The 57,671-nt window shown below is 50.4% G+C and carries 44 protein-coding genes (2 of these 44 cut by a window edge); 22 read left to right on the top strand and 22 right to left on the bottom strand.

The window, feature by feature from the left end; translation table 11 throughout:
* On the top strand, window positions 1–678 hold the 3' portion of the coding sequence (locus ACTJJS_RS23770) for an ABC transporter ATP-binding protein (protein WP_168871564.1). Its footprint begins 3 nt before the window's first position; only the last 678 of its 681 coding nucleotides appear in the window; the start codon falls outside the window, past its left edge; its stop codon occupies window positions 676–678.
* A 56-nt stretch (window positions 679–734) separates the two neighbouring features.
* Here ACTJJS_RS23770 and ACTJJS_RS23765 read toward each other — a convergent pair whose 3' ends face one another.
* The 7 genes from ACTJJS_RS23765 to ACTJJS_RS23735 all read right to left on the bottom strand — a co-directional run bounded on the left by ACTJJS_RS23765 (window position 735) and on the right by ACTJJS_RS23735 (window position 14,464).
* Window positions 735–2,081 (bottom strand): alkaline phosphatase family protein, encoded by a 1,347-nt coding sequence (locus ACTJJS_RS23765; protein WP_440665519.1) that lies wholly within the window; start codon window positions 2,079–2,081, stop codon window positions 735–737.
* 11 nt (window positions 2,082–2,092) lie between these two features.
* Window positions 2,093–3,514 (bottom strand): hypothetical protein, encoded by a 1,422-nt coding sequence (locus tag ACTJJS_RS23760; protein WP_440665518.1) that lies wholly within the window; start codon window positions 3,512–3,514, stop codon window positions 2,093–2,095.
* An 11-nt stretch (window positions 3,515–3,525) separates the two neighbouring features.
* Window positions 3,526–6,663, bottom strand: a complete 3,138-nt coding sequence (locus ACTJJS_RS23755) for a TonB-dependent receptor domain-containing protein (RefSeq protein WP_440665517.1) — start codon at window positions 6,661–6,663, stop codon at window positions 3,526–3,528.
* 168 nt (window positions 6,664–6,831) lie between these two features.
* Window positions 6,832–7,785: a FecR family protein gene (locus ACTJJS_RS23750; RefSeq protein ID WP_440665515.1), complete on the bottom strand. Its 954-nt coding sequence runs from the start codon at window positions 7,783–7,785 to the stop codon at window positions 6,832–6,834.
* A 47-nt stretch (window positions 7,786–7,832) separates the two neighbouring features.
* Complete coding sequence (locus ACTJJS_RS23745; RefSeq protein WP_440665514.1) at window positions 7,833–8,450, bottom strand: RNA polymerase sigma factor; 618 nt, start codon at window positions 8,448–8,450, stop codon at window positions 7,833–7,835.
* A 96-nt stretch (window positions 8,451–8,546) separates the two neighbouring features.
* Window positions 8,547–12,971: a WGR domain-containing protein gene (locus ACTJJS_RS23740; RefSeq protein ID WP_440665513.1), complete on the bottom strand. Its 4,425-nt coding sequence runs from the start codon at window positions 12,969–12,971 to the stop codon at window positions 8,547–8,549.
* A gap of 191 nt (window positions 12,972–13,162) precedes the next feature.
* On the bottom strand, window positions 13,163–14,464 hold the full coding sequence (locus tag ACTJJS_RS23735) for a hypothetical protein (RefSeq protein WP_440665511.1): 1,302 nt from the start codon (window positions 14,462–14,464) through the stop codon (window positions 13,163–13,165).
* Between the two features lie 169 nt (window positions 14,465–14,633).
* Between ACTJJS_RS23735 and ACTJJS_RS23730 the strand changes: the two genes are divergently transcribed.
* From ACTJJS_RS23730 to ACTJJS_RS23690, 9 genes are all read left to right on the top strand, one after another.
* Window positions 14,634–15,212 carry a hypothetical protein gene (locus ACTJJS_RS23730; protein WP_440665509.1) on the top strand — a complete coding sequence of 193 codons (579 nt, stop codon included), beginning with the start codon at window positions 14,634–14,636 and terminating at the stop codon, window positions 15,210–15,212.
* A 382-nt stretch (window positions 15,213–15,594) separates the two neighbouring features.
* On the top strand, window positions 15,595–18,210 hold the full coding sequence (locus ACTJJS_RS23725) for a zinc-dependent metalloprotease (protein ID WP_440665507.1): 2,616 nt from the start codon (window positions 15,595–15,597) through the stop codon (window positions 18,208–18,210).
* A 51-nt stretch (window positions 18,211–18,261) separates the two neighbouring features.
* Complete coding sequence (locus tag ACTJJS_RS23720) at window positions 18,262–21,615, top strand: SusC/RagA family TonB-linked outer membrane protein (RefSeq protein ID WP_440665505.1); 3,354 nt, start codon at window positions 18,262–18,264, stop codon at window positions 21,613–21,615.
* An 11-nt stretch (window positions 21,616–21,626) separates the two neighbouring features.
* Window positions 21,627–22,961 carry a RagB/SusD family nutrient uptake outer membrane protein gene (locus ACTJJS_RS23715; protein WP_440665503.1) on the top strand — a complete coding sequence of 445 codons (1,335 nt, stop codon included), beginning with the start codon at window positions 21,627–21,629 and terminating at the stop codon, window positions 22,959–22,961.
* A gap of 76 nt (window positions 22,962–23,037) precedes the next feature.
* Entirely contained in the window at window positions 23,038–23,904 is an 867-nt protein-coding gene (locus ACTJJS_RS23710) for a helix-turn-helix transcriptional regulator (protein ID WP_440665501.1), read from the top strand.
* 61 nt (window positions 23,905–23,965) lie between these two features.
* A complete protein-coding gene (locus ACTJJS_RS23705) occupies window positions 23,966–24,568 on the top strand; it encodes a short chain dehydrogenase (RefSeq protein WP_440665500.1) in 603 nt (200 codons plus the stop codon).
* A 138-nt stretch (window positions 24,569–24,706) separates the two neighbouring features.
* Window positions 24,707–25,288 (top strand): Crp/Fnr family transcriptional regulator, encoded by a 582-nt coding sequence (locus tag ACTJJS_RS23700; protein WP_440665498.1) that lies wholly within the window; start codon window positions 24,707–24,709, stop codon window positions 25,286–25,288.
* Window positions 25,289–25,352: 64 nt separating this feature from the next.
* A complete protein-coding gene (locus tag ACTJJS_RS23695; protein ID WP_440665497.1) occupies window positions 25,353–25,805 on the top strand; it encodes a DoxX family protein in 453 nt (150 codons plus the stop codon).
* An 11-nt stretch (window positions 25,806–25,816) separates the two neighbouring features.
* Entirely contained in the window at window positions 25,817–26,191 is a 375-nt protein-coding gene (locus ACTJJS_RS23690) for a hypothetical protein (RefSeq protein WP_440665495.1), read from the top strand.
* 2 nt (window positions 26,192–26,193) lie between these two features.
* Here the strand turns inward: ACTJJS_RS23690 and ACTJJS_RS23685 are convergent, their stop codons facing one another.
* Window positions 26,194–26,922, bottom strand: a complete 729-nt coding sequence (locus ACTJJS_RS23685) for a DUF4262 domain-containing protein (RefSeq protein ID WP_440665493.1) — start codon at window positions 26,920–26,922, stop codon at window positions 26,194–26,196.
* A gap of 61 nt (window positions 26,923–26,983) precedes the next feature.
* Between ACTJJS_RS23685 and ACTJJS_RS23680 the strand changes: the two genes are divergently transcribed.
* The gene (locus tag ACTJJS_RS23680; RefSeq protein WP_440665491.1) at window positions 26,984–28,006 is read left to right on the top strand and encodes an endonuclease/exonuclease/phosphatase family protein; all 1,023 of its coding nucleotides are present in this window, start codon (window positions 26,984–26,986) and stop codon (window positions 28,004–28,006) included.
* Here ACTJJS_RS23680 and ACTJJS_RS23675 read toward each other — a convergent pair.
* A complete protein-coding gene (locus ACTJJS_RS23675) occupies window positions 27,987–28,610 on the bottom strand; it encodes a Pr6Pr family membrane protein (protein ID WP_440665489.1) in 624 nt (207 codons plus the stop codon). The genes ACTJJS_RS23680 and ACTJJS_RS23675 overlap by 20 nt on opposite strands.
* Before the next feature lie 118 nt (window positions 28,611–28,728).
* Between ACTJJS_RS23675 and ACTJJS_RS23670 the strand changes: the two genes are divergently transcribed.
* The gene (locus ACTJJS_RS23670; RefSeq protein ID WP_440665487.1) at window positions 28,729–31,830 is read left to right on the top strand and encodes a leucine-rich repeat domain-containing protein; all 3,102 of its coding nucleotides are present in this window, start codon (window positions 28,729–28,731) and stop codon (window positions 31,828–31,830) included.
* A 122-nt stretch (window positions 31,831–31,952) separates the two neighbouring features.
* Complete coding sequence (locus ACTJJS_RS23665; protein WP_343747022.1) at window positions 31,953–32,750, top strand: M48 family metallopeptidase; 798 nt, start codon at window positions 31,953–31,955, stop codon at window positions 32,748–32,750.
* A 114-nt stretch (window positions 32,751–32,864) separates the two neighbouring features.
* Here the strand turns inward: ACTJJS_RS23665 and ACTJJS_RS23660 are convergent, their stop codons facing one another.
* The 3 genes from ACTJJS_RS23660 to ACTJJS_RS23650 all read right to left on the bottom strand — a co-directional run bounded on the left by ACTJJS_RS23660 (window position 32,865) and on the right by ACTJJS_RS23650 (window position 35,283).
* Window positions 32,865–33,494, bottom strand: coding sequence for a DUF5710 domain-containing protein (locus tag ACTJJS_RS23660; protein ID WP_168871583.1), 630 nt, complete (start codon window positions 33,492–33,494; stop codon window positions 32,865–32,867).
* A 100-nt stretch (window positions 33,495–33,594) separates the two neighbouring features.
* Window positions 33,595–34,050 (bottom strand): VOC family protein, encoded by a 456-nt coding sequence (locus tag ACTJJS_RS23655; protein WP_440665486.1) that lies wholly within the window; start codon window positions 34,048–34,050, stop codon window positions 33,595–33,597.
* 141 nt (window positions 34,051–34,191) lie between these two features.
* On the bottom strand, window positions 34,192–35,283 hold the full coding sequence (locus ACTJJS_RS23650; RefSeq protein WP_440665484.1) for a hypothetical protein: 1,092 nt from the start codon (window positions 35,281–35,283) through the stop codon (window positions 34,192–34,194).
* Window positions 35,284–35,494: 211 nt separating this feature from the next.
* Here ACTJJS_RS23650 and ACTJJS_RS23645 point away from each other — a divergent pair, with 211 nt between their 5' ends.
* On the top strand, window positions 35,495–37,171 hold the full coding sequence (locus tag ACTJJS_RS23645) for a TPM domain-containing protein (RefSeq protein ID WP_440665482.1): 1,677 nt from the start codon (window positions 35,495–35,497) through the stop codon (window positions 37,169–37,171).
* A gap of 62 nt (window positions 37,172–37,233) precedes the next feature.
* On the opposite strand, the gene ACTJJS_RS23640 is transcribed toward ACTJJS_RS23645, so the two are convergent.
* Window positions 37,234–38,079, bottom strand: coding sequence for a DUF6515 family protein (locus tag ACTJJS_RS23640; RefSeq protein ID WP_440665481.1), 846 nt, complete (start codon window positions 38,077–38,079; stop codon window positions 37,234–37,236).
* A 56-nt stretch (window positions 38,080–38,135) separates the two neighbouring features.
* Window positions 38,136–39,086, bottom strand: coding sequence for an ADP-ribosylglycohydrolase family protein (locus ACTJJS_RS23635; RefSeq protein WP_440665479.1), 951 nt, complete (start codon window positions 39,084–39,086; stop codon window positions 38,136–38,138).
* A gap of 1,054 nt (window positions 39,087–40,140) precedes the next feature.
* Here ACTJJS_RS23635 and ACTJJS_RS23630 point away from each other — a divergent pair.
* Both ACTJJS_RS23630 and ACTJJS_RS23625 read left to right on the top strand, forming a co-directional pair.
* Window positions 40,141–41,148, top strand: coding sequence for an aldo/keto reductase (locus ACTJJS_RS23630; protein WP_440665478.1), 1,008 nt, complete (start codon window positions 40,141–40,143; stop codon window positions 41,146–41,148).
* A gap of 53 nt (window positions 41,149–41,201) precedes the next feature.
* Complete coding sequence (locus ACTJJS_RS23625; protein WP_440665477.1) at window positions 41,202–41,906, top strand: DJ-1/PfpI family protein; 705 nt, start codon at window positions 41,202–41,204, stop codon at window positions 41,904–41,906.
* Here the strand turns inward: ACTJJS_RS23625 and ACTJJS_RS23620 are convergent.
* The gene (locus tag ACTJJS_RS23620) at window positions 41,854–42,858 is read right to left on the bottom strand and encodes a fatty acid desaturase family protein (RefSeq protein WP_440665476.1); all 1,005 of its coding nucleotides are present in this window, start codon (window positions 42,856–42,858) and stop codon (window positions 41,854–41,856) included. The genes ACTJJS_RS23625 and ACTJJS_RS23620 overlap by 53 nt on opposite strands.
* A gap of 60 nt (window positions 42,859–42,918) precedes the next feature.
* A complete protein-coding gene (locus ACTJJS_RS23615; protein WP_440665475.1) occupies window positions 42,919–43,782 on the bottom strand; it encodes a lysophospholipid acyltransferase family protein in 864 nt (287 codons plus the stop codon).
* Window positions 43,783–43,956: 174 nt separating this feature from the next.
* On the opposite strand from ACTJJS_RS23615, the gene ACTJJS_RS23610 reads away from it, so the two are divergent.
* From ACTJJS_RS23610 to ACTJJS_RS23590, 5 genes are all read left to right on the top strand, one after another.
* Complete coding sequence (locus ACTJJS_RS23610) at window positions 43,957–44,790, top strand: N-acetylmuramoyl-L-alanine amidase (protein WP_440665474.1); 834 nt, start codon at window positions 43,957–43,959, stop codon at window positions 44,788–44,790.
* 191 nt (window positions 44,791–44,981) lie between these two features.
* Window positions 44,982–45,368 carry a hypothetical protein gene (locus ACTJJS_RS23605; RefSeq protein WP_440665473.1) on the top strand — a complete coding sequence of 129 codons (387 nt, stop codon included), beginning with the start codon at window positions 44,982–44,984 and terminating at the stop codon, window positions 45,366–45,368.
* Between the two features lie 454 nt (window positions 45,369–45,822).
* Window positions 45,823–49,005 carry a SusC/RagA family TonB-linked outer membrane protein gene (locus tag ACTJJS_RS23600; protein WP_440665472.1) on the top strand — a complete coding sequence of 1,061 codons (3,183 nt, stop codon included), beginning with the start codon at window positions 45,823–45,825 and terminating at the stop codon, window positions 49,003–49,005.
* 14 nt (window positions 49,006–49,019) lie between these two features.
* Window positions 49,020–50,450, top strand: a complete 1,431-nt coding sequence (locus ACTJJS_RS23595; RefSeq protein ID WP_211092649.1) for a SusD/RagB family nutrient-binding outer membrane lipoprotein — start codon at window positions 49,020–49,022, stop codon at window positions 50,448–50,450.
* Window positions 50,451–50,585: 135 nt separating this feature from the next.
* The gene (locus ACTJJS_RS23590) at window positions 50,586–51,212 is read left to right on the top strand and encodes a hypothetical protein (RefSeq protein ID WP_440665471.1); all 627 of its coding nucleotides are present in this window, start codon (window positions 50,586–50,588) and stop codon (window positions 51,210–51,212) included.
* Here the strand turns inward: ACTJJS_RS23590 and ACTJJS_RS23585 are convergent.
* From ACTJJS_RS23585 to ACTJJS_RS23560, 6 genes are all read right to left on the bottom strand, one after another.
* Window positions 51,209–51,799: a LutC/YkgG family protein gene (locus tag ACTJJS_RS23585; protein ID WP_440665470.1), complete on the bottom strand. Its 591-nt coding sequence runs from the start codon at window positions 51,797–51,799 to the stop codon at window positions 51,209–51,211. The genes ACTJJS_RS23590 and ACTJJS_RS23585 overlap by 4 nt on opposite strands.
* A complete protein-coding gene (locus ACTJJS_RS23580) occupies window positions 51,780–53,195 on the bottom strand; it encodes a lactate utilization protein B (RefSeq protein ID WP_440665469.1) in 1,416 nt (471 codons plus the stop codon). The genes ACTJJS_RS23585 and ACTJJS_RS23580 overlap by 20 nt, the downstream gene beginning before the upstream one ends.
* 9 nt (window positions 53,196–53,204) lie before the next feature.
* A complete protein-coding gene (locus ACTJJS_RS23575; protein ID WP_168871594.1) occupies window positions 53,205–53,948 on the bottom strand; it encodes a (Fe-S)-binding protein in 744 nt (247 codons plus the stop codon).
* A 65-nt stretch (window positions 53,949–54,013) separates the two neighbouring features.
* Complete coding sequence (locus tag ACTJJS_RS23570) at window positions 54,014–54,799, bottom strand: SDR family oxidoreductase (protein ID WP_440665468.1); 786 nt, start codon at window positions 54,797–54,799, stop codon at window positions 54,014–54,016.
* 87 nt (window positions 54,800–54,886) lie between these two features.
* Window positions 54,887–56,008 carry an acyltransferase family protein gene (locus ACTJJS_RS23565; protein ID WP_343747034.1) on the bottom strand — a complete coding sequence of 374 codons (1,122 nt, stop codon included), beginning with the start codon at window positions 56,006–56,008 and terminating at the stop codon, window positions 54,887–54,889.
* A 114-nt stretch (window positions 56,009–56,122) separates the two neighbouring features.
* Window positions 56,123–56,953 (bottom strand): YitT family protein, encoded by an 831-nt coding sequence (locus ACTJJS_RS23560; RefSeq protein ID WP_440665467.1) that lies wholly within the window; start codon window positions 56,951–56,953, stop codon window positions 56,123–56,125.
* 508 nt (window positions 56,954–57,461) lie between these two features.
* Here ACTJJS_RS23560 and ACTJJS_RS23555 point away from each other — a divergent pair.
* Window positions 57,462–57,671, top strand: partial view of a hypothetical protein gene (locus tag ACTJJS_RS23555; RefSeq protein ID WP_440665466.1) — the 5' portion only. The gene runs 660 nt beyond the window's last position; the window shows 210 of its 870 coding nt (coding positions 1–210); the start codon lies at window positions 57,462–57,464; the stop codon falls past the right edge of the window.

Raw genomic sequence — 57,671 nt, 5'->3', positions numbered from 1 at the left:
TCTGGTGCATCAATAGCCTTGAGGGCTCGAAATATCAATAAGTACTTTTATACACCGGACAAACTCCAGGTATTGAACAACGTAGGATTTGATGTGGAAAAGGGAGAGTTTGTTTCGGTAACAGGAAAGTCCGGCTCCGGGAAGTCTACAATGTTGTACATTCTATCAACGATGGACACTGATTATGAAGGCACAATTGAATTAAATGGAGAAAAAATTTCCGGCAGATCTGAGAATTATCTGGCTAAGTTCCGGAATGAACATCTGGGGTTTGTGTTTCAGTTCCACTATCTGTTACCTGATTTTTCCTGTCTGAAAAATGTAATGATCCCTGCATTGCGTCTTGGAAGGTTATCCCCGAAAGAGATAGAACATAATGCTTATGAAAAAATGAAACAACTGGGTGTAGGGGAGCAAGCGTTGAAGCCGGCCTCAAAGATCTCCGGAGGGCAGCAACAGAGGGTCGCCATTGCAAGGGCGCTGATCAACGAGCCCTCCGTTATCATGTGTGACGAGCCTACAGGGAACCTGGATACTAAAAACACCGGTATTGTTTTCGATATTTTTCAACGTTTATCTGCAGAACATAAAAAAACTATTATCGTGGTTAGCCATGACAACGATTTTGCTTCAAAAACGAACCGTATCATAGAATTGCGGGACGGAAGAATTCTTTGATGCTGTTTCCTCAAAAAAAAGCGGGGTAGAAACCCCGCTTCCATTCCTCATCCGTTTTAATTGGATTTCTTCATCACTCCGGGATATACCATCCCTTCTGCATCTTTCAATGATATACCCAATAATTTGGCTACCAACGGCGCTACATCTGTCAGTTCCATCACCGGAACAGTAATATTCTCTGCCAGTCCTGCGCCATAAGCAACGAACCCTGTCTGTATCTCCCTGAAATCGGGGAAATAACCATGGGCGCCGCCATTGGCTTTTTTCACCGCTTCTCCTTCCCGGTTGGCGGAGAATGCGATCCCCTGCACGGCGGTGAGCGCGAGCACGGCGTCAGGATCGGCGCCGGTCTGTGCCAGGGCGGGTTGTTCTATCACACGGAACTGTTTGCGGATGCTTTCGGGCAGTTCGTTCAGGATGGTTTTTACCTGTTGCAGTGTTTTAGTATCGTTTTTATCTTTCAGCTTCAGGAAGGTGGAGCCGCCGCCGCTATGGAACAAGGCTTTCCAGCTGCCTGGATTGGTTTTGGTGCCGGCCAGTCCTTTTTGTGCGAGCCATACATTGGGCGCCAGGGAGGTGTGGATGTCCACGAAGCCGTGATCTCCGGTGATGATAACAGCGGTGCTGTCGCTGATGCCGGCTTTTTCGATGGCTTCGAGGATGGTGCCGATGCCGTGGTCGGCGGAAGCTACGGCGGTGGCTACAGCGTTGCCTTCCCGTCCTTCGCGGTGCTGCACTTCGTCGGTGCATGGCAGGTGGACGGTCAGCAGGTTGGGCTTGTAGCGACGGACCAGGTAGGCGGCCATGCGGCTAAGGGTTTCGTTCATGCCGAGGTAGCGGAGGTTCATGTCGGTGGACTCTAACTCGCCGGTGGCATGCTGCTGTACTTCTTCGAAGAGGCCTTTGGGCGTAGACTGCTCGCTGGTAGGCGCTCTGCGGTCGCCGGGATTGCTAAGGGAGAATGTCTCCGGGATGTTGTAGTTCACCGGAGCGCCTACTGACACCGGCCAGGAGACTGAGGCGGATATCAGTCCGGCTTTGCCGACAGCATCCCACAGCGTTTCGGCTTTGATATGGCTGGTCTCTGAGTACCAGCGGCCGCTGGCCCCTTCCGGTTCGAAAGGGGTATTGTAGCAGACGCCATGTTTGGCCGGTTTTACACCGGTGATCAGGGTGGTATGGGATGGATAGGTGATGGTCGGGAAAATGCCTTTTACACCGGTGGCATGCACGCCTTTTTCTTTGATGCGTTGCATATTGGGCGCGGGCCAGGAACGGTCGAGATAAAAATCGGGACGGAACCCGTCGATACTGATTAATACCACATATTTAGCCTGTTGGGCCATGGCGGCGGCAGATACTAGCAGTAACGCATATACGGAAAAGAGTAGTTTTTTCATGATAATAATCTTTAGTTGGTGAACGGGAAAATTTCTTTTGCGTGTTTGTTTTTCACCAGCACGGCATTCATGTCGTATTTCATAGTCACCACGCCATTGGTTTTATCGTAGGTGAAATCATCCATGCCCCGGCCCAGCGGGATAAAGGAGGGGACCTGTGCTTTCAGGTGTTCCGGTTTCACGTTCGGGTTGTTGAGTTGTTCTGTTTGGGAAACAGGGAATTTAATGCCCAGGTCTGTCATCCGTCTGCCTTCTGCCATGAATATTTCCTGGCGCAGACGGTAGAGGATGTATAACAGCTGGTCTTCTGTGACGGCGGCATCGAGATCGTTATTGGTGACCAGCGTGCCGGACACTGTATATACTTTAACGTTACCAGCCTGACGGTCCAGCACATAATTGCTGCGCAGGGTGTCGTTGGCATCAAATTTTACTTTTACGGCTTTCAGCGGATAATCAGTGCGGTTGCCACCGTTGCGGGTTTCTTTTTTATCATCTACCATGACAGAAGGACGGTTGGTCACCAGCTGCAACAGCTGTTTCAGCGCGTTACGGCCTTCGGTGAGGTTACCGCCGGCAATCTGTGTTTCTGCGATGATCAGCCAGCCTTCTTCCGCTTTGGCAATGGTGACGGGCTTCTGGTCGTTGGCAGCCAGACCGGTATGGAAATATTTAGGGTCCAGGAAATCCAGTCGTGGCAGCGGCGCAAACTCGTTGTTGGTGGAAGAGAAAAGATAGGTCTGCATGTCATTGGGAACGTTGTTCACGCCGTCATATTTTACCTGGCGAAGCAACGTGCCGTTATTGTTGGTAGCTGCGGCAGCGAATTTAGCGGCGTTGGCGGCATCTCCGAGGGCGTAGTAGGCGCGGGCTTTGAGCAGCGTATAAGCGGCTGTTTCCGCGGCATTTTTACTCAGGGCAATAGCCTGGTCCAGCTGACGGACAGCTTGTTGCAGGTGCTCTGCGGGGGTAAGCACCGCACCGCCGGCACTGCCGGGGAGGCCTACAAACAATTCTCCGCTGAGGATATGTGCAAAGGCGCTGCTGAAATAAACCTCCGCGGAATCTGCGGCGGTAGCGGCAGGATCGGCGGGCAATACCTTGTTAAGGCCGTATTCAGACATTTCCCGCAGGCGCTGTACCTGTATCTGCAGGTTGTTGACATCCAGATCGTAATAATCGATCTGAGGGATATCAAAAACTTTACTGCTCAACGTGCGATTGTTGTAATAGTTGTCTGATACCAGTTCAGTGGAAACCACCACCTGGTTCATCGTCAGCGCCAGCTGCCGGCGAAGGCCGGTAACCCAGCTGGAAGCGGCATTGGGGTTCTCCAGAAATACCGGCTCGGTGACATTCGGATTTAATACGGAACAGCTGTCCATAGCAAGCATACCTGCAAAGAGGGCAGCGGTGATATATCTTTTTTTCATGATTGACAGGTTTAGAAGTTTAAACGTAAAGTGCCTAAGAACTGCCGCGGCGCGGAATAGGTGGCATAGGAGATACCGCCGGTAGTGGCGCCTCCCTGGCCCTGCGCACTGCCGCTGATGGTAGCTTCCGGATCAAAAGAGGAAGCCGCGAAATTCAGCGGGTTCACAGCGGAGAAGCTGACAGTGGCATTTTTGATCACTTTGTTGAACAGCGCCGGTTTCCAGCTGTAGCTGCAACCTATCAGCCTGATCTTCAGGTAGTCTGTTTTTTCGGTAAACATATTCGTGAAGTTCAGCCAGTTGGTACGCTTGTTTTTATCGATCTCTCCCTGTGGAATGCCCTCGTTGCCGGCGCCATAGTTAAACCGGAACTGACGGTCGAAAGAGTTGGCATAAGCCCCTTTCTGATAATCACCGTTGACGAAGAAGTTGAATTGTTTGTAACGCAGGTTCAGCCCCAGGCTGCCGAAGAGGTTCGGAATGGTGGTGCCCAGGTTCTGCTGCGCGGTAGTGCTCTGTAATACGCCGTCAGGGCCAAACACGCCGTAGTTGCCACGCAGGAAACCGATAGGGTATCCTTCCTGTACAACGGTCTGAATGGTACGGGCGCTGAAGCCGTTGATGTTAAAAGGCGCTACGCCGCCGGCACTTTCTACATTATTGTACATGGTGTTGGCAGAGGCATTCAGCCGGAGAGTGAAATCTTTGGTATCTACCGGGATGGCGGTAACGCTCAGCTCCCAGCCACGGTTCAGTATCTTACCGACATTGTACAACTGCGACAGTGACTGGCCGGTGGACGGTGTTGGTGGCACATAAAAGAGCGCATCGTTGGTCACGGCATTATAATAACCGGCAGATATCAACAGGCGGTCTTTCAGGAAACCTAAGTCTATGCCGGCTTCCAGCGTCTGTGTCTTTTCAGGCTTCAGGTTGTCGTTGCCCGGTTGACCGAAAAATGCTGCCTGGTCATTGTTATAACCCTGGAAGGCAATCGTTCTTTCGTTGGCGAAAGCAGTTGGCAGGTTACCGGCTATACCGAAACCGCCGCGTACTTTGGCGGAAGACAATACCTGCTCAAAGCTGGCAAACCAGGGCTCTGCACTGGGAACATAAGAGAAACCTACTTTGGGATAGTACTGTATGCCGATGTTACGGCCGAAGGCAGGATTACCGTCGCCACGCAGGCCGAGGTCGAGGAACAGTTTGTTTTTGAACCCGATGTTTTCCTGTACATAGATGCCATAGTTCACTACTTCCAGGTAGTACTCATCGCTGGTTTTAGAGGCTGCGTCTTTGATGTTCCTGGCGCCATCGCGGATATTGCTGCCATTGTAGGCGATCTGCTGGTCTTCGTTGCGGAAGAACTGAGTACCTACAGTGGTAACGAAAGAAAACTGATCTGTTTTCCACTCATGCTGTCCGTTCAGCTCCAACGTGATGCCCAGGTATTTGCGGTCGTTGTTGGTAATGCTGCCCTGATCTTTTACCGGATTGCCGGTGGTGAAAGACAGGTATTTGTTGGTGGTGATGACCTGGTTTTTCTGTACACGGTAATCGATACCACCAGTAGCTTTAAATACCAGGTTTTTCAACGGACGGTATTTGAAAGATTGTGAAGTCTGGAAGCGGTTAACAGTGATGTCATTGTCCTGCAGCCGCTCTGCTTCGCGGACATAATCTTTCATCCTTTGAAATTCCGTGTCGGAGAGGTTATCGATGTCCGGGTTGAATTTAGGGCCGGTGATGGCGGAGGCGCCGCTTTCGGTAAACCATAATCCCGTATAGCCGCCCTGGTTACCATTTCGGTTACGTTTGTATTTGTTGTTGACATAGGTAAAAGAGCTTTCGTAAGTCACCTTTTCACCGAGGCCGGCGCGGAAACCGGTGCTGAAGTCGATTTTACGGTTGCTGTTCTGATCGAATATTTCGGTGCCTTGTGAGTTAAGGTAATTTCCGGAGAAGCTATAGCCGAATTTATCCTGACCGCCATTGAGGCCGATATGATGTTTCTGGAAGAAACCATTCTGCATCAGCAGTTCTTTGGTGCGTTTAAAGTGAAGGAAGTCGGCGGTGGGTGTTTCAATGCCCATCTGTGTTTCTGCGTTCACCGAAACATTGCCGGCGCCACCTTTTTTGGTGAAGATCTGGATCACGCCGTTGGCTGCATCGGAACCGTAGAGGGTAGTTGCAGCGCCGCCATTGATATATTCTATCTTCTCAATATTCTCCATCGGGATATCGGCAATGGCGCTGATAGCGGCGCCTTGCGCGCTACCGCCGCCCAGGGCCGACGCGGTATTGAGGTTGTCCATACGCACCCCGTCCACATAGATGATGGGAGTGGAGTTCACGAAAGCGGAGTTAACGCCCCTGGCGCGTATAATGGAAGTGGCGCCCGCCTGGCCGCCGGTAAGTTTGATCTGTGCATTGGGCAAACGTGACTGCAGCAACTGGTCGATACGGGCGGCGGGAACATCTTCAATGTCCCGTGCGCCGATGCTGACAACGTTGGACGATAATCTGCGGCGCGCGATGTCTACACCCTGTCCTGTCACCACCACTTCATCGAGGCCGAGCCGGTCTTCTTCCAGCTGAATGTTCAGGCCTGTGGCGTTTTCCCTCTTCAGCACAATTTCTTTCTTCTTAAAACCCACGAAGTAAACAGACAGTGTTACTTCTTCTTTGCCAGCCGGAAATCCCAATGAAAAGTGTCCGTTGACATCTGTTTGTGTACCGGAGGAGCTGCCTTTGATACTGATGCTGACGCCGGGTAAAGGCTCATGGGTTTTACCGTCAGTAATGCGGCCGCTGATTTTTACGGCCTGTTGTTGGCCGCCGGGCTGTATCAGCAGGTACTTGTCGTTCACCTGTACGATGTTCACCGGGAAGGAACTTAGCAGTTCCCTTAACACTACCGCCACGGTTTTGCCGTTGGCCGTATAGTTGACCTTACTTTCAGCAGGGATGGCACTGATATCATATCCGATGGTGAGCGATGATTGTTTTTCAATCATCTGCAATACCTTTTTCATCGGTAGTTCTTTGGCCTGGATGTCCACCCTGATCTTTTCCATCGACTGACCTTCTATATGCGCGGCAGAGGCCATAGAAGTGGAAAGGAATGCGAAAAAGAGTGCTAGTCTCATTTTTAAGGAAAAAAGAGTTTTGACCGGCTTGACGCAACCGGCGTAAAATTTTCTCATTTTTGTAATGTTTTTAATGTGAGTCGTTAAAAATGCTGTGCCTTTCAACAGGCACAGGGACTAAAACCGGGGTGTTGGTAGCACTTCCGGTTTTTTTTTGTCGATTACTGATTAGTGTGCATAAGTTTTACTGTAAATAATGATTTGTTCATTTTCATGTTTATAGGTAATACCGGTAAGACCTGTCAATACATCGAGGATGTTATGAATGTCTTCCCGCCGGAAGCGGATGTTGTAATGAGCGGTGTCCGCGGGTGTTGCATGTAGTTGTATACGGACGGGGTATTGTCGTTGCAGTTCTGCCACCATGGCCTTTAGCGTGTACCCGTTGAAATCCAGCATCGCATGTTGCCATTGGCCTATCAGTGTGGTATCTTCATGGCCTTTTACCGCGAGGCCGTTCCCGTTGTTGTATTGCAGCGTTTCACTACCTTCCAGGATATAATTGTCGCGGGCTGTAGCTACCTGTACTTTGCCGCTGACAACGGCCACTTTGGTGTTTTCTTCGCCGGGCCGGGAGCGGATATTAAAAGACGTGCCCAGCACGGTGGTGGTCAGTTGTCCGTGTTGCACCCTGAAAGGACGTGCGGCGTTGGGATGTACCACAAAGAAAGCTTCCCCGTCCAGTATGACCGTTCTGTTATGTTGGCCGAAATGTGCGCTGAGCTGTAGCGTACTGCCTGCGTTGAGCGTGACGATGCTGCTGTCCGGCAGTACGACCTGCCTGGTAGCGCCAACGCCTGTTTGCACCATTACAGGACGTGCCGGTTGATAACGGGCATACAGCCATCCGCCTAAACCTGCCACCAGTGCTGCAGTGGCGGCATACCGGAGCCATTTTCGGCGATAGAGCGGCGTCACAGGCGCCGTTTGACGGGTGATGTGGTGCAATATTGATTGTTGCAGTATCGCCCGCTCTTCGGGAGATAAAGGCGACTGGGCAGGGGTATGCAGGGTACTGTACCAGTACTCCACCTGCTCCTTCTCTTCGGGAGAAGCATTGCCCAGCAGGTATTTTTTCAGCAGCGCTTTTGCGCCGCCCTGATGTTGTTGCGGATGGTCCATACAAAGAGAGAATCTCTCCGGAGGGCGACTGGTACCGCAAAACTGTGTTACGGAATTATTAAGTTGTTATAAGAGGGAATAGCTGCCAGTAAAAGTATGGTGCTGAGGTAATGTTCATTTTCGTGCAGGCGTGCACGCAGAATACGCAGTGCCAATGTAATATTGTTCTTGACGGTTTGTTCGGAAAGCGACATTTTCAGAGCGATGTCTTTCATGCTGAGGTTGCCTTCCCGGCTAAGCAGGTAGGGCGTTTTGAGGCGGTCCGGCAGCTGTTCCACTTCCTGCCGGAGATGATGCTCCAGCTCTTTCAGGTATAGCCGGGCCTCGGAATTGTTTTCCATTTGTCTGTCAGCCGCAGCTTCCAGTAACATATCGTTGTAAATAGTAACCCCTGGCCTGGAAAAGTAATCGATGACTGCATACCGGGCAGCCTGGTAAAGATAGGCGGTAAGTCGCCCGTTTTCGCCGGCGTACAGGTGTGCGCGGTTGTTCCAGCAGCTGACAAAAATATCCTGTACAATATCCTGGGCATCCGCCCCTTGTCTGATACGCGATTTCGTATAGGTATAAATCTCCTCCCAGTAGCGATTCACAAAAGTGGTGAAAGCTGTGTGATTCCCCTGCTGAATCAGTAATAACAACCGATGGTCCGTTAGCTTTTCCATATCCGGTAGCAAACTTAGACAGCAGATGTGAACTGAATATTAAGAATGGCTTTTAGTATACACTAAAAGCCATTCAATAATATTTTTTGAGAATATCTATTTTATTTTCTCCATGAAGTCTTCACTGAGAAATCCTTTTTCCTGCAGCTTCATCTTATCAATTTTTTCCATGCCTTTCTGAAAATCTTTCTGGTAGGCCGGATCAAACTGCATGGCTTTGTGCCAAAGCAATACCTGCGTTTCATAGAATGGGTTCAGCGTGCTTTTGTCTTCAATCGGAGAGATTGTCTTCATGGTGATTTTAATATGCTGAAGGCCTTCCTTCACCTGTTGGAGGTCTTGCGCGGTTTCATAGCAACGGTATGCCAGGTTGTTGTGCGCATTGCGTAAGGCGGAGCGAACAGGCGTATATTCTTCCAGGTAATCCCAGAGCGACAGTTTCCCCAGTTCAGCGATGATTTTGCGGCATACGTCCAGCGATGCTTCCTGTTGGCCGGCTTCATAAAGCGCGTAACGCTGATGGTCCCACACCTGCGACCATAGCCACATTTCGGTGCATTGTGCGTCCTGTAGCTGCTTTTCGGCCTGTGACAGCAGGTCCAGCGCCAGCAGATAGTTATTGCTTTCAATCAACAGGCTGGCTTCGCGCATATAGTGGCCAAAGTCATCGCGACTGAAATCATATACGTCGCCAACAGGTGGCAGTTGGAAACTGTCATAGGGGAATGTCAGCCAGTATTCTTTTTCGATCTTCCGGGTTTTGGCGGTGTCCTGTGCCTGGCGCCAATATTCGGTGGCTTGTTTACTGTCACCTTCCAGGTGATAGCTCCATCCGGTATAATATAATGCCTGATGGATATAATGGTCGCGTACTTCCGCTGATTTCTCCACTGACAGCAGTTGTGTGCGGGCATCGGCATAATGTTGCTGGTAAATCAGGCCCAGGCCCAGGTTGACCAGCATCATATCTTCATAAAGGCGTGCTTTATGTTTCTGTAGCAGGGTGCTGAACACAGCTGCATAATGCTCATAAGGGACAAACTTGAGATAGGAGCTGTTGCTCAGGACCACCTGCAGGCAGCGCTGCTCCGTACGTTGTGCCAGTGGCATAAAGCGTATCGTTTCCGCATCACGTCCCAGTGCGAGGCTGCATACTTTTTCCGTACGCATGGCCAGCGGCACATATTCGAGCGCCGATCCGTAATCCTGGGAACAGGCTGTTTCACACATTTCCTGCGTCACAAACTGTTTGGGCACGAACTGAAAATCATAGGAGTTGCGTTTAACCGCGATGTCGCAGATTTTCTGCGTGAGATATTGCGGCGGCACGCCGTAGATCCTTTCGCTGGAATTTGTCTCGTGGGCCGTGAGGGCGCCAATGATGAAGTCTTCGTCCCAGAAACAGGCCCATACCTTACCGAAAGTATCGTAATCGAATTCTTCCGGCTTCTCAAAAACAATGTTGGTCCGTGATTCCCATCCATACTGTTTTACTTTTTCCTTAAAGTCAGGGTGGTCGCCAAGATGTTTTTTAATGTACTGGTAACTTTGCTGGTTGACCGCTTCCTGACGGATGTGCAGGAAGATGTCCATGCCATGTTTCATGATCAGCCGGCCTATCGTTTGAACATCGTGACGGGAACCATAGCGCCAGCGCTGGCGGTCAAACTGCTCCACGATAAAAGGCCATTCCGGCTGTTGTCCGTATTTGGCAGTGGCATAGTCATATACGGCTTTATCTACATGTTGCGCCGGTATCCGCTCTATCACATGGATGCCCAGGTCAATTGCCTGTTGAATATACGCACTGGTGTAATATTTCGATGGAAGTACTTTGCCGGATGAGTTGCCCAGGACGCCGCCGGCTATCAGCGCAATATTCATGCGTTCATCCTGGAAGACGGCCGGTACCGATGCATAATTGTATTGATTGTTGCTGACGGCGAGGAAACAAAGGTCATAGGTCCTTTTCTCTTCAGGCACATAGGAAAGGTCAATCCCATGTGGATGCGCTTTAAATATGTCGTCTGTGAGCAGTGCCGGGGGGATGTACCGGTAATGGCAGGCATCTTCCCGGCTAACGGCCAGCAGCGCTATTTCCGGTGTGACAAAATCTGTATTGAACTGCTCGAGGATGCCGCCATCTACATCATATTCACCCAGATGCTGGTGTTGCATCAGTGCCAGCAGCATGCTGGCACTGCGGTATTCCTTCGGTATGGTGGCAATTTTACCGGAAAGCCAATACGAGGGGAATTGCCCGGTTTTTTTGTACAGGTCAGGGCCATATTGTTGTAGCGCGTCGGCAAAAAACTGGTCCCAGTAGGCCTGGTCTTTTACGGCTGCCGTGGGCTTATGTGTGTCCCAGTTGACAGTAACCGGTTTCCCATAGATGTAGGAAAGGTCTGTGTGTTCTGTGTAAGGGCGGGCCTTCTGGTTATTGTCATAGGCTGCCCGGTAATACTTGTCAGCCTGTTGTTGATCTCCCTGAAGGTGATATATTAAACCCAGTAACCAGTTGTTGGTAAAAATACATTTAATGGCGATGGACCTTTCGAGATAATCTTTTGCTTTGTCCAGCTGTTGCTGATGTATAAGGGCTTCCGCTATGATCCTTAAAGAGAAGTGTGCGGAAGGGAACTTTTGTACCGCCATTTCCGCCCATTGCAGGGCTTTGTCGTCGGCTCCGGTTATCACCGCGCAGAAGGCAGCTTCCTGCATACAGGTAAATTCGTAGGCCACTTTCTCCGGGGTGTACGGAATACCTTTGGCGTAGTGTTCCATCGCCTGCGTATATGCTTTCTGGTTATAGAGCACGTTGCCGGCCTGGTAGTAGGCCCAATAGTAACACGGAGATACGGCAATGGCTTCTTTGAAACATTGATAGGCGGCGGCGAAATCATCCTGTCCTTTCAGGCCGATTCCCTGTCGGACCAGCTGAATGCCTTTGAGCGTAACGCCCTCCTGTAATACAGGTTGTTTGTCCCGCAGGGCCTCATACATCCGTTGATAATAGATCCCCATGTTATCGTGCCAGTTTTCACTGATGGAGCCGTAGAACTCCGGCCGGAAGGCATAGGCGTATTCGTGCCAGGCCAGCAGGGCGTTATTGGTATCGTAGGCAGAAAGGTCGTCTTCATTGTACATCGCCGTAATCAACGTTTGCGGCGAAAAGTCAAAGCAATGGAGGCTATAAAACCAGGAGAAGAAATAAGGGGCGTTTATTTTCCGGTGGGGCATGGTGTGGACCACCTCATCATCCTGGCCGAAGGCGACGGCCATATAGCGCACGTTTTCAGTGCCACCCGTTTTCTGGAATGAGTTCAGGTAAAGGAAGTCGATGGTGCTGTCGCCTGTCACATAGTAAGGCGTGGATGATGGCACCTGTCCGCGGATAGTCATATTGCCTTTTACCACAACCAGGCCGAGGTGCCCGTTGGGTAATCTCAGGTCGCCGTCTATGGCCAGGTCACCATCACAGAAATAGATGGCAGAACTGTCTTCGAAGTATTCGTGTTCCGTTTCGTAATTCTCGGTGACCCAGTTGATATCGGCCGGGTCGTAGTCGTCATTATCCCAATAGTCAAACAGCATCGTGGTACCCAGCCTGTCCAGTACCTCTTCATAGGAGAGCTGTTCCAGCCGGTGTTGGGCGAGGAATGCACGGGTTTCCGCGTCTTCATCTTTTTCCTCTTCGTCCTTTTCTTCCGTTTCAACGGCCGCTTTTTTCTCAGGCAACTGAAAGAAGGCTTTCTGCTCCACCAGCGGCGCAAAGGCTGCGGCGAGTATGTCATCGTCCACTTCTGTGAAAGAGGGTTCGATATAAACACGGTTTACCTCTCCCAGCGGATCAACGAAGAAGAACCATTTTTTTTCGTCATCCATGATCATGCCCAGCATCCAGCAGTGTGACAGGAGTACTTGTTCCTGTGCGAGCCAATCGCTCTGATGGCCGTAAAATCTCAGGAACGTCTCCAGCATATTGTATAGCGTGGTGGCATTTTCAGCGGTATCGTTATAGGCGTATATGGCACAAAGGAACTCATCTTTTTCAAAGAGGAAATACCCTTTTTTCCGCCAGAAATTTGTAAATGCCGGTGGAAAAAGGAGACCGGAAGCGATTTCCATGGCCCGGATATTTTCTTCGGACGCGGGATGCAGCGCCTGCACATTTTCCGGCCATGCTGTTTCCACATGGTTGGCCATTGCCAGGATATCATCGTAGAGGAAGTCCGGCATGGTTAAGCCGCTTTGTTGCGTTTTTCCTTCTACAGGTCCGGAGGTTTGTGCTTCTGTCGGTGCCGGTCCTTTTTCTTCCACCGGCAGATACCCTTTTTTCGTTTTTTCTGAGATGAGTTTATCAGCGGCTTTCAGGCATTCGGCTTCAGTAGCGAAAGTTTTGACCTGTGTCTGGCCTTGTGTGCCGGCTTTTCCAAAGGTAACGGTGAGTTCGGGCCCATTGATGTCAATGTCCCAGAACTTGTGGGATTTTTCGTCCTGGTAAATAAATTTCTTTTTCATGCAGTGTTTTCATTTCTCTGTTGTGGCAGTTCCCGGGCCGCAACTTTCGGAAGGGGCTGGGGTGCTGAACTATAGGTGTCGGGTTGACAACGAAGCTAAGATAATATAAACATGCACAGAAATGTATCCGGACAGCAAACAAAAAAAGGTCTGTTCTACAGACCTTTTTCCGGAAGGGAAGTAACCGGCTGTTATTTTTTAAATCTGAATCTACCGGTAATGGCTTTATGTGGTGGATTTAGCGCCCCAGTCCACAGGTACAGGGTAGCGGAGAACGAACCTTCCACATAACCATCGCTGGTATCGAAACGGGTGATATTCACTGTTCCGGGGGAGAAGGCGGAATTGCAGCCGGTACACGGCAGGTAGCTGGTATGATAACGTTGGTCATTGTTGGTGGTGCCGGTGCCTTCAATGATCTGTGCTGTACCATTCGTGTCTCCGTAGCGATAGGCGCCCTTGCCGCTGCCTGCCGGGATCTTTATTTCAAGGAAGCGGTTGCCTGGCTGCGTGGCTTTCAGATAGAAGTTGTCATTGATTTCATGGGAGATACAACCCGACACGCAGTCGCCGGTGACGAGATAGTTGTCGCCGCCGGTATAGTACTGCACATACTGATCGGAGCCGATATAAACGGGAGTGGTGAGCATCAGCAGGGCGCCGTAGGCTAACCGGTCGTGCTGTTGCCCGTTCCAAATCAGGTTTTTTATATTGGCGGTGATCATAGCCGGATTTTCTACCGGTTCACTATTGGCGGCCGTGTAGGTGCAGCTGGCATCTTTGAAGTTCAGGCTGCCTTCGCCTGCGGGCATTGTCCAGGTGATGGTTGATACTTCATCTGGCTTGTAGGACGTGAGTGGCGGGAGTTTGATGTCTTTAACGAGCGGTGCGGCGAGATCATCTTTGGAAAAGTCGTACCACATCAGTTTCAGGTTGGCCTTGCCACCATAGGGCACCGTTGTTTTATCTGCCTGTACCTGGAAATATTCGCAGATGGTCCAGTCACTGAAGTGGGTGGTTTCAGTACTTAACACTTTGTTGGAAGTATCCAGTTGGGTATTACGTACCAGCCAGTAATAACCGTCTTTGTCCTGGTAGGTCAGATATAAGAAGGCCGGCGCAGTTCCTGAAAGATCAACGCCGGAATAATCATATTCCAGTTTGATGGGTTTCTCAAACCGGACGCCTTCCGGTTGTAACCTGAATGACCTGGCGCCCGTACCATCGTTCAGCGTATTGGTCACCTGCTGAATACTGAAAGCGACCGGCATGGTGACCGCCCGCTCGGGTATGGTCACCAGCATGTGATTGTCGCCGGAAAGGAGGGTGCCGCCTTCCGGCCCGATAGTTTTGCTGACGGGTACTCCCATGGGCAGCCCCGGTTCCCTTTTTACGGCCTCGGTATCCGGTCCAGCGGACTTGCCGTGATGGTCTTTTTTACATGAACCCGCTAGTAGCGCCAACAACAGGAGCTTCGATAAACTTAATTTCATAATTTTGGGTTTGACTTGATTCGTTTTGTTTTGGGGTGTTGTATAACAGTTGCATTCCGATAACGTCCGCAAAATTAAAATGTCCGGATTTCCGGGAAAGTCGCATATTTATGCTATAAAATTGTAAAATCATATAACCCTGCCCGTGAGGTATTAAAATCACCATATCATGAACTGTTTTCCCCTTTTCTGCAGAATTTTGATGGCCGCCTTCCTGTTGACCGCTACAGTGTCTTTCCAGCAGCCAGCCTCTTTAAAAACCTTTATCCCCAAAGGCTATGAGATTTTAGACACGGCCACCGGTGACCTTAACCGTGATGCTTTGCCCGATATGATCATGGTGCTCCGTAAAAAAGGAGAAGATTCCACTTCTGACGTGGTGGAACATCCGGAGAAACGGCCGTTGCTGATACTGCTCGGTCAGCAGGACCATTCCTACAAGCTGGCCGCCCGTAATGACAACGTGGTGTATTGTGTGGACTGTGGCGGGATGATGGGCGATCCTTTCCAGGGAGTGACCATTAAAAACGGCTATTTCTCTGTGGAGCATTATGGCGGCAGTGCCTGGAGATGGACAAGGATCATCACTTTCCGGTATTCTCCCGATGACAAAAACTGGTACCTGCATAAAGATGGGGGCGACAGTTTTCATGCCTCGCAGCCTGACAGCGTGACCACCAAAGTGCGTACTGCCAAAGATTTTGGAAAGGTGCCGTTTGTGAAATATGATATCTACAAAGAGAATTAGTGTAACGTTATCCCCCTTCTATAAACTTTAAAAAAATGTTATGAACGGCGATGCCCGTCCGGTCTCGATTTCCTGCCGTTTTATCCTGCCGGCGTTAAAAGTTGTTCAGTAAAAAACGGTTTCAAGCATACTTTTCAATAATTTTGCGCCCTCAAGGTTAAAAAATGTTAACCAGGAAACCATTTTGCTTGTAAAGAGATTGCCTGTGCCCAATGAGAAAAATTAGCACCCAATACTTGTAGCAAGTCTGTTATTCGTCCTTTGTAGCCCGGCCCTCGCTGGGCGTTGCTGTGGCATTTCATTACCTCAGTTGTACCTGAGCCAGCGGGCCGGATTGTTGTTCCCTGAAGTATTGTCTGTACAATCTTAACAACTCCTATCTATGCACGCTAACTACAGGAAACTGTTATGGCTACTGCCATGCGTAGCCCTCTTTACATCCGTGGATGTAATGGCGCAATCGAAAAAGAAACGTAGCTGGCTTTTCGGCAGGAAAACACCTGTCGTTGTTGCCGATACGACCGCCAAAAAGAAACCCGATACCAAAGGACTGAAACCTTACAAGGAAGTGATTACCGCCGATGCTGTCACTGTTGACGGGCTTTTTAAGGTACACCGGGTGAAGACAGACTATTACTTTGAAATCCCCCTGAAACTGGCCGGCCGGCAGATACTGGTGGTAAACAAACTGTCCAAAGTACCGGAGCAGTTGAATGAAGCGGGTGTCAACAAAGGAATGAACTATGCCAATATGGTCATAGCTTTTGAAAGAGATACCCTGCTGAATAAAATTTTCCTGCGCAAGCAGAACCCTTTCCTGGAAGTACCTGCCAGCAACGCTATTGCACAGTCGGTGGCCGATAACTTCATCCCGTCACTGATCGATCAGTTTAAGATAGAAGCATATAATAAAGACACCACCGCTTTTGTGGTGAATGTCTCCAAACTGTTTGATGGCTCCAACAGCAGCATCAACAACGTTTTTGAATCACTGGGCCTGCCAGGCTCCCCTATTAAGGACCTGTCCCGCATTCGTGGCATCAAATCTTTTCAGGACAATATCGTGGCCAAATCGGAGCTGACCGCCAAAATCACCGGCGTTGAAATATCCATTGAAACCACGACCAACCTGGTACTGCTCAGCGAACAGCCCATGAAGGCCCGTTTCGCCGACAGAAGAGTAGGCCTGTTTACCACGCCCCGCTGGTATTTCAGCGATGCACAGCATAAGCTGGAACAAAGAGAGCTGATCACCCGCTGGAGACTGGAGCCGAAACCGGAAGACATGCAGCGGTACCTGAACGGAGAACTGGTAGAGCCAAAGAAACCGATCGTATATTATATCGATGCCAGCACGCCTGCCCAGTGGCGTCCCTATATCAAAGCCGGGATTGAAGACTGGCAAAAAGCTTTTGAAGCGGCCGGTTTTAAAAACGCTATTATCGCGAAAGATGCGCCGGTGAATGATCCTGACTTTGACGGAGACGACGCCCGCTACTCTGTAGTGACTTACGCCGCTTCAGCCAAAGCCAATGCCATGGGCCCTTCCGTCATAGATCCCCGCTCCGGCGAAATCCTTGAATCAGACATCATCTGGTGGCACAATGTGATGAGCACCCTGCATTCCTGGATTCGTATCCAGACAGGCGCCATCGATCCGCGTGCCCGTGGCAACCACTTCAGTGATTCGCTGATGGGCCACGCCATCCGCTTTGTGTCCAGCCATGAAGTAGGGCATACTTTGGGCCTGCAACATAATATGGGCAGCTCTTTCGCCTTTGACGTGGACTCGCTGCGTTCTCCGGGATTTACTTCCCGCATGGGCGGTACGGCGCCGTCTATCATGGACTACGCCCGTTTTAACTATGTGGCGCAGCCCGGTGATAACGTGACGCAGATCACGCCAGCCATCGGCGTATACGATAAATTCGCCATCGGATGGGCTTACCGTTATACTGGTAAAAATCCCCACGAAGAACTGCCGGAACTGAACAAACAGTTACGCGCACACGAAAATGACCCGCTCTATGCATTCGGCGAACAACAGGATATCCGCGATGCCATTGATCCCCGCGCGCAGATAGAAGATCTCGGCAACGACGCGGTGAAAGCCAGCCGCTATGGCTTGCAGAACCTGAAACGTATTGTGCCGCAAATCCTCAGCTGGACCCGCGAAGAGGGCCACACCTACGATGAAGCCGGTAAAATGCTTAACAGCGCTATCGGCCAGTGGAACCAATACGGTTACCACGTGATGGCCAATGTAGGCGGTATCTATGTTACACCAACTGTTTTTGGTCAGCAGCAGAACAGCTATGTGCACGTGCCCAAAAAGAAACAGCAGGAAGCTGTGAAATACCTGCTGGAAGAAGTGTTTAACACACCGGCATGGTTGTTTAAAAATGAGATCTACGCTAAAAGTTATCCGATCAAGGAGAGCCCTATCGGAAATATGGAGTATGGCGCCCTCGTATATGCGAAAGGGTTACAGTCCTACTTCTTCTATGACCTGCTGCGCGATGAACGCCTGTCCCGCATGATGGAGAACGAGGCGGCCAACGGCTCAGCAGCCTACACTGTATCAGACCTGATGCATGATATGCATAACGGCATGTTCGCCAAAACTATCAAAGGCCAGCCGCTAGACATCTTCGAGCGTAACAGCCAGAAAGGCTTCGTGGACGCGCTGATCGTGAGCATCGATAAATCCGTTGCCCGTCCGGACGCGAAGAAGTTACAGGAAGAATTTGCGCCGGCGGACCTGCATAACTTCTGCTCTTTTGCCTTGCAGCCGCAGCAAAAAGAGACAGAACGTGCCTCCCGTAACCTGCAGTACTTCTCTATTCACCGTGTATCTGATGCCGTTAGTGCCAAGCGGGGAGAGATGGTGCGTCTGCTGCAACTGCTCAACAGCCGCAAAAACAGCAGCGACCGCGCTACTGCCGATCACTACAATGACCTGATCATCCGTATACAACAAGCGCTTAACAACAAATAATAAATCAATTATCAACCTGTACATCTGTCAACAATGAAGAAAAATCAGATTTTGGCAAAAGTCTTTTGCCTGCTGCTGGCAGCTTGTCTTTCCCCTTTCCTGGCACAGGCGCAGAGCGCCCCGCGCGTTATTAAGGGTAAAGTCACGGATGCCACTTCCGGCGAGGCTTTGCCGGGGGTGTCCGTATATGCCGGCAATAGAACCATCGGTACTGCTACCGGTACGGAGAATGTGATCGAGAACATCAGCATTGGGGCTATCACTGACGAGAAAGGGGAATTTTCCCTGAAGCTGCCGGACTCCCTGTCTGTAAAGCAGCTGACCATCGGTTATATGGGCTACGAAACCAGACTGCTGACCCTTACCGCCAGCAACCAATATAAAGTGGGCCTGTCTTCCAGCGGTAAAAACCTGAACGAGTTTGTATTTACCGGTTACCAGACCGTTAAGAAGAATAAATCCACCGGTGCCATCGACAAGATCAGCATGGACAAAGTGGAAGTGGCGGGTGTAATGAGCGTAGAACAGATGCTGCAAGGCCAGCTCTCCGGTGTGGCTATCACGCCGCAGTCCGGTGCGCCCGGGCAGGCGGCTAAAATCCGTATCCGTGGTACTTCTTCCCTTCAGGGCACACAGGACCCGCTGTGGGTGATCGATGGGTTGCCTATTGAAGGCACAAACCTGCCTACCGCTGATGACGCCAAATCTATCGACCAGCTGTATACTACTGCTATCGCGGGCTACAGCCCTTCCGATATCGAGAGCATCACCGTGCTGAAAGATGCGGCGGCTACTGCCATCTACGGCGCCCGCGCTGCCAACGGCGTGATCGTGATCACTACTAAGTCCGGTAAGAAAAGCGAGCGAATGACCGTTAACTACCGCAACAACTTTACGTTCACGCAAAAGCCTGACCTGGGCCGTCTCAACCTGTTGAACAGCGACCAGAAAGTAAATCTGGAACTGGACCTGTTCAAATCAGATTTCACTTTCATGGCCAACAACGGGAGCGTGTCCAAAATCTTTAATAAATATAATGTAACACCGGAAGACCTGGCCACTAAAGGATTTGATGGCATCAATCCGGCTGCCCGCAATGAGATCAATGCGCTGAGAGGCATTAACACCAACTGGAATGACCTGATCTTCCGCAGCGCTTTCACGCAGGAACATAGCGTAAGCGTTTCCGGTGGCGGTGATAAATCCACCTATTACTTCAGCGGCGGTTATTACGACGAAAAAGGCGCTACCATCGGTACCGGCGCTAACCGTTATAACATCACGCTGAAAACGGATTACGATATTACCAATAAGCTGAAATTCTCTGCCGGTATCTTCGCTAACCAGCGTACCCAAACGTCCTTTAACGCTAACCGTGCTGGTAATACAAACCCGGTGCAGTATTCCCGTCTGGCTAACCCTTATACCCCGGTATATGATGCTAGCGGCAATTATGTTTATGACCGGAACATTGGCGGCGATAGGAACGTAGTTGACTTCAACATACTGGAGGAACGAAAGAATACCAGCAATACCCTGAAAACACAGTCAGTAAACACCAACTTCAAACTGGACTATGAAGTGCTTCCCCGTCTGCATATCAGTTCTCAGCTGGGTATCCAGTCTGACATCACTACCGGTGAGCAGATTGCCCTTGGCGAAACTTACTTCGTACGGTTGCTGGCAGACCAGAACATGCGTTTTGATCCAGCCACCGGCACGCAGAAAACCATCCTGCCCAAAGGGGGTGTTATTACCAACACCAATCAGAACATGCAGCAGTATACGCTCAAAACCATGGCGGAATACAGCTTTAATGTGAATAAAAACCATGATTTTAACTTCATGGTGGGCAACGAGGTGAGAAGGGTAAAAGATAAATACCAGACTACCACAGGCTATGGTTTTGATCCTAAGACACTGACCACTATTCCGATCAAGTTCCAGAATGACAATGATGCCAAAGACCTGTATACTAACAGGAACACCTATGTGGAAAACGCTTTTGTGTCTTTCTTTGGTACTGGTAGCTATACGTTAAACAACCGCTATACGCTGGGTGGTAGCATCCGTTTCGATGGTTCTGACCTGTTTGGCGTAGACCCGAAATACAAATACCTGCCGCTGTGGTCTGTGAGTGGTTTATGGCGTGTGATGGAAGAACCTTTTATGCGTAATGTACGTTTCCTCAATACCCTGAATGTGCGTGCATCCTATGGCTTGCAGGGTAACGTGGACAAAAATACCTCACCATTCGTGATGGGTACTTATGTCAATACGCCCATTCTGCCCGGAGACCCTGTACAGATCATCAAAGTAGATGCTCCGCCAAATGCGAAGCTCCGTTGGGAAAAAACCATCAACAAAAACATCGGTATCGACCTGAGCTTCCTGAAAAACCGGATCAGCATTACAGCAGATTACTATGATCGTCATGGTAAAGACCTGATTAACATGTATGCGCTGGCACTGGAAACCGGCTATCAGAATATGGCTGTTAACTGGGCCGAGATGCGCAACAGCGGTGTGGAAGTAAGTGTGAGCACGCGTAACATGGTCCGTAAGAATTTCCGCTGGACCACCGACTTCAATTTCTCCTATAACAAAAATACCGTGCTGCGTGAAACGCTGGCGGACAACTCCTATTTCCCTTCCAGGGAAGGTCATCCTACCGGGACCATCTGGGGTATTGACTATGCGGGCCTCAATGAGCATGGCATGATCATGGTGAACCACGATGGTAAAACAATGTCTTTGTCGGAGCTGTTGAAGCTGGGAGATGATTTTGCCGGCGATCCGGACCTGGGCGGCCTGTTCCCGTATTCCGGCCTGACCAACGACCAGCAACGTGCGCTGCTGCGTAACATGGGCAACAGCGATCCGTTGTACACCGGTGGCCTGAATAACAACTTCGCCTACAAACAGTTCGACCTGTCTATCGGGTTATTGTTTAACCTGGGGCAGAAAGTGAAGATACAGCCGCAATATAATCCGTTCTATTTCGATCGTGGCGCAAATACTACCACCGCTATCCTCGACCGCTGGACGCCTTCCAATCCGAACGGGCAATATCCCGGCCTGTTTGGCAGTGGCGCACAAACACCGGAAGAGGTAAGGCTGCTGGGCAACTGGCTGAAAGATAAGTATTACCAGTATACAAGCCTGGGAATGTTTATTCGCGATGCGGGTTATGTGCGTGTTCGCAACATCACGCTGGGCTACCGTCTGACAGAAAATGTATGCAACCGCATTCATCTGAAAGGGCTGAAAGTAACCGGTGAGGTGCGCAACCCATTTGTATTTGGTGCTAACTATGACGGCTATATGGACCCTGAAACCATGGGCAACATCTATGCACAGCCCATTCCAAAGACATTCACTATTGGTCTGAACGCCACTTTCTAAAACTGTAACACATGCGTAAAGTAATATATACCACCGGACTGATCGCTGCATTGGCAGCTTTCTCCTCCTGTAAAAAATACCTGGACATTGTGCCGGTAGGGAAAGTAGTTCCCACTACGGTAGAAGACTTCCGTAAAGAACTGGATGCCGCGTATACCCTTGCCAGGTTGGATAAAGGACTGGCTTCTTATCGCTCTGATGAAATAAAGATGAATGAAGCACGTAGCAATGACGTTAACTTGTTGAAACCGAACTTCTTCTGGGAAGAAAACCAGGACTTGAACGCTTTGTCATATAACTGGAAAGATTATTATCAACAGATATTCTATGCCAACCACCTCATTGACGCGGTAGGCGGTGCTACAGAAGGTACACAGGCGCAGATCAACCAGTTGGCAGGCGAAGCTTATCTGATAAGGGCTTATGCCCACTTTAACCTCGCCAATCTCTTTGGTAAGCCTTATAACGAGGCTACAGCCGGCACTGACAAAGCTGTCCCGGTCATTACAAAGATTGACCTGCAGAAAGCCACCCCGCGTAATACCGTCAAAGAAACCTTTGACCAGGTGATTGCGGATGTGGAAGCGGGGCTTGCTTTGGTGAACGTAGACCAGTTTGAAACTGCTTCTTCCTATCGTTTCTCCAAACTCTCCGGGCTGGCATTAGCCGCGCGGGTATACCTCTACACCCATCAGTGGGATAAATCCCTGACTGCCGCAAAAGCACTGCTGGAAAAGAAACCTACCCTGACTGACTTCAATAAGAGCAACAACCTGCCTACGTTGTATAATTCTGTAGAATCCATTCAGGCGTTTGAACAGAACTATAATGCCATCAGTATTCAGACGGCTTTTGTATCCGATAAACTGTATGCGCTGTACGACCAGACCGGTGATTTACGTCTGAAAATATTCTACGGAAAAGACGCCAAACAAAACAATACCGTTGTGAAAGTGGGCTTCAGCAACAGCTTCCGGCAGTCTTTCCGCGTGGCGGAAATATACCTGATCGCAGCAGAAGCCGCTGCTCAGCTGAACCAGCCAGACCAGGCCCGCAACTATCTGAATGAACTGAAGAAAAACCGCCTCACACCGGCGTTTTACCAGGCAGAAGTTGCCCGTCTCTCTGCCCTCACCGGCGCTGACCTGTTAAAAGAAATACAGGACGAGCGTTTCCGCGAGCTGGCCTTCGAAGGGCACCGCTGGTTTGACCTGCGGAGGACCACACAGCCGCAGATTGTACACACTTTAAAAGGCAGAACGGTAACCCTGCAGGCAGGTGATCCGCGGTACACCATTAAAATACCTACCGATGCTATTGCCAACAACCCGCTGTTGACAGAGTAACGGTGAAAGTTATACGGACCAAAGAGAATGCCCCCGGTATGTGCCGGGGGCATTTTTATGTATATTTGTAAACATCATGTTTCACCGCTTTCCTCCCATATCCGCTCCTGTTGCCGACCCGTCTTTCCTGACCAGTAACGGCGAAATCTTCGCCAAACTGAAGCAGGAAACCGAAGCCGGCAAGCGCACTGTTTTTGTGACAGAACATACCCTCATCTTTGTTACCAAAGGAGTGAAGCTGCTGCACCTGCCAAACGAAACGGTCGAAGCTGGTCCGAATACCGTGATATTGCTGAAAAAAGGCATTTACGTTATGGCGGAATACATAGAAGAAGGGCTGAACTTTGAAGCGCTGATGTTGTTTCTGCCGGTGAAGCTTTTAAAAAGTATTGCTACCGAGCCTTTTTTCCATAGCAGTAAAACACCTTCCACGACACCATATACCGTTTTTAACGGCAACGAGCTGGTGCAGGCTTTCAAAGCCCATCTGCGCCTGTACTTCGATAAACCGGTATTATATACCAGCCAGCTGCTGGCATTAAAACAAAGAGAAATATTATTACTGCTGATGAACGGAGTGCATCAGCGCGAGGTGGTGGACTTTATCACTGCTGCGCTCAGTACCGAACCCGCTGATCTGGACGAGGTGATGCGTACGTACCTGTTGCAGCCTGTCACCCTGGAAGACCTGGCCAGCCTCACCAACCGCAGCCTGGCTACTTTTAAGCGTGATTTCCAGCGCATATACCATATGCCGCCCCGGCAATGGATCAACGGGCAGCGGTTGCAACACGCACGGATGCTGTTGGAGAATACCCGTCTGCCGGTGGGAGAAATCGCCGGAGACTGCGGCTACGACAGTACTTCCCATTTTATCCGCATCTTTAAAAAGAAATTCGGACATACCCCGCAGGCTATACGAGCCGAAATGACGATTGATTGAGCCATCCGGACTATCCGCCGGCTGATGCCTTCCATAATTTTGTGTTATAAAATCATATAGCATGAAAATAATATTGATAGGCGGGCACGGCACCATTGGCAAAACTGTCGCCGCAGCGCTGTCGCCCAGGCATGAAGTGATCATTGCCGGCCGCAATAGCGGCGATATCCAGGTAGACATCTCATCCGAATCATCCATCGAGAATATGTTCCGGGAACTGAAAACCGCCGATGCCTGTATTTGCACCGCAGGTACCGGTTACTACGGCGATTTTGCTGCCATGCGCCAGCAACATATGATGCCCGGCATTCAGGGTAAATTAATAGGGCAGATGAACCTTGTCCTGATCGGAAAGGACTATCTCACCGAAGGGGGCTCTTTTACGCTGACATCGGGCATTGCATCAGGGATGCCTGCTAAAAACGGCACCTGTGTGGCCATGATCAATGGGGCGGTCAACAGTTTTGTGCTGGGCGCGTCCCAGGAGCTGAAAAGAGACCAGCGCATCAACGTGGTAAGCCCCGGCCTGGTGGAAGACAGCCTGGAACGTTATGGAGCACTGTTTCCCGGCTATAACCCGGTACCAATGCAACGGGTGGTAAATGCTTACTTACTGAGCGTGGAAGGTGCTGTGAACGGCAGGGTTATCGAAGCGCATTTTTAGTCATCTACCGCGTCGTTAAGGGACGTAAAGTTCTATTATATTATCGCAGCGGCAGCTTTACCAGAAAAACAGCTGCCGCTCATTTCCCACATAATCATCTGGCGTTATACTAATCTACGATGGCATATCTTTGCACAGATGACAGCCCTCCAATCCTTCCAGCAAGCCATCTACAAATTCTATCCGCTTACCCCGGCGGAGTGGGAGGACTTTTCTGCTAAACTCATCATCAAAAAATACGTTAAAGGTGATTTCCTCGCTCGCGAAGGGCAGGTGGAAAATTTTATTTATTTCCTTCATAAAGGGGCTACCCGCAATTATTTCCTTCGGGATGGAAAAGAGTTCACTGTTGATTTTCATTTTGAAGGCGAGATGGTGACGGCTTATTACTCGCTTATCACCCGGGAGCCCAGCACGATTTTTATCGAGTTACTGGAAGATGCCGACATTGTGGCCATCCCTTTTCGTTTCCTGCAGGAGTTCTATAACAAATACCACCACGGAGAGCGTATAGGCCGGCTGGTGGCGGAATACCAATACGTGAGACGGTTAAAAAAGGAGATGGAACTGTTATCGCTGACGGCAGAAGAGCGTTACGCAGCGCTATTGCAACGTAATCCCGCACTGGTGCAACAAATATCCGTAAAACACCTGTCTTCTTTCCTGGGCATTCAGCCGGAGAGCCTGAGCCGTATCAGAAAGCAGCACGCCAGAAACTAACATACATCATTTTCCGGGGAAGCGGGAAGGTGGACCTTTGTACCAGACAAAAACACACCATTACATGAAACCTGTCATTATCCTGATAACAGTATTTGCGGTGGCCTTACTTATATCCAGACCGGTTACCGGCGACTGGCAGCTGATTTTTGCCGGTAATCTGGGCATGTGCTGTATGTTGTGCTTCACCGCCCTCGGCCATTTTCTTTTCCCTAAAGGCATGACCATGATGATGCCGCCGGTGATACCGTTCAAAACAGCCATGGTATATATTACCGGCGTGGCCGAAATTATTATGGGGATTTCCCTGATGATACCTTCCCTGCGGGAGATGACCGGTTATATCACCATTATCTTCTTCATCCTCATTTTTCCGGCCAATGTCTATGCGGCCATCAAACATGTAGACCTGGAAAAGGCCACCTACGGCGGACCGGGACCGCGCTATCTCTGGTTTCGCGTGCCTGAGCAGTTACTGTTCATCGCCTGGGTGTATTTTTTCACTATCGGCTTTTAAAACGGAGTCGTATGTACGAAGTAGAAATCACTAACGCGGAGAATGTTGTGTTTGTTAACAGTATCCGGGCACGTAACCTGAGAGGCTTTTGCTGGTTATGGCTGCACCTGCCGGCTATTATCCGGTCTGTCAAGCGGCATTATGGCGCTTATGAGTGTATTCCGGCGCTGGTAAGTCCTGTGCAGATAGTGATGGTCAGCTACTGGCTTAGTTGCCGCGAGTTGGGAGAGTACCATCAGGGCAGTTTTCACCGCCGTTTTATGGATTTTGTTAAGAGATATCCTACGGCGCTGGGGATGTATTTTGAAAGCTATGCCCCCGGCAGGTCAGGGAAATATATCAACGGTGAATTCGGCCTGGCAAAGAATTTCCGGCGCAAATTATAAGGTTATTCCCATTGCCACGCGTCGGAAGCGGAGGCGCGCCAGGCACGCTGTCCGTAAGACAGCTGGTGGATCGCTACAATGCCTGGATCTATCTTTATGATCGAAGAAAGTGCCACCAGCCTGACATCTTCTTCTAATGGATCATCTTCGCTATGGAACTGCCAGTCGCCATCTTCATCATGATAAACATACAGGATCGGTTTGCCTTCCAGCACATGCCGGGTGGTAAATACGGCGACATTCTTTTCTTCCTGGAACATAAAGTCTGCGTCCCGGTCCAGCAGCGGTTGCTTACGCCGCCAGTCAGGATTAAAATCCGGCTCCCACGGAAAACGTGATTGTTTGTCAGGCCATACCAGCTGTATCGCAGGAAATTCCTGATGTTGATAGAAATAACCGGCTGTGCCCAGATAGTGAGGGTAGTAAGCCGGATCTACCGGAAGGAAGTGTACGGGATAATCTTCCAACAGCCCGTTGTAGAAGGTGTTTGGCGTAAAGGCACTACCTGTTTTTATTTCCCCGCAGGCATCATTCAGCAAATCTTTCATCAATGTCAATGACAACCCGAAGCAAATAATTTCCGGATGATTAAAACGCTGATGTAACCCAATGGTATAAGCAAATCCGGGCAGGTAGTCGTCTGCCGGCACCTGCACAATAAAACAGCCGTATAAATCAATTTTCTCCTGTATAGACTCCCGCGTAAGGGGAGGGCAGTGGTCTGCTGACATGTGACAAATATATCGATAAAAACACGCCATAAACTGTATTTTTATCCCAAACAGTGAACACATGATGAAATGGACCTTACCATTGCTGCTCCTGCTGTCATGGCAGGTACAGGCAGCCACCACGTTAAAAGTATTGCAGTTTAATATCTGGCAGGAAGGCACCGTGGTGCCCGGCGGATTTGAAGCTATTGCGGACGAGATTATACATACCGGCGCAGATGTCATCACCTTCAGCGAAGTACGCAATTATCAGCAGACCCGCTTCTGTGACCGGATCAGGGAGGCGTTGGCGAAAAGAGGCCGTACATTTTACAGTGAGTACAGCTACGACTCCGGTATCCTGTCGGCCTACCCGATTGCTCATTTTGAAACCATCAGCCCGGAAAAAGACGACCATGGCTCCGTTTACAAAGCGGTGGTACAGGTAGATGGTACTAACGTGGCCGTATATACGGCACACCTGGACTACCTGCATGCGGCCAACTATCTGCCCCGCGGTTATCACAGCAGCAGCTGGAAGAAACTGCCCGCGCCGGTCACCAGTGTGGACAGTGTATTGACAGACAACCGCGCTTCCCAAAGGGATGAGGAAATTGAATTGTTCCTGGCCGATGCCCGCCGCGAAGCTGCAAAAGGCAGCGTGGTGATACTGGGCGGCGATTTCAACGAACCATCGCACCGGGACTGGACCGCCGCCACGAAAGACCTGTTTGACCATCATGGTACCATCGTACCCTGGAACGTGACCCTGGCCCTGGAAAAGGCCGGCTTTACAGATGCGTACCGTCAGCTGTGCCCTAATCCGGTAACACATCCCGGCTTTACTTTCCCGGCAGGCAATACAGCCGTTCCCGTTAGTAAGCTGGCATGGGCGCCGGATGCGGACGATAGAGACCGTATCGACTTTGTTTTCTTCCGCCCGGACAAAAGGCTACGCCTGAAAGATGCGGCTATCGTGGGGCCTCGCGCTTCGGTGGTGTATGGCGCTATCACGGAGGAAACGACCAAAGACAAATTCATGGCGCCCAAAGGCGTATGGCCTACCGATCACAAGGCGCTGCTGATTACTTTTGAGCTGAAGTAAGATATCTGCTGATACTGATAAACAACAGCGACAGTAAAAGAAATACGCCGGCAATGCCCAATGCATTGATCAGCGCCTGCGTTATCCCTATCCGGTTCACCTCAATGAACGGGTAGGGATAAAAGCCGGAAATAGCGCCTCTGGCAAGGATGTACACGAAATAAAGAAGCGGATACAACAACCACGGCCAGCATTGTTTCCATTCAAGCCGCCGCCTCGCGGTAAACAGCCCCCAGTATACGAGCGACAACACGGGGATCACACTGTGCAACAGTTCATCTACCACCCATTGCAAGCCCTGCGGCTGCCACAGCCAACGTAGTACCGCATTATAAATAATCCCGACTACCAGGATATACACGGTAAGCGCCGTTTGCGTGCCGGCACTGGAAAAAAAACGATTGCCGGGATTCAGCCACAACACAGTGTTACAGATGGCCACCAGCAGATTGGTCAGTATCGTAAAATAACTGAAAAACCGGATGGTCAGCTCCTCCGGCGGCAAAGTACCATTCCGGACCATCAGGTAATACTGCGCTATCAGGGCAAACCATCCCGGTAGGGAGAGGATAGCCGGATATATGCGGGACCGTTTTATTTCCATAGCATAAGTATACGGATTTTTTCATGTTCTATTTATCAGGCAAACCTTTTTGATGGTATCAGAAAGTTTTCTTTCTTTATATGGCGATAAAAACTATCAATCCCTTACCTGAAAAACCATGGAACACAGACAGATGTACGCCGAGCCCGGTATTACAGAACTGAACGATTTAAAAGAAGCCAAAGATTGCCCGCATCCCAAAGTGAGATTTGTACTGCATAGCAAGCGTCTGAAGAAAATGCCTGATGTGAAAGAAGCTGCACATATACCTCATGTGCAGTTCGATCTGGGATATAACGAAGGGCTTGATCATGCCGGTGCCATAGAGCAACTGGCGTCACTACCCAATCTCAAAGGCCTTGGCATGACGAAAACCAAAATGGGCAAGCTGCCAGACAGCATCGGCGCATTAATCGGATTGGAAGCGCTGGAAATCACGGGCAACCAGCTAAAAGAACTGCCGGACAGCATTCAGGCATTGAAAGAACTGCGTATCCTCAACCTGCGGACCAACCGGTTTACTACCTTCCCTAAAAACCTGGCCGGCTTGCCAAAACTGGAAGAGCTGAGCCTGCGTTTCAATGAAATTAAAACCCTGCCGAAAGAAATTGCTGCATTCCCGGCTTTGCAGATATTAGACCTCTCTTCCAACAGTATTGCTGTTTTGCCTCCGGCGATCAAAGAGCTGTCGCGACTGAAGGAACTGCACATAAAATATAATAAGCTCACCCTGCTGCCCGATGAGCTGGGCGAACTACAGGAACTGGAAGTAGTGGCGCTCAACGGTAATAAGGGACTCGACTTTGACCAGGCCTTCCGGGTGCTGGCCAATTGTAAAAAGCTGAAACGTTTGCGGTTAAAGGGCTGTGGCCTGAAGTCCCTGCCGGGGTCCATTACCCTCCTCGAAGGCCTGGAATCTATTGATCTGCATGATAACTACTTTGAGGAAGTGCCGGAGATTTTGCTACAGCTGAAAAAGCTGCGTGAAATTAACACCCACTACGCGTTGCCTGTGCCCTTCTTCATCAACATGATAAAAGACAATCCGGCATGTACCACTTTTAGTACCAGCAACCTGCAACCGTATATCGTCAATGGAAAGAAAACGTTGCCGGATGATATTACGCAGCTGCGGCATGTGACCATGATGTGCCTTTACGACCTCGATGTGTTGCCGGCATCGCTGTCACAAATGTCCTGGATAAGGACTTTAGACATTGCCGGAGGTACCTTTCAGGACTGTCCGGACCTTGCCGGGCTGAAAGGACTGGAGGCGCTTTTCCTGCAAAGTGAAACATTACGCCAACTGCCCGGATGGGTGTACCGGTTGACGGGCCTGCGCAAGCTGACGTTGCCGGAATCCGTTTCGGGGGTAGACTTCGCGGGGATAGCACAGCTGCCGCGGCTCGAAGAATTAGGAGTGCCACATATAACGGAAGAGGACACACGATTGTTAAAGCAGTCTCCTTGTCTTCGTTTGCTGGGATTGCCCCACGGCACAACACATCTTCCGGACGCGTTTTTTGAGCTGCCCGCTATAGAAACATTCAATTTTGATCACTACCGGACCATTGATCCAAACATGATCGTGCCGCAGTTGAAACGCCTGCCAGGCTTAAAAATCATTGATTTTGGCACAAGGGCTCAGTCATTTGACTGGTATATAACATGCCTGAAAGGCCTGCCGGCACTAAAGGAAGCTATTTGTTACGCAGATTCCATGCAGTTACCGGAATCATTATTGGAGCTGTCTCACCTGGACAGGCTGCAGCTGCATTTTACGCATGATGCGCTTTATGGCCGCAACTGGGAGGAGAAAAAGCCTGTGGTCCCGTTGGCGCTGGGCCGTGCCAAAGGAGGCCTGATCGCCCTGGAAGATAAAGGGCCGCTGAAGCCCTACCATGCAGCGTTTGCGCAGATGGCTTCCATGGACATAAAAGATGGACATCAACGGGAAATAGCTTTCGGATTACTGTCGCACCAATATGATGCATTACATGCGCTGTTGCCCTATCCCTTCGATGATACCGGCAATATACCGGACGCTAAAGTATATGTAACAGGAACGCCTACCCTGGGAGATAAAAAATCACTGGCAATGCTGCTGCAAAACCGAGGTGCTGTTATCGTGAAAGAAATAACAGCGGCCACACATGTATTCCTGGGACAAAACATTCCGGAAGAAGCGGTCAGCGGGCTTTTCCGGCAGGATTGCCAGTATATTCTGGAAGATCATCTCAAGGCACAGGAAATAAAAGACGACACGCCTTTCCTGATGGCGGCGGAAAACGGCGAACTAACGGAGCAGATTACACGTTTATTGGCAGATCAGCATACCAACAATATGGAGCTGGTGCTGCAAATGATTGAAGGTGGCGGCGCCGGTAAGGTATTGCTCAGTTATCTGGCGGCTATTCACTTGTTTCATCAGGACCTGACGATCCGTAAACAATCCAGAACGTTGTTCCGCAAATATGCATCGGCTACTTTGCAGCATCATCTTAAATCCTCCTGGCAGGCCCGGTTCAAAGACAGGCCGGAAGATGATTGCCGGGCCCTGTACGTTCACCCCGAACTGGATGCCTGCGCATTTGTACTGGCTTTTCAGATGGTGAGAAGACAAGAAGCTAAAAGTTACCGGGTGAACAGCCTCGTGCTGCGGGATATGCCTGCCAGTGATATTTCTGATGTGCTGGCGCATTTTCAGCATGTCAGATCAGTGAATCTTGACCTGAGTGAAACGACTGACCTGCCGCGATTGGTGGATTACCTGCGGCAACTGCCGCTAACGGAGCTGTCTGTCAGGATTACAACAGATGAAATACCGGCATCTCTTTTTACCCTGCCGGTGGAGTTGCGTGTTGGGCGTAAACATGACAGGGAGCTGGCAATCCCCGACCTGACAGGCGTAGAGGTGCGCCTGAAAAAACTCTGGATGGCCTATGTGCCGCTGAAACATACGGAAAGACTTGCTGCCTGCCGCGACCTGCTGCATCTGAGCCTGGAGTTCTGCGAAATTCCTGACATGACGTTCGTTACGGCGATGACTAAACTGGTCACTGCCGAGCTGCAAGGCAACCGGTTCACACAGGTGCCTACGGCCCTGGACGGGCTGCAGCAGCTGGAAAAACTTCGATTGGATTATAACCTGTTCCCACCGGATTGTTTCGATTTTAAACAACTGAAAAAACTGGAAGACCTGAGGTTGCCCAATCCGTAATACTTTATCAACAAAAAGCTGCCTTGATAAAAGGCAGCTTTTTTTATTTCGTGTATTCACTTTATCTTCGCTGCGCAAATGTTTTTTAACCTTAAACCATTTCCTAACTAAACAGTTGTTTTATGTTTGTTTTTACTCGCTGTAGCATTGTTTGTGCTATTACCCTTGCTTTGGCTTCTACTGCCAGCGCCCAGTTCAAACTCAATTCCAAAACCATTGGTGCAGGCGTGAAAGCTGCGAAAGCTGCTACCCTGAGTGATGATGAAGTCATCAAATACACCAAAGAGTACATCCAGTGGATGGACGAGCATAACCCGGTAGCTCCTGCTGATGATCCGCTGGCCCAACGGCTGGCTAAACTGACAGCCAATGCTGCTAATTATGAAGGTATGAACCTGAACTTCAAAGTGTACCTGGTAAGGGACATCAACGCCTTTGCCTGTGCGGACGGAAGTGTGCGTGTATGCGCCGGCCTGATGAAGGTAATGACAGATGATGAAGTGATGGGTGTGATCGGTCACGAGATCGGGCATGTAAAGAACAAAGATTCCAAAGACGCCTTTAAAACAGCGCTGATGACTTCCGCCCTGAAAGACGGTGTGTCTTCACAAGGTGGTGCTGCCGGCGCCCTGAGCGATTCCCAGCTGGGTGACCTGGGCGAGGCGGTCGCTAATTCTGCTTACTCCCGCGGCCAGGAAAGCCAGGCTGATAACTATGGATATGATTTCCTGAAAGCGAATAAACTGAATCCATGGGGTATGTCCACCGCCTTTGAAAAACTGTGGAAAGCATCCCAGGAAGCTAATAACGGCGAAAAGAAAAAGAAAGGCGCCCAGCTGTTCTCTTCTCACCCCGACACCGAGAAAAGAATGGTGACCATGGCTGAAAAAGCCACAAAAGACGGTTATAAGAAACCGTAATCATTTAGAGATTTTTTGATTTTGTGAATAAAAAGACCGAAACGATTAACTTATTCGTTTCGGTCTTCGTTTTTTATCGATCAAAAAATCGTAAATCAAAAAATCCTTAAATGACTATGTTCTGCCTGCAAATTCATTGATCAACCGCACATTCTCATTCATATTGTAATCTGCGTCTATGTGTGGCGCATATTTAAACGGAAAGGTACGCAGGGTAATGGCGGTGGCGGCTGTGGCATTGTCCGGGTTGAAGACGCTGCCTGGTTCGGCAAAAAGCGTGGCATCGTCAATGTCTTTACCGCAATGTTCACAATGGTTGCACCAGTAGAAACCATCTGCGCTTTTGGCCGGGCCCTGTTTGTAAAGCGGGTAGTTGTCCCTGAAGAAATTGAACAGATGGGCTGAGATAACGGATGTTTGCTGAAACAGCGTGAAAAAATCCAGTTCAAACCATACCAGTTCGTCCCGCTCGTTCATGTCTTTTTCATAAAAGAAATCGCTGCCAATAGCGATGACGGGGGTGGTGTTCCGGCAATGCGGACAGGTATGCTGCGCATGGGCAATAATCACTTCGTCAGACAGGATGATGGCGGTGTCCCGGTCAGTAATCCATTTGTCTACCTCCATGATATGATCATAGTTGATATCCGGCAGGTACCAGGTTTGCAGGTTGGCGTCCCACAAAGCCCCTTTTGACTTGGCTTCGGTTTCTTCCGCAGCAGGAACATTCAGTAGTAATGACATAATCTTGGAATGTGGTCACTGAATTTAACAAAAAAAGACCACTCCCGCCTGTTATTTTTTAGGGAGATGACCGGTCTTTTGTTACCTGCTGCCCGGAAGTTTAGTATTTATCGTCGTTGATTTCGATCCAGTAGCCGTCGGGGTCGCGGAAATAGATCTGCTGTACGCCGTCCACTCTTTTGTTGATCGTATTGGGTTTGCCCGGCCAATCCTCGTAGGTGACGTGGTGCTGTGCCAGCACGGCGATAAAATCCTTCATGGAGGGAACGCTGAAGCAAAGATGGGTGTCTTTGGGGTGTACTTCCGCTTTGGCGGCCCCGGAGATGATGTGCAGCTGACTGTGGTCCCCAACCCTGAACCAGCTATGGCGGCCGTCTTTAAAAGGTTCGTCCATTACTTCGAGGCCGATAACGTCCCGGTAAAAAGCAGTGGCGCGCTCCAGGCTGACAACATAAATCGCGATATGGTTCAGCGACGGGTATTTTTTGGTCTGTGCTTGTATGCTCGTGGAAATTCCCATGATGGCAAAGAAAAGAATAACTATCGTCTGTTTCATACAAACAAGATAAAAAAAGATTTATGAATTTTTTGATTTACGATTTTGTGAATAAAAATGCAGCGGAGATTACTCAACATAGAGCAATCTCCGCTGCATTTTAAATTCGTAAATCAACAAATTCGTAAATCCGTTAATGATTTAGTTGCTTTTGAACGCCACCGACTGAATAATCACATCCAGTTTTTTTAACACGGGGAGGTCTGAACGAAGGACTTTATCACCAGTCACCTGGTCATATTGTTTGGGGTCGCCGGTATTGTTGGCTTTCAGCTGGATAACAACGCCTTTGCCTTCGAGGGCGCCGCCCTGCCAGTCGCTTACGAGGCCGCCGTTGGTCCATTCGAAAGCATTGATACGGAAAGGACGGCCGTTTACCTTGATCAGTTTCTCCAGCGGATCACCGGCTTTGATACCGTAAGGAGATTTCCATTTGGAGGGGAAATGGGAAAAGGTAAGGATGTTGCCGTTTTCGCCGTCAAACTGTACTTCCAGTTCGTCGTCGGTGTCAGGATAGATCACGTAAGCTTCTCCTTCTTTGGTGCCTGCCAGATCGGTGGCTTCGCGCTGCGTCACATTGTCTTTACCGTACATTTCCACCAGTTGTTCCGGTGTACGCACCTGGAACAACGGTTTCACCTCCCAGCTGCGTGTATCCGCCACAGTGGTGGTGGCGGCTGCAGGAGCAGCGCCTTCTGTAGTTGCGATGGCAGCACCGGCAGCGGCTGTTTCACCGGCGGAAGCCGTGGCGCTGTTGCTGGTGGAGGCTGTGGCCTGCGCAATAGCGGCCGGGGCCTGTTTGCCGGTCACCGGACCGGTATAAGTCTTCAGAAAATCGCTTTTGTCTTCCAGCAGCGCTTTGGTATCGTTCTTATATTTATTGGCGGTATACGTGGCCAGTGGAAAAACGCTGTTGGTTTGCAGGTCCATGTTGCGCAGATTGGCGATGAACCGCTGCCGGTTACAGTCACTGTACTGGTACAGGTATTTCAACGCTGCGTCCAGGGCAGGAAGATCGTTTTTCAGGTTGAACATAGTGGAATCAATGTCCAGCCCGCCGGAACCACTGCGGTTCAGTTGCTCCGCGATATAGCCGGTAATGGAGTCATTCTTCAATGTATAATGATGGGCCACCCGGGCAGAGAAATCTGCGGCAACAGTTTCCGACAGCTTGGTCTGTGCGCTTAAAGCCAGCGGAAAAATCAGGGCAACCAATACAAAAAGCCTTTTCATGTGCGCGGTATTGAATGATAGTAATAGTGACAGCGATGACTGCCAGAATCATCACTAAATTATGTAATATTTGCCATTGCCGTTGAAAATACTGCGGTGATGGCCGGAATATCTTAAACGTACAGATACTAAAATATAGTATTTTTAAATCCGCCAGGACTTCGTTCCGGCTTATTTTTTTAATTGACGATTGCCTGAATCACCCGTTGTTATGCGAAATGTTTTGTACCTGTTGTTGGTATCCCTGTTAATGTCCTGCGCCGGCCAGAGAACGAAGTACTCAGTAGCGGACGTGCCGGACCCCAAAAAAAGCGGTGGCGGCTATATCAGTAACCCCGATCATCTACTTACTGCCGGAACGGTAAACGGCCTGAATGAAAAACTGGCCACTCTTGATAAGAGCGGCAGGGCACAAGTGGCCATGGTACTGCTGAAAACCATCGGCGACAATGAGCCCCGCGATTTTGCCCACAAGCTGTTCAACTACTGGAAAATCGGAAATGCCAGTACCAATAACGGCCTCCTGGTACTGTTGGTGGAGGATGCCCACCGGCTGGTATTTGAAACAGGCAAAGGACTGGAAGCGGATATGCCTGATGTGATCTGTTTCCGTATCCAGCAGGACTATATGATCCCGTATATCAAAAACGCGGATTATGACCAGGCATTTGAAGAAGGTCTGAAATCCATCTCCGCCCAGCTGCATAGCGGCAATTATGCCTATGATAAAGACGCGCAGCAACCGGTGGAAGACCATTCCCTGCTGCCGGACGCCAGGGATACCCGGGAAGCGCCCGAGCCACAGGCACTGGTGGCCGCTCCGCGCCCGGAGCCGGCAGAGGTTTCCAATGATCCCAATGCGGCAGCAGGAGCGGAGCCTTCAGGCCTTACTGCGGACGAATATGTCGCCAATGCCCGGCCTTTTGTGACGCAGCCCTCACAAACGACTGACTACGCCGTGAGGGGAGAATTCGGCGGCAGCACTTACTTCGCGGGCTTCCTCTGGCTGGTTATTTCGGCAGCTATGATGAATGTGTTCTTTGGGAAAAAGCCGAAGCAGAAAAAAGGCAGCGACCCCATGCCGGTGAGAATTAAAGACCTGCCCAACGACTTCCTGCGCCCCGGTCTGGCGGGCCTGTTCTTCATTCATGTGACGGCCTTCGTCACCCTTAACTTCCTGGCTTTTAAACGAGGCTGGTCCGTCAATTTCTTTACGGCCTTTGTGCTCTATTATATCCTGTGGACGCTGTTTATGATCATCGCGGTGCTGGTGATATCCATCAGGGCAAAAAGCATCCTGCGCGACAAAGACCGTCAACAGCAATGGTTAAGTCACTCCCGCACCGCCAATAGGTTCAGAGCGGCGAAATACGTTTTCCCGCTTCCGCTCTGGTTTTATCTGGCGGGGCTGAAACGGCACATGGACAAGCTGCGGAACAATCCGTACAATTGCCCGGACTGTTCCCATGCCTTGCATAAGCTCTCAGAGGAAGACGAAGATGTCTACCTTAAAAAAGAACAGGTGATAGAAGAAGACCTGATGGCAGTGGATTATGACGTCTGGAAATGTGATACCTGCGATCACCGGATGGTACTGGATTATACCAATGTGAACACGGCGATGTCGGAATGTCCGCATTGCTCCTATATTGCGTTGGAGGCCAAACAGTCTGTCACCAAAAAGAGAGCCACTACCAGGGCGGCAGGTTGGGGTATCACTACCTACACCTGTGCGATATGTTCCTATAAACACGACTACCGTTTTGAGATACCCCGTATCAGGGAATCTTCATCATCTTCTTCGTCATCCTCCTCCTCTTCGTCGTCCTCTTCTTCCAGCTGGGGAGGCGGATCTTCCGGCGGCGGCGGCGCCAGCAGCAGCTGGTAAAAGCGTATAAAAAGGGCGTACCGGATGAGGGTACGCCCTTTTATGTTGTTCGTTCCTTTGTTTTATTGGCCTGCGTCGATTTTACCGACAACCTGGTAACCTGTGCCATTGTTGGTATTTACCTGTTGGTAATACATACCATCGGGTGACAGGAAGTACTGTTGTCCGTTGATCTGTACAGAACGGCTGCCTTCAGGGAGCGCTTTCAGGAGATCACCAGGAACAGCTTCGGTGCCATTGTTGGTGTTGTTGTTATTGTTGTTATTGTTATCCTGTGGCGTAACCACTGTATCGCCGATTTTACCGTTTTTGCCCACTACTTTAAATCGACGGCCGCTGTCAGTCATGGTTTCCTGATAGTAGGTGCCATTCAGCTCGTAATAGGTGTTACCGTTGAACTGTATTTCAGAAGCGCCATCCGGCAGGTCCGGAACAGCTGCGCCCATCGGTGGATCTACCACACGGTAGCCGTTGTTGTCATTGTCAGATTCGTAGTAAGTCCCGCCGGAATAATATATTGGGCCGAATTGAGGGCCAAGGGCAAAGTATCCATATGGCAGGGTGGAAACATAGAATCCAATGGGAGGAAAGTAGTAAGGACGGTACCGGTAATAACGACGGTAGCCTGGTCCATACCATCCATGGCTGTAATAAACGCCTCCGTGGTAAACAGGTCCGCGGTAGCCGTGGTAGAATCCCCTGTTTACAGGAGCCATTGTTCTGGGAGCGCTGAAATTGCTACGGGAACCAAAATTGGGAGCGGACATCCGTGCTCCTCCGCCAAAGTGACCGCCGCCACCTCCAAAATGTCCTCCGCCACCACCATGACGTTGAGCAAATGCGCCGGTTGCTGTAGTTGTGCATAACAGCCCAATCAACACAAACAGCATATAAAGTCTGTTTTTCATCTTCTTCGGATTATAATGTTTAGACTGATACCAGATCAAATAGTTTAAGCGGAAACTCAGGCAGAAGGCGTACTAAGCGCATCCGTGAACTGTTGTGACAATTCGATGATTTTAGCCGATTTCGCCACGGCCTGTACCCATTCCGCAGGAATGCTGTCCAGCCCGTAATGCAGGCCTGCGGCAGCTCCTGCTACAGCACCGGTGGTATCGGTATCGCCGCCGAGGTTGACAGCTGCCAGCACGGCATCCTTGTAATTGCCGGTGTTCAACAGGCACCAGAGCGCGCTTTCCAGCGTGTGAATCACATAGCCGGAACTCTGAATATCGTTTTCTGTCAGATTGGTAATGTTATCCTGTAATATCCGGTTGAAAATCCTGATCTCCGCCGGATTGAACTGTTGTTCGATGATAAAATCATTCACCGCCGCCTGCATGATCTGGTAAGATTCCTGTATGTCTTTTACTGTTAAAAGGTTCCGCAGAAACTCCACATATATGAAACAAGCCATCACAGAACGGAAATGCAGATGCGTAATACCTGATACCTCTTTAACAATATGATAACGTTGTTTAATACTCTCTTCCCGCGCCAGGTAAATGGCTACCGGCATCATACGCATCAGGGAGCCATTGCCGTTTTCAAATTCTTCAAAACCACCGGACAACAAAGGAGAGGTGCCGGCGCCTATCCGCCTTAAAGCACGTTGGGTAGTATGCCCGATGTCAAATACCTTGTCATGTGCGCCCCAGTATCCATCAGCATACCACTTCAGGAAGGTATGGGCCATATGTGTAAGGTTATATCCGTGAGTGAGGCTTTCCGCTGTACAAAGGGTAAGGGAGGTGTCGTCTGAAAAGGTCCCCGGAGGCTGGTTCCAGCATCCATAACCAATAAATTCCCGGATGGGATTTTCCTGGAGGTAGCTCCTGGTTTTGAACTCAACCGGAACACCGAGCGCGTCGCCAATGGCGGTACCCAGAAAAGCGCCTGTGATCTGTTGTTGCATAGAATGGGGATTTATATTGTATATATACTGAAAAACGTGCCAACAAATGTTTTCGGTATGTGAAAGCCGCTGTTTTGTTCAATTTGACCAGCGGATAGAGGTGTGTTCACTCTTGTTCATTAGTCAGATAACCCGGATGGCTGTCTCTTTGTTCGGTTGGCGTTTTATCTTTGCATAGTAACATTTAGTACTGACACCAGCATTCACCCCGGTGGGTTTTTGGTAACAGGAAAGGTTAAACGGAAATTATTACCCAATGTTAACTCCGGCAACTGCCGCCCCATTGTTTGTCTGAAAACAGGCGTCAACAGCTTGTTTGATACGTACCAAGGCAGCTGCCCTTCAAAACCCGATCTCTTATGCACGCTTTTTTGTTCAACGCACATCGCCAGACATGTACCTTCCTCGGAAAATATCATTGCTGCTTTTTTGCTCATTGCTGGCCTAACTAGCCAAAACTGCTTTGACCAACCATTGCTACTGATTCAACAGCAATTTTTATGGGAATAGGTGGATGAAACGGACTGTTTTTCCAAACAGTCCCCCGAAAGAAATTTCTGAGTCCAAATGCAGGTATATAAGATGAAGGCTGAAGGGACTGCCTTTCCAGGCGGTCCCCCTCAGAAAACGTCTTGCTGCCGGCAAACGGACCACTACATAAATGTTGGAATGCCATGTAAAAGAAGGATAGGAAAGGACCATCTGTCCAGATGGTCCGGTTTTCCGCCTCGCATGACAGTACCCAAAGCTACTAAAAGTGCCATATGAACCATGTGGGCAACTGCTATCAACAGCTTGTTCGCAGTACGATTGATTCAGCTTCAGGGACCGTCTTTTCAGACAGTCCCCTGCCAGACAATTCAGGTTGCACCGCAACCTTCATCATAAATAATAAATAAACAGGCTCTATTCATAAGCGAAACGGTGGAATTTAACCACGGACCGTTTGTCCAGGCGGTCCTGCTAAAGATTTTCAGATTAAGGACGGATTGAGAATGGTAAGATCAATATCAGCATAGGCCGCCTTTCCAGGCGGCCTTGTACTATACAACTGATGAGTCATGGGTTAAGCATGGGGCGTTTGTTTAAACTGCCCCGCTTTTTTAACTTCGTCTGGTATGCTTCTGCGGAAGCGATAGCCGGAAACCTGTTAAAACCCGCTTTTATGCAATATCATCAGTTAGGCAGGTCAGACCTGCACATCAGCGAAATCAGCTACGGCTGCATGTCGCTGGGCAGCGACGATGCAGACAACGCCCGCCTGGTACAACAGGCCATAGACGGAGGCATCAACTTTTTCGATACCGCCGACCTGTATGATCACGGGCGGAATGAAATCACCCTCGGGAAAGCGCTGGAGGGCAAAAGACAGGATGTTGTCATTGCCACCAAGGCGGGCAACCAATGGCGGCCGGACGGCAGCGGCTGGGACTGGAATCCCCGCCGGGAGTATATCCTGTCCTGTGTGGAAGAGAGCCTGCGCCGGCTCAATACGGATTACATTGACCTGTACCAGTTGCACGGCGGCACCCTGGAAGATCCTGCGGACGAGACCATCTCGGCGTTTGAAACGCTGGTGCAGCAAGGCAAAATCCGTTATTACGGCATATCCTCCATACGCCCCAATGTGATCCGGACTTTTGTGGAACGGTCCAATATCGTGAGCGTAATGATGCAATACAGCCTGCTGGACCGCCGCCCGGAAGAAAGTTGTTTCCCGTTGCTGGAACAGCACAACATCGGTGTGCTGGTAAGAGGCGCCGTGGCAAAAGGCCTGCTGGTCAATAAAGCACCGGAGCCATACCTCAACTACGATGCTGCCGATGTGGCAAAGGCCGCTGCGGCGGTACAACGTTTGTCCGTTGCCGGCAGAGGGCCAGCGGCCACGGCATTGAGGTATGTGCTGCAACAACCGGCTGTCACGACGGCCGTAGTGGGCATGCGTACCGCTCAACAGGTACAGGATGCATTGGCTGCCGCCGGCGCAGTGCCGCTTACAGCAACGGAAATACAGCAACTGCAACAGGTATTGCCGGTCAACAGGTATGAGCAGCATCGCTGATGCCCATCTAGCAGGATCATTTATTATATTGTAGATAATCAAAAGTCCTTCGTATGCAGAAACTCAAAATAGGCATGCTCCTGTTCCCGGACATGACCATATTGGACTTCACCGGCCCTTATGATGTATTTGTGAAAGCGCCCTGTTTTGAAGTGGTGCTGTTGGGAGAATCCACTGCTCCCGTGAAGGTGGAGGGAGGCCTGACGGTACAGGCTTCCGTGGCGCTGGCCGACAGTCCGCAGCTGGACGTCCTGTTTGTCCCTGGTGGCAAAGGCATCAATCCTTTGCTGACTAACCGCACGGTGCTGGATTTTCTGCGGCGGCAGGCGGCGGGCGCAAAATATATTACCAGCGTCTGCACCGGCGCGCTGGTATTGGCGGCCGCAGGGCTGTTGCAGGGATATAAAGCCACTACGCACTGGCGTTCGCTGGAGCTGTTGCGTATGCTCGGCGTGGACGTGGTGGAAGAGCGGGTGGTGAGAGACCGTAACCGTATCACCGGCGGCGGTGTAACGGCCGGTATTGATTTCGCGCTTACGCTTACTGCCATGATCGGCGGCGAAGAGCTGGCCCGTATTGTGCAGTTGCAGCTGGAATACAATCCGGCGCCGCCTTTCCGGGCGGGTTCACCGCATACGGCGGGCACGCCGGTATTACAGGCTACCCGGGAACTAACGAAACTGATGCTCGAAACCAGAAGAGGTATTATCCGTGAATTGCTGCAGGCGCACGGAATGCCTGCTGCGCCTCAGTCCTGATGGCGCAAACTTCCCGCAGGCCAATCATGCGGCCCCTTTCCGGGTCCCACACTTTTAGCCGGAAGCAGGCGCGTATATCGCGGAAGCGCAATGTGGTAACGGTGACCTGTTGCAGTTCAGGAAACGCCTCCATCACTTGTGGAAGGCGGTAGAAAGGAATACGGGCGTTCAGGTGATGGATATGATGGTAACCGATATTGCCGGTAAACCACGCCATCACCGGGTGCATCTGCATGTAGCTGGAACTCAGCAGCGCTGCTTTGTCATAACACCAGTTGTCATTGTCATTAAACACAACACCCGGGAAATTATGCTGTGCATAAAAGAGGTATGCACCGATGCCACAGGCTATGGTAAAAGGTATGAGTATAAAGAATAGCCAGCTTTGCCATCCCAGGAAATAAAACACTGCTATGCTGCCGGCGATGTGCAATACCATGGCCAGCAGGGAATCCGCATGTTTGCGCGGGCTGCTGGTGAAGGACTGCCAGCACATACCGATCAGGAACATAAACAGGTAGCCTGCCGCAACAGTGGCAGGATGGCGGGTAAACAAATAACTTCTCCGTTCGCCGCGGGACAGCTGCTCAAAGCGCTGGCGCGTTACGATCGGGTAGGAGCCTATGCTGGCGCTGAAAAGCTTTGAATTGTGTTTATGGTGGTAATCGTGCGACCGTTTCCAGATGCTGGTGGGCGCCAGCACATAAATGCCAAACAAGGTCATGATCACATTCGCTATGCGGGAATTATGCAGGATAGCATGATGCTGGTGGTCGTGGTAGATGACGAACATCCGTACAATTAAAAGACCGGAAAGCACGCTGCCGGCTATACGAAAGGGTAGTGGCAGCAAAAGAGTGCTGGCAAGGGCCAGCCCTAACAAACATAAAGTGGTAACCAGGTGCAGCCAGCTCTTGGCTCTTTCCTCACATGCATATGGCTTGGTAGCCAAAATCAAATCTTTGCCTTGCAGCATAATGGTGGGTCGATTTCGTAAAAAATACAGTTGTCTTTATTGTTGAACAGTTGGCCGCTTGTGTTTCCACCGTTTGTGGGACCACAGCCAGGTGGAAGGTTGTGTAATGATATCTGTTTCCAGCTGACGTGTATGCAACGCAGTTATTTCGCCTTCTTTTTCTGTAGAAGGGGAGGCCGTAAGCATATGGGCAGATACGGTATAGTAGCCTCTTTTGTCCCGTTGTACGCTGACGTATACTACCGGGTAGTTTAATTTCTGGGCAATCTTTTCTGTTCCTTTGAACACAGGCGTATCCTGGTGGAGGAAGGTCATCCAGTGCGCTGTCTGGGGCTGTGGCGCCTGGTCAGCGATAAAGGCTGTGGCGCTCACATGGTCACGGTTTTTTACCATGTCCCGGAAGGTGTCCTGCATGGCAATGAGTTTGGTCCCGAAGCGGGTACGCATTTTATACATCAGGCCATTAAAATGTTTGTTGGCCAATGGGTGATAGATCACATACAGTTGCTGCCGGCATAGGATGCTGAAGGTATTGCCGGCCCATTCCCAGTTGCCTTTATGCCCCATTACCAGCACCACGCTCTGTTTGTTCGCTGCCAGCTGTTCAAAGAGGGCAATGGTCTCATCGGTGAAACGGCAGTGCTGTACCATCGCTTTTTTGCTGATAGTCAACGTTTTGAACGTTTCAAGAAAAAGATCACAGAGGTAGTGGTAGAAGTCACCGCATATCTTTTTAAGCTCGGCCTCGTTTTTGTCAGGAAAAGAATTGCGAAGATTCTGCATTACCACTTTTTTCCGGTAGCCAAGCAAGCGGTACAGCAACAGGTACAGCAGGTCGCTGACGAAATACAGCATCCGGAAAGGCAGCAATGAAACAAAGTAAATTACTGGCAGTAACAAGTAATAGGCAATAACAGTCAAGTCAGCGTAGGTTTTTGTTGCTCTGACGAGCATTATGAAAAATGTAAATATATAGGAAAGACGGAACTTTTCACAATATAGCCTTAAAAACACGGCATTGTTAGGTTTTATTATCTTTATCCAGGCATCTTTTATAAACTTTAACATATACAGATGAACACTATCCGACACCTGACAAGATGGGCCTGTATGGCTGCGGTTATTGGCTTGTACAGCTACTGCGCGCGTTCTCCGTATGCGGCCACCAATAAAATATACCGGCAGAAAGCCAAAGGGTACGCGCATGTGATACGCGAACAGCCCGGCGCCCTGCCCGGCGAAAACGGTATCAGGCCTGCATGGTGGGCTGGCACCACCAACTACAATCTCCGCAAACCGAATATGGTCATTATCCATCATACTGCCCAAAATTCATGTGAACAAACACTGAAAACCTTCACCCTGGAGCGGACGCAGGTAAGCGCCCACTACGTGGTATGCCGTGATGGTACCATTCACCATATGCTGAATGATTACCTCCGCGCCTGGCATGGCGGCGCTTCCCGCTGGGGAAATATTACCGATATCAATTCCGGTTCCATCGGTATCGAGCTTGACAACAACGGCGCAGAACCCTTTTCTTCCGCACAGATCAACAGCCTGATCATCCTGCTGGACACGCTGCAGCATCGCTACAATATCCCCGCTGCCAACTTTGTGGGCCACGGAGACATTGCCCCCGGCCGCAAAGTAGACCCCAGCGCGTATTTCCCCTGGCAACAGCTGGCGGCAAAAGGTTTCGGCCTCTGGTACGATGACACTGCCCGGATAACGGTTCCTCCCGCATTCGATAAATGGCAGGCCCTTCGTATCATCGGCTACGACCTGAAAGATACCACCGCGGCCCTGCAAGCCTTTAAGCGGCACTTTATGCCGCAGGACACCGTCCTCCCCTCACCAGACACCGACAACAAAGTGCTGTACAGCGTGATGAAAAAATACCAGTAGCCGGGCCTTTGGAGCAATGACACTTCAGGGGCCGGTTACCCCTACGCCTATACTTTATTTATTTTGTGGAGTGCGATAAATGAAGTATTTTAATAATGAGTTAGATCGAACCTGTAACCAAAATCTGAGACCCAAACATCACAACGGCATTGCTATTACCTATTTCCTTGTTATCATAATTTTCTCTTGCCATGAAACGCACACTCCAATTCCACCTGTTGCTGTTGCCAGCTGCCCTGTTTTTAATGGCTGCCGGCCAACGGCCCGCTTCTGCAAAAATCCATTACCAACCTGTGTCCGACACCACCTGCCTGGTAAAAAATGAAACTTCCTTCGATTTCGCTGACAACCTGCGCAAAAAAATCAATGCGCTCATTGAAGACAGAGTAGCCGGCGGTATTGAAGAAAAAGGCATTGTTACCTGGGAAAACTCACCCGATGCCCCCGAATACTACCAGATCGTACTGCGTAAAAACAAAATCACTATCAGATACAAGGGCACCATCTGTCAGGATAAACTTATTGCTGCCAACCTCGATACCTGTAAGATCGAGCTGAAAAAATTACTGAACCCGTAACAGCATCACAGGACGGTCCTTTCGGCTGTCCCTGTTGCCTTTGAGCTGATCGTCCCCGGGCTTGTGCCCGGGGATTCCTCCTACTTATTCCCCATCATTATCTCCCATAACCATTAATTATAGTGATGCCCTGCCTGGCCGCCACCCTATATATTGATCTATTGATCAACCGTTTATATGTTGATGATAGATGATCAGAAGCAGAAAAATCAGTAATAATCAAATAAATCAGAGTTATGTTTAGTCTATCGGTTTTGTAGATTAATAAATCTTGATTACTTTTGCGCGAGATATCTGGTCATGTGCACGCGATTGTCATTCCTGACGGTTGTACAGCCATGATCACACCAACGATCGTACACCAACTGCAAAGACCAAAACCAAATCGGTAGTAAACGGAAGAACCATAGTTGTCCGCCAACGACCAAAACTATTTTTAAATCACCAGTTACGAATGAAGTACGTACAAAGGCTGCTCGGCCTGTTGCCCGCATTATTGTGGCTACAGCAGAGCTTTGCCCAGGAAATCAGGGTAAGCGGGGTAGTCACCTCCCGCAACGATGCACAGCGTGTACCCGGTGCTGTTATACGGGTAAAAGGCGCTTCCCGCGGCACACAAGCGGATGCTGACGGTAAGTATACGATTAATGCCAACGCTACCGATACTTTACAGGTGTCCTTTATCGGTTTCCAGACAGCCCTGGTGCCGGTAGGCAACAATCGCGTGGTGAATATCGCGCTGGAAACGTCTGACAGCAAATTACAGGAAGTGGTGGTGACCGCGCTGGGCATCTCCAAAGAGAAAAAATCACTGGGATATGCGGTGCAGGAGCTGAAATCAAAGGATATCGCTGAAGCAAGGGAAACGAACCTCGTCAATGCGCTGTCAGGAAAAATTGCCGGCGTACAGGTAACCAACAGCCAGGGCAGCCTCGGGTCTTCCCGTATCGTGATCCGCGGCGAAACCTCTATCGCAGGGAATAACCAGCCACTATTTATCCTGGACGGTATCCCGGTAGACAACAGCCAGCTGGGCGTTGGCACGGGCCGCGACTTCGCGAACGCCATCTCGGATGTGAACCCCGATGATATCGCTTCCATCAGCGTGCTGAAAGGCCCCAATGCGGCGGCATTGTACGGCTCCCGTGCATCCAACGGCGTAGTCCTCATCAAAACAAAAACAGGCAAAGACGTGAAAGGCGGCTTAGGCGTCACCGTCAATTCCAACGCCACATTCGACAAAGTGCTGATCCTGCCTGACTTCCAGAACGTATATGGTCAGGGCGCCGGAGGCCAGTTCTCCTATAAAGATGGTAAAGGCGGCGGCCTCAACGACGGTACAGACGAAAGCTGGGGCCCTAAAATGGACGGCCGTCTTATCCCGCAGTTCTTCTCCAATGGCGAAGCCGTGCCGTTTGTGCCACATCCCAACAACGTAAAGGACTTTTACGAGACCGGCTATACGCTTAACAACGGTCTGGCTGTAGGCGGCAGCTCTGAAAAAATAGACTACCGTTTTTCTTACAATAATACCAAACAGGCAGGTATTCTGCCTAACACGGGCATCACCCGCAATACTTTCACGGCCAGCAACACATTCCGCATTGCGCCCAAACTCACGCTCAATACCTACGCCAATTATATCCGCAGCAGCGCAGATAACCTGCCCGGCGTAGATGGCAGAAGAGGCAACAGCGTTACCTTACAGTTTATCTGGTTTGGCCGCCAGGTAGACGTGGCCAGGCTCCGGGACTATAAAAACCCCGATGGCACCGACTACAACTGGAACCACAGCTACTATAGCAATCCTTACTGGATACAAAATGAAAATACTGTCAGCCAGCTGCGTAACCGCTTCTTCGGAAACGCCCGCCTGTCATATGAAATCACCGACTGGCTGACCGCCAACCTCCGCATCGGTACTGACTACTACCAGGACAGAAGAAAATACAAAATCGCTTACTATACCAACGGCACTCCTTTTGGCTCTTATACAGAAGATGCTTACATGGTAAATGAAACCAATGGAGAGTTTACTCTCAACGCCAAAAAGCAACTGAGCCATGACTTCAACCTGGACGTGCTCGCAGGCGGTAACATCCGTAACAACCGGTTTGAACAAAACTATCAGCAGGCGCCGAAACTGGCAGTGAAGGACGTATATACGCTCAATAACTCCCGTGATCCGCTGATCTCTACCAGCTCCTTCACCAGGCAGCGGGTATACAGCACCTTCGGTTCTGCACAGCTCGGGTTCCGCAACTACGCCTTCCTGAACGTGACAGCCCGTAACGACTGGTCGTCCACGCTCCCGGTAGAAAACAACTCTTATTTCTATCCTTCCGTGAATGGAAGCCTCGTGCTCTCCGACGCACTGAACATTAAAAGCAAAGCCCTGACACTGCTTAAAATCCGCGGCGGCTGGGCACAGGTAGGTAAAGACACAGATCCCTATCAGCTGATCAACACTTATCCGTTCAATCAGCCATTCGGACAATATCCGTTGCTGACCGTATCGGATAAGTTCCTCGCCAGAAACCTGAAACCGGAAATTACCAGCTCTACAGAACTGGGACTGGAAGCGGGTTTCATCGATAACCGCATTCGCCTCGATCTCACCTGGTACCAGTCCAACAGCCGCAACCAGATCCTGCTGGCAGACGTGAGCCCTACTACCGGCTACCTGAAAAAACTCATGAACGCCGGTGAGATCAGTAACAAAGGCGTGGAAGTAATGCTGGGTGTAACGCCGGTGTCTACACGCTCCGGTTTCCGTTGGGACGTTAACGTTAACTACGCCCGTAACGTGAGCAAAGTAGTGGAGCTGGACAAGGAAGGTTTCCTGAACAACTATGTACTGGGCAGCAGTGGCAATATGCAGGTGTTGGCCAGCAAAGGACAACGTTATGGCGCACTGTACGGTGCAGCGTACCAGCGTGACGCACAAAACAGGATCATCGTTAATGCTGACGGTACGCCGGCCATCGACCCCAATAAAAAGATACTGGGCTATTACACGCCCAAATGGACAGGTGGTATTTACAATACTTTCACCTTTAAAGGTTTCAGCCTCGGTTTCCTGATAGACACCAAACAGGGCGGCTCTATCTATTCCGGCACCAACTATACCGGTAACTATACCGGTGTACTGGCCACCACATTGCCAGGCCGTGATGAGGAACACGGTGGTTTGCCCTACTACCGCAGCGGCCAGCAGAATATCCAGCTGCCGTCACATTCCGCTACCGCTCCCAATGGCGCCGAAGTACACCATGATGGTATCATCTTCGACGGTTATACGGCGGATGGTAAAAAGAATAACGTCATCCTGGGCGCAGAGGATTATTACAAAGCCGTATACAACAGCAGCCTGAATGAAAGCTCCGTTTTTGACGCTTCTTTTATCAAGCTGCGTGAAATCAAGCTGGGTTATACATTGCCCAAAACACTGACTGACCGCTGGAAGCTACAGTCTGTGAATATTGCGCTGGTGGCCAGAAACCTGGGTTATCTGCAGAAACATGTCCCCAATATTGACCCGGAAACCGCTTTCAATACCGGCAACGGTCAGGGCCTGGAGACACTGCAAATTCCTACCACCCGCAGCATCGGCGTTAACCTGAATGTTTCATTTTAATTACGCACCGGATTATGAAAAAATTGTTGATACCAACTTACCTGTTGTTCGCTATTGTGCTGCTGGCTTCCTGCCGCAAAGACCTGGAGCGGATCAACAAGAACCCGAACGAACCTGTCACCGTACAGCCGGATTACCTGTTGAGCAACGGCATCAAAGCCAATGTGGATACCTACTGGGGACCTGATGCGGCCATGGACGGAACACTGTTGTATGTCCAGTACTGGTCCAAAATACAATACACAGACGCCGACCGTTATATTGCCGGAGCTACCGGTACACAGAACGTGTGGAGCAATTTTTATGCACAGGGTATTGAAGACTTTACCACGCTGGCACAGCTGGGTGATAGTCTGCATAACCCCAATTATAAAGCCGTGGCCGTGATCATGCGCTCCTGGATTTTCCAGCAGCTAACTGATCTCTATGGTGATGTGCCTTACAAACAGGCAGGCCAGATTGCTCAGTACCTGACACCGGTATACGACAGCCAGAAAGATGTGTACACCGGTTTGCTGGACGAGCTGAAACAGGCTGCGGCCACCATCACGCCCGGCAGCAACAACATCGATGGCGACATCCTCCTGGGCGGTGATGTCACCCGCTGGAAGCAGTTTGCCAACGGCCTGCGCATACGTATCGCTTTACGTATAGCCGACCGCGAACCGACAATCGCCAAAACGGTATTTGACGAGGTGACTGCCGGCGGTGCCGGCGCGTTGTTGCCCAAAGACGCTGTGGTGAAACTCAACTACCTCGCATCGCCCAACCAGAACCCGGTAGGCCGCAACCGTGAAACCCGCAATGACTACCGTATCAGCAAATCCATTGTAGATAAGTTGAAGGCTTTGAACGACCCACGGTTAAGCATATACGCTACCATGCCCAAAGATACCAATGTGATCATCGGCGTGACCAACGGTCTTCCCAGCGATTCCGCTGCCAGACTTGGATTCAGCAAAACATCCGATGCCGGTGCGGTGTTTACCGCCACCACCGCTCCGGCGGTTTTGTTCAGCTATGCAGAACAACTGTTTATCCTGGCAGAAGCAGCGCAACGCGGTCTGGTTGCCGGTGACCCGCTCACGCTGTATAATCAGGCTATCGCCGCTTCCTTTGTGCAATATGGTCTCTCTGAAGCCGCTGCTGCTGTTTATGCGGTACAACCGGGCGTCGCTTATGACGCGCTGAACTTTAAGAAAAGTATCGGTGAACAGAAATGGCTGGCGCTCTTTGGTCAGGGTATCGAAGGCTTCACCGAATGGAGAAGGCTGGACTATCCCCAGCTGAAGGCTGCCTATGCCGGCGCGCTGGGCGGCAGTATGCCGGTAAGATTTAAATATCCTTCCAGTGAGCAGGCGCTCAACGGCACCAATTACAAGGCGGCTGTTGCCAGACAAGGCGCAGACCTGCTGACCACCAAACTGTGGTTTGACAAGTACTAGTTTTAGCTGTTGATAAATTGAAAGCCGGCGTGAGGATTCATGCCGGCTTTTTTTATAATTTCCAAACATACATTTAAAAAATTAACATATAATAAATAAAGTTTTTAATTTAGCGGCATCAACAACTGACCGGGAATGCATAGAGTATTTTTATCCTTATTGATTGTATGTGCCACTGCTTGCCATAATAATACTGCCGATGATGAACCCACTGCCGTGCCGGCTCCCTCTGAACTGGCCATCACCTCACTGGAAAAAGTGGAAGACGAAGACTCGGTCCTGGAAGCCCATGAGGACATTGACTGGAAAGAGATAGAAGTCTTTCAGTTTTCGAAAGCGTTGATAGACAACAAAGTGCCGCTGCACACCACCTTACCGCGCTTCACGGCGGCGCTGGGCGAAGCGGACAGCCTGGTGGAGCCCAACTGGGAATATCTCTGCGGCACTCAGTTTGAAGATAATTTCCAATACTTCTATAAAGACGGCTCCCGTTTTGAATTATACAAAGACACGCTTTATTGCAGTGAATACAAGCTCACAGCAGGGCATACGGTAGTGCATGCAGGTGTTACTTTCAGCAGCAACACCACATGGGCAGATGTGAAAAAACATTTTCCGAGAGCAGTACAACAGGCGGAAAATGGTGGCTATACAGATATGATCACCCTGCGGGACGCAGATGTGGAAGACAACGACAGCAGTGTACGTTTTTATTTTGAGAACGGGAAACTGGTACGTATTGTCTATTTTGTTCCCTGTTAAGCTAACAGGTAGATACTCAGGCTTCTGGCCCCCTGTGCGCCATGTACCAGTACCGCGCCGATGTCTGCGGTAGCGGAAGGTCCCATCATAAAACAGCCGTAGGCCGTATCTTCCAGGTGTATGCGCAGGTAAGCGTCATACATATCTCCTACGATAGCCTGTGGTGACAGCAGAATGACCAGGTGCTGCGACAGAAACCCCAATGCATTCACCACCAGGTCTTCTTCGGTGAGCCATACCATACCGTTTTCCGCTACGCCAAAACGGGCGCGGATAACACCTACGTCTACATCGGCAAGGTCATGCGGATTATTAACGGCATGAATGTCCCGGTTACCGGTTATTTCAGGCGTCGCGGAACAGATGACTTTTGCCTGCGCATACTGTGACGCCAGCAAAGCCTGGGCTGCTGCGGCATCAGCAGGCCGGAACACTTCGCCGCCGGCATCTTTTACGCGGTTTTCAAAAGCGGCCAATAAATCGGTTTTCATACGGGGAAAATCCGGTGTTTCCGGATAGGCGGTCTTGTTGGCAGGCATCTGGCGCTCTACCGCTGCCAGTACCTGATTACGGGCGTTGTTCTCCATGTTCATTGTTTTTAGCTCGGTATTGTAAATACCATTCCCGGAATGTTTGTCCGGCGAAATGGGGTAACTCACGGTGACGCCCCCACGGATTTAAAACCCTGTTGTACAGCAGGAAGTCCGGCGTGAAGCGGATAGCTCCGCTGGCCATGGTTTCGGCGCTGCGGAAAAGCTGTGGATGCTCGAAGATCTTACCGGCAGCGCCGAAGGCCAGCCGGCGCGATACAGGCAGGTATTTCTTCGCTGCCATCACTTTCCGCCATTGCAGGATCTGGTCGCTGATGTTGATCTTCACTGGACATACTGCTGTGCAGGAGCCACATAACGAGGAATGGTAAGGAAGTTCGCTGTACCTGGATTCATCAAAAGTAGGGTCGAGGATAATGCCGATAGGGCCGGAATAGGTGGCGCCATATGCCAGACCGCCGCTGCGGCGGTAAACAGGGCAGGTGTTCATACAGGCGCCGCAACGGATACATTTCAGGGAGGTCCAGAAATCGGGCATGCCCAGCCGCTTACTGCGGCCGTTGTCGGTGAGGATGATATGCAGCTCACCGCCTTTACGCGGACCGCTGAAATGAGAGGTGTATTGGGTAGCCAGCGTCCCCAGTGCGCTGCGGGACAAGAGGCGGATAAAAATGCCCAGGTCTTTTACTTTGGGCAACAGTTTCTCTATGCCGATACTGGCAATATGCACCGGCGGAACGGCCGCGCCGATGTCGGCATTGCCTTCATTGGTACATACCACGAAGCTGCCGGTTTCGGCAATCGCGAAATTGGCGCCTGTCATGCCGGCACCGGCTTCCAGGAAGCGCCGGCGCGCATTGTCTCGCATGGCTTCGGTGAGGTAGTGCGGGTCTGTGTTACGCGGGTCAGTGCCGATAGTACGGGCAAACAGCTGTGCCACATCTTCCGCCGTTTTGTGGATGGCGGGCATCACAATATGGCTGGGCGGCTGATCGTCCAGCTGCTGTATCCTTTCCCCCAGATCGGATTCGGTAACGGTAATGCCGCGGTTTTCCAGGAAAGCGGTCATGCCGCATTCTTCCTGCAGCATGGATTTGCTTTTGATGACGGCGGTAATGTTCTTTTCCTGCAGGATATTCCACACATGCTGGTTGTGCTCTGCTGCGTCCCTGGCCCAGTATACTTTAGCGCCACGTTTGATGGCATTGGATTCAAATTCCAGGAGATAGTCGTACAGATGGGTGAGGGTGTGCTCCTTGATCTGTGAAGCCAGCTGGCGAAGGGTTTCCCATTCGGGTACTTCACGCGCGGCAGCATCCCTTTTCATACGGGCGGCCCACAGGTTTTTGTCGTGCATCGGTTCATGCACGTCGTCCAGTGCCAGAAAGGCGGCGGCGTGGGCGGCAACATCTACTTTTTTATCGTCTCCCATAAAAAAATATTAAAAAGGACCTCCGTTCAGTACCTGTGCCACATGCAGGAACTTCAGGTGGATGCCTGCTTTCCGGGCGATCCCCTGCTGATGCATGAGACATGACATATCGGGTGAAACAACAAACTCGGCATCGTGCCGCATATAATCGTGTACTTTGTCAATGCCCATACTGGCGCTCACGGCTTCATCGGTCACGCAGAAGGTGCCGCCAAAACCGCAGCATTCGTCCGGCCTGTCCATCGGCACCAGTTCCAGGCCTTCTACCATCTGTAACAATCTGGCTGTCTTATTAAAGGGAGTGCCCATCGTTTCGGATGGCAGGGCGATACCCAGCCCGCGGATGGAGCTGCAACTATTGTGCAAACCCACCTTGTAGCGAAAATAGGCCCAGGGAAAGGCTGCTGCTTTGACGATATCGTGGAGAAATTCCACCAGTTCGTAGGTCCGTTCCCGTACGTGCAACACTTCGGGGCTTTGTGGAATAGCGTCAAGATGAAGTTTTACGTGTTTCACGCAACTGCCTGCCGGCCCTACGATATAGTCAAATTCCCGGAAGTTGTCCACAAACAACTGTTCGGCGGCAGCGGAGTGTTGCTGGTCGCCTTCGTTGGCCATCGGCTGGCCACAGCAGGTCTGGTTCAACGGATATACGACTTCCAGTCCGAAGCGCTCCAGCAGCTCCAGCGTGGCAATACCTGCCTCGGGGTAGATAGCGTCAATGTAACAAGGAATAAACAAGCCAACTCTCATACAGGACTATTTGCAGATGTACTAATGCATAACAGCAAAGTCAGGATATTGGTTGACCGTAAAAATTAAGACACCGGTGTTCTGCCGCCATCTACCGCGATGCTGGTACCGGTGACGTAGGACGCGGCAGGGGAGGCCAGGAAAGCGGCCATGGCGGCTATTTCATGCGCTTCGCCAAACCGTTTCATGGGTATCTCGTTCCGCCATTCTTCTGCTACGACGTCCGGTGATACGTTCCGTGCAGCAGCGGTGGCGTTGAACAGTTTCTCCAGCCGGTCGGTGGCAGTGGAACCTGGCAGCACATTGTTGACAGTGATACCGTGCTGTGCCAGTTCATTGGCCAGTGTTTTAGCCCATGCAGCCACGGCCCAGCGGGTGGTATTGGACACGCCGAGGTTCTTTAACGGGGCTTTTACAGAGGTAGAGATAATGTTGATGATACGGCCATATCCTGCCTGCATCATACCCGGAACCAGCGCCTGCGCCAGTACCTGGTTACAGAGCAGGTGTTGTGAGAAAGCATCGGAAAATGCAGTAGTGGAAGCCTGTAAAACAGGACCGGCGGCCGGTCCGCCGCTGTTATTAACGAGGATGTGAACCGGACCTTCCAGGGCTAAGTCTGCCGCCAGGTCGGTTATCTCGTCCAGATTAGTGAAGTCAGCTGCAATATAACGGTGCGGTTGCCCCGCATCGGCAGCGAGTTGGGCAACGGCGGCTTTCAGCTTTTCTTCGTTGCGGGCAGTGAGGATACAGGTGGCGCCCAGTGAGGCCAGCTCTATGGCGGTGGCCAGGCCGATGCCTTGTGAACTGCCACATACCAGCGCGGTTTTACCTTGTAAGGATATATTCATTTGGTTATTTTTTTATTTGGATATTTTAGCCTTTCAGTGGGTTGCTTTAAATGCCCAAATATCCAAATAAAAAAATAACCCAATAGTTTATACGCGGACGTAGATCTTCCTTTTATCGAGAATAAGCCCGACTGTCCAACAGAGCAGCATAAACGCCAGTGAAAACAGGAGGGAGCCGAATTTACCGGGAGACAACGGTTGGAAGAGCTGGTCATTGATCCATTGATACAACGACTGGTCGCCCACCCGGAAGAAGTAAAACAGGATAGCGAGCACTTCGGACAACAGGTAAAGGAACAGCGGATTTTTACCGAAAACGGTGAAAAAGCCGGTGCCTTTGGTAAAGCCGGCCATGTCAATCAACTGTATTAAGAGCGATAACAATATCAGGTCGATGCCCACCGTGAGCAGGACGTAGGAGCTGGTCCACAGTTTTTTATTGATCGGGAAAACAGTGTTCCAGGCATAGGCGAGTATAATAAGACCTACACCGGCGAGGGCCATCCGCAGCAGTCCCTGCTGTGTGCGCCCTTGCTGTTGCACAAAAAGGCCGGTGTAATACCCTGCCACCACGTTGACTACCGCCGGGAAGGTGCTGAGTATCCCTTCGGGGTCAAAGGCAAAGCCTTCTCCATGATAAAGATGGTTATCGCCCATGATCAGTTTGTCCAGCGTCAGGCCTGCATTGCCATGGATACCGTACTGGTCGCCAGGGGTGCCGCAGAACCACAGGATGGCCCAGTAGCCGAAGAGGAACAGGGCACTGACGGTCCACACGCCTTTTTTAGGGAGATAATGTATCAGCAACGAGGCAATGCAATAACAGAGTGCAATACGTTGCAACACGCCGAGAATACGGGTGTGGCTGAACGGTTTGAAGGCCAGGCCTGCATCGGTGTGTTGTACAAAGGGAAACCAGTACATGAGGTATCCCAGCAGAAAAATAAGGAAGGTGCGTTTGAAGATTTTACCTAAAACAGCGGCGTTACCCAGCTGTTCGTATTTTCTCATGCTGAAGCTCATGGCGTTGCCGACGGCAAAAAGAAAGGAAGGAAATACCAGGTCGGTGGGCGTCCATCCATGCCAGGGGGCATGGTCCAGCGGCCAGTAGGTGCCTCCTGTGCCGCCGGTGTTTACAATGATCATGAAGCAAACAGTCATGCCGCGGAACACGTCCAGCGGTAAAAAGCGTTGGGAGCTTTGTGTCATTTTCCCCGGGTTATTTGGTTGATAAGATGGTAAGGAATGCGTTTGAGTGTCTACAATATAGACATCTCTTTTCCAAAATCCAAATACCCCGGAAAAATGAGCGACTGGAAACTTTTATTTGGAGAACCCTTTACCTAATACCTCGTGTACTTCGTGGATCACTACAAAGGCTTCAGGGTCAGCCTCCTGCACCACTTCTTTGAGGCGCATCAGCTCCTGTTTGCCGATAATAACATATAAAACTTCTTTCGGATCGCCGGTATAGGCGCCATGGCCATGCAGTACAGTCGCGCCGCGCAGCATCTCGCCGGTGATCTTTTGTGCAATCTGAGGGGTATGCTGGGAGATAATGGTGATCGCCCTTTTGGTATTGAGGCCGTCTACAATATAATCCACTGCCCGCGCGCCGATGTATACTGCGATAAAGGTATACATCGTTTTTTCCAGCCCGATGATAAAGGACGATGCTGCGATGACCATAATATCAAATATCAGCATGGCATTGCCGAGCGACCAGCCCAGGTATTTCTGGCACATCCGCGCTACGATGGCCGACCCGCCGGTGGTGCCGCCCGAAAGGAATACCAGGCCGATGCCAATGCCTACCAGCAAACCAGCGAAGATAGCGGCCAGTAAGGTATTGGAGGTAACAGGGGTGAGGGTGTTTTCTGTCAGGTACAGGAAAAGGGAACAGAAAATGATGCCCAGGATGGTGTATAACATCACCCGCCTGTCCAGCAGCCGGTAACCCGCAATGATCAGGAACACGTTGATGATCAGGTTGGTGATGCCGGGCGACCAGCCGAAGTAATAATAGGTAACGATGGTAATGCCGATAACCCCGCCTTCAGAAAGTTTATTGGGGATGGCCAGGTAGTTGATACCTACAGCAAATATCAGTGCGCCGGCGATCAGCAGCAGGATATTCTTCACATGTGATTTCATGGGGCAAAAATAAATGATTTATGTATGCAAAATATTCCTGTACCGGCTGCTGTCCCCGCAACTTAACACGAAAAAAATCTTAAAATTTATTTGGAATTATTAAAACTCGATGTATATTTGTCTACCAATTCAGTAGACTAATAGTTTACGATCATACAAAGGGAGGACAAGGCAATACTCCCGGCATCCTTTGAGCCACCAGCAAAGAGCAGCCGCCATTAATTGACAATTGTGTAAAACAATACACTATGAATCGGCATACTCAGGACTGTGGACTGCGTTCCCACACGTTGTATATATCAAAGGTGAATCATACCTGTTTCCATCACAAGATAGTGCTGCAAAGTTGTTGTGGCTGTTGACCGATCATCTCGCGTTCTGTAAGCTGTAAATAGAATGCCTGGTCAGGCCTGCGGGGATGGTATGCTGCAAATTTATTGGTGGTAAATTTTTCAGTATCATACCTACCCGCGCCTCCTGGCATATTACCCATCCAAAATCACTTGCTATGAAAACGTTCGGATACATCCTCCTGGCGGCTGCGTGGACAATTGCTTTACCAGCCAGCGCACAACAGGCTTCAGATACAATAACGGTAACGGGTACACGTTTTACATTTCCTCTTGTACAGGAATGGATAGATCAGTTCCGTCAAACACACCCCGGTACCGTATTCCGGCTGGTATCGCCCAGAGACCCTGCGGCGGCACAGGCAGCC

Source organism: Chitinophaga sp. 22308 (genome assembly GCF_052045305.1).
In the GTDB taxonomy this organism is placed as follows: Bacteria; Bacteroidota; Bacteroidia; order Chitinophagales; family Chitinophagaceae; genus Chitinophaga; species Chitinophaga varians_A.
Note: the sequence above shows the minus strand (reverse complement) of the source record. Positions and strands in the feature narration are given on the sequence as shown.

What these genes read in the sequence shown, in the direction of transcription:
- ACTJJS_RS23725 (WP_440665507.1), top strand. Translation starts at nt 15,595, where the DNA reads ATGCACGCTAACTACAGGAAACTGTTATGGCTACTGCCATGCGTAGCC.
- ACTJJS_RS23640 (WP_440665481.1), bottom strand. Translation starts at nt 38,079, where the DNA reads ATGAAAAACAGACTTTATATGCTGTTTGTGTTGATTGGGCTGTTATGC.
- ACTJJS_RS23565 (WP_343747034.1), bottom strand. Translation starts at nt 56,008, where the DNA reads ATGACACAAAGCTCCCAACGCTTTTTACCGCTGGACGTGTTCCGCGGC.
- ACTJJS_RS23695 (WP_440665497.1), top strand. Translation starts at nt 25,353, where the DNA reads ATGAAACCTGTCATTATCCTGATAACAGTATTTGCGGTGGCCTTACTT.
- ACTJJS_RS23680 (WP_440665491.1), top strand. Translation starts at nt 26,984, where the DNA reads ATGATGAAATGGACCTTACCATTGCTGCTCCTGCTGTCATGGCAGGTA.
- ACTJJS_RS23730 (WP_440665509.1), top strand. Translation starts at nt 14,634, where the DNA reads ATGAACTGTTTTCCCCTTTTCTGCAGAATTTTGATGGCCGCCTTCCTG.
- ACTJJS_RS23760 (WP_440665518.1), bottom strand. Translation starts at nt 3,514, where the DNA reads ATGAAAAAAAGATATATCACCGCTGCCCTCTTTGCAGGTATGCTTGCT.
- ACTJJS_RS23745 (WP_440665514.1), bottom strand. Translation starts at nt 8,450, where the DNA reads ATGGAAAAGCTAACGGACCATCGGTTGTTATTACTGATTCAGCAGGGG.
- ACTJJS_RS23675 (WP_440665489.1), bottom strand. Translation starts at nt 28,610, where the DNA reads ATGGAAATAAAACGGTCCCGCATATATCCGGCTATCCTCTCCCTACCG.
- ACTJJS_RS23740 (WP_440665513.1), bottom strand. Translation starts at nt 12,971, where the DNA reads ATGAAAAAGAAATTTATTTACCAGGACGAAAAATCCCACAAGTTCTGG.
- ACTJJS_RS23700 (WP_440665498.1), top strand. Translation starts at nt 24,707, where the DNA reads ATGACAGCCCTCCAATCCTTCCAGCAAGCCATCTACAAATTCTATCCG.
- ACTJJS_RS23685 (WP_440665493.1), bottom strand. Translation starts at nt 26,922, where the DNA reads ATGTCAGCAGACCACTGCCCTCCCCTTACGCGGGAGTCTATACAGGAG.
- ACTJJS_RS23655 (WP_440665486.1), bottom strand. Translation starts at nt 34,050, where the DNA reads ATGAAACAGACGATAGTTATTCTTTTCTTTGCCATCATGGGAATTTCC.
- ACTJJS_RS23705 (WP_440665500.1), top strand. Translation starts at nt 23,966, where the DNA reads ATGAAAATAATATTGATAGGCGGGCACGGCACCATTGGCAAAACTGTC.
- ACTJJS_RS23610 (WP_440665474.1), top strand. Translation starts at nt 43,957, where the DNA reads ATGAACACTATCCGACACCTGACAAGATGGGCCTGTATGGCTGCGGTT.
- ACTJJS_RS23755 (WP_440665517.1), bottom strand. Translation starts at nt 6,663, where the DNA reads ATGAGACTAGCACTCTTTTTCGCATTCCTTTCCACTTCTATGGCCTCT.
- ACTJJS_RS23715 (WP_440665503.1), top strand. Translation starts at nt 21,627, where the DNA reads ATGCGTAAAGTAATATATACCACCGGACTGATCGCTGCATTGGCAGCT.
- ACTJJS_RS23750 (WP_440665515.1), bottom strand. Translation starts at nt 7,785, where the DNA reads ATGGACCATCCGCAACAACATCAGGGCGGCGCAAAAGCGCTGCTGAAA.
- ACTJJS_RS23570 (WP_440665468.1), bottom strand. Translation starts at nt 54,799, where the DNA reads ATGAATATATCCTTACAAGGTAAAACCGCGCTGGTATGTGGCAGTTCA.
- ACTJJS_RS23660 (WP_168871583.1), bottom strand. Translation starts at nt 33,494, where the DNA reads ATGTCATTACTACTGAATGTTCCTGCTGCGGAAGAAACCGAAGCCAAG.
- ACTJJS_RS23690 (WP_440665495.1), top strand. Translation starts at nt 25,817, where the DNA reads ATGTACGAAGTAGAAATCACTAACGCGGAGAATGTTGTGTTTGTTAAC.
- ACTJJS_RS23645 (WP_440665482.1), top strand. Translation starts at nt 35,495, where the DNA reads ATGCGAAATGTTTTGTACCTGTTGTTGGTATCCCTGTTAATGTCCTGC.
- ACTJJS_RS23710 (WP_440665501.1), top strand. Translation starts at nt 23,038, where the DNA reads ATGTTTCACCGCTTTCCTCCCATATCCGCTCCTGTTGCCGACCCGTCT.
- ACTJJS_RS23585 (WP_440665470.1), bottom strand. Translation starts at nt 51,799, where the DNA reads ATGGAGAACAACGCCCGTAATCAGGTACTGGCAGCGGTAGAGCGCCAG.
- ACTJJS_RS23580 (WP_440665469.1), bottom strand. Translation starts at nt 53,195, where the DNA reads ATGGGAGACGATAAAAAAGTAGATGTTGCCGCCCACGCCGCCGCCTTT.
- ACTJJS_RS23650 (WP_440665484.1), bottom strand. Translation starts at nt 35,283, where the DNA reads ATGAAAAGGCTTTTTGTATTGGTTGCCCTGATTTTTCCGCTGGCTTTA.
- ACTJJS_RS23665 (WP_343747022.1), top strand. Translation starts at nt 31,953, where the DNA reads ATGTTTGTTTTTACTCGCTGTAGCATTGTTTGTGCTATTACCCTTGCT.
- ACTJJS_RS23765 (WP_440665519.1), bottom strand. Translation starts at nt 2,081, where the DNA reads ATGAAAAAACTACTCTTTTCCGTATATGCGTTACTGCTAGTATCTGCC.
- ACTJJS_RS23670 (WP_440665487.1), top strand. Translation starts at nt 28,729, where the DNA reads ATGGAACACAGACAGATGTACGCCGAGCCCGGTATTACAGAACTGAAC.
- ACTJJS_RS23600 (WP_440665472.1), top strand. Translation starts at nt 45,823, where the DNA reads ATGAAGTACGTACAAAGGCTGCTCGGCCTGTTGCCCGCATTATTGTGG.
- ACTJJS_RS23625 (WP_440665477.1), top strand. Translation starts at nt 41,202, where the DNA reads ATGCAGAAACTCAAAATAGGCATGCTCCTGTTCCCGGACATGACCATA.
- ACTJJS_RS23735 (WP_440665511.1), bottom strand. Translation starts at nt 14,464, where the DNA reads ATGAAATTAAGTTTATCGAAGCTCCTGTTGTTGGCGCTACTAGCGGGT.
- ACTJJS_RS23575 (WP_168871594.1), bottom strand. Translation starts at nt 53,948, where the DNA reads ATGAGAGTTGGCTTGTTTATTCCTTGTTACATTGACGCTATCTACCCC.
- ACTJJS_RS23595 (WP_211092649.1), top strand. Translation starts at nt 49,020, where the DNA reads ATGAAAAAATTGTTGATACCAACTTACCTGTTGTTCGCTATTGTGCTG.
- ACTJJS_RS23590 (WP_440665471.1), top strand. Translation starts at nt 50,586, where the DNA reads ATGCATAGAGTATTTTTATCCTTATTGATTGTATGTGCCACTGCTTGC.
- ACTJJS_RS23630 (WP_440665478.1), top strand. Translation starts at nt 40,141, where the DNA reads ATGAGTCATGGGTTAAGCATGGGGCGTTTGTTTAAACTGCCCCGCTTT.
- ACTJJS_RS23560 (WP_440665467.1), bottom strand. Translation starts at nt 56,953, where the DNA reads ATGAAATCACATGTGAAGAATATCCTGCTGCTGATCGCCGGCGCACTG.
- ACTJJS_RS23635 (WP_440665479.1), bottom strand. Translation starts at nt 39,086, where the DNA reads ATGCAACAACAGATCACAGGCGCTTTTCTGGGTACCGCCATTGGCGAC.
- ACTJJS_RS23605 (WP_440665473.1), top strand. Translation starts at nt 44,982, where the DNA reads ATGAAACGCACACTCCAATTCCACCTGTTGCTGTTGCCAGCTGCCCTG.